Raw genomic sequence first — 56,782 nt, forward strand, 5'->3', positions numbered from 1 at the left:
CACGTCATTCATGCCGCGGATGGCGGCGACTTTCTGGAAAGCTTGAGTCATCTTGATCATGCCGCATCACGCGCTGGCAAGCGCGCTGGCGGCGACACCCTTTCTTTAATGAGAGGCGAGCGCGCCGTAGCGACGCGCGACGTAGTCTTCAACGATGGCCTGGAATTCTTCGGCGATATGGTCGCCCTTCAGGGTGACCGTGCGCTCGCCGTCGACGAATACCGGCGCGGCCGGCACCTCGCCGGTGCCCGGCAGGCTGATGCCGATGTCCGCGTGGCGGCTTTCGCCAGGCCCGTTGACCACACAGCCCATGACCGCGACGTTCATGCTTTCGACGCCGGGGTATTGTGCCCGCCATACCGGCATCTGCCGGCGCAGGTAGGACTGGATGCTGTCGGCCAGTTCCTGGAAGAACGTACTGCTGGTGCGGCCGCAACCGGGGCAGGCCACCACCATGGGCGTGAACGCGCGCAGGCCCATGGTCTGCAGGATTTCCTGGGCTACCACGGCTTCGCGGCTGCGGTCGCCGCCGGGTTCGGGCGTGAGCGAGATGCGGATGGTATCGCCGATGCCCTGCTGCAACAGCACAGCCAGCGCGGCGGTGGACGCCACGATGCCCTTGCTGCCCATGCCGGCTTCGGTCAGGCCCAGGTGCAGCGGGTAGTCGCAGCGGGCCGACAGGTCGCGATAGACCGCGATCAGGTCCTGCACGTGGCTGACCTTGCAGGACAGGATGATGGCGTCGCGGCGCAGGCCGAGTTCTTCGGCGCGCTGGGCGTTGCTGATGGCAGACACGACCAGCGCGTCGCGCATGACAGCCTGCGCTTCCCAGGGTTGGGCGCGCTGGTTGTTCTCGTCCATCTTGCGGGCCATCAGCTCGTGATCGAGGCTGCCCCAGTTGACGCCGATGCGCACCGGTTTGTCGTAGCGGCAAGCCACTTCGATCATCTGGGCGAAATTGTCGTCGCGACGCTTGCCCCCGCCCATGTTGCCCGGGTTGATGCGGTACTTGGACAGCGCCTGCGCGCATTCCGGAAACTGCGTCAGGAGCTTATGGCCGTTGTAATGGAAATCGCCGACGAGGGGCACGTTGACGCCCATGCGGTCGAGTTGTTCGCGGATGGCCACGACTTCCTTGGCCGCCTCGGGGGTATTGACCGTGATGCGCACCAGCTCGGAGCCGGCCAGCGCCAGTTCCTTGACCTGGATCGCCGTGGCGATCGCGTCGGCGGTATCGGTGTTGGTCATGGACTGGACCACGACGGGCGCATCGCCGCCCACCATGACCGTACGGTCGCCCCACTTGACCGCCACCGCACGCGTGTGTCGGCGGGAAGCCGCGCCCACGGAGGGCGGCGGCGCATCCTGGCAAGGCAGAGAGGAATCTTGCATCGGCGGAACCGGTAATTACTTGGACAGCTTGGGAAGCCAGTCGAACGCGAGCCAGTGCTGCGGCAGCCAGCCCTGCCAGAAGGCATAGGCGACGCCGGCGGCAAGCACCAGCACGATGGCGATCAGCCAGCCCCAGGAGGTCGACGACGAACGGTCGTCGTCGGCGCTGGACTGGGGAATGGAATGCGCGGAATGCAGCGCGCCCGGGCTGAGCTTGACGGGGCCAGTGGCGCGCGCCTTGGGGTCCAGCGAATCCACGATGGCCTGGGCATCGGCGCCCAGCAGGCGGGCGTAGTTGCGGATCAGGCCGCGCAGCGAAACGCCGGTGGGCAGATCGGCCCACTGCTCGTTTTCAAGGGCCTCGATCTGCTTGGTGGAAAACTTGATGCGGCTGGACACTTCGTCGAGCGACCAACCCTTGGACTGGCGCAGCGTACGCAGCGCCGAACCCACATTGCCCGAGCCGCTTGCGGCGCCCGTGGACGTCTCTGAAACTGCAGAAGCGAAATCCTGCGTCATGCATGCACCTGTTTAATTGGTATGGTCTGGCGCTGCGCGGCGTTCCGTTCAGTGATTCGGGTACGGTCGCGCACTTCTCCCGCCAGTTGACCACAAGCGGCATCGATATCGTCACCCCGGGTCTTGCGTACGGTCGTGATGATGCCGGCGTCCATCAGACGCTGGGCAAACACCTTGACGCGTGCGGAAGACGAGCGCTTGAGGCCGGACGCGGGGAAGGGATTGAACGGGATCAGATTGAGCTTGCAGCGAATCTGGCGTGCAATGTGTATCAGTTCTTTGGCGTGCTGGTCGGTATCGTTGATGCCGTCCAGCATGCAGTATTCGAAAGTGATGAAGTCGCGCGGGGCGTACGCCAGATAGCGTTCGCACGCGGCCAGCAGCTCCTTCAGGGGGTATTTCTTGTTCAACGGCACGAGCTCGTCGCGCAGCGCGTCGTTGGGCGCGTGCAGCGATACGGCCAGTGCCACCGGACAGTCTTGCGAGAGGCGGTCCATCATGGGGACCACGCCCGAGGTGGACACCGTGACGCGACGGCGCGACAGGCCATAGGCGTTGTCGTCGAGCATCAGGCGCAGGGCCGGCAAGACCTGGTCGTAGTTGAGCAAGGGTTCGCCCATGCCCATCATGACCACGTTGCTGATGACGCGGGTGTCTTCGGTGGCGCGGGCGCCTTCCAGGCGTGCCGTGCCGATGTCGGCTTCGAGCACGCGCTTGGCCCACCACAGCTGGCCGATGATTTCGCTGGTCTTCAGGTTGCGGTTGAAGCCCTGGTGCCCGGTCGAGCAGAAGCGGCAATTGACCACGCAGCCGGCCTGGCTGGAAATGCACAGGGTACCGCGGTCGTCTTCAGGGATGAAGACGGTTTCGATGGCATTGCCCTGCCCCACGTCGAAGAGCCACTTGCGCGTGCCGTCGGTCGAGCGCTGCTCGATGTTGACGGGCAAGGCCTCGATGCGGCAATTCGATGCGAGCTGGCCGCGGAAGTCGCGAGCCAGGTCGGTCATGGCGTCGAACGAATCGGCGCCGCGCTGGTGCATCCAGCGCTGCAGCTGACGGGCGCGAAACGGCTTGCCGCCCCACTGCCCGACGAGTTCGGACAGGGCGGAGCCGTCCAGCCCCAGCAGATTGATTCGTTCGACGGATTCCATGACCTGGGTAAAGCTAGATATCTAAAACGGTTTCCGGGAAATCAACGGCTGTGGATGTTGATTTCGGGGAAGAAGAAAGCCACTTCGACGGCGGCCGTTTCCGGAGCGTCGGAGCCGTGCACGGCGTTGGCGTCGATGCTGTCGGCGAAGTCAGCGCGGATGGTGCCCGGGGCGGCCTTCTTGGGGTCCGTGGCGCCCATCAGGTCGCGGTTCTTCAGGATGGCGTCTTCGCCTTCCAGCACTTGCACGAACACGGGACCGGAGATCATGAAGTCGACCAGGTCCTTGAAGAAGGGGCGCTCTTTGTGCACGGCGTAGAAACGCTCGGCGTCGGCGCGCGACAGCTGGGCCAGGCGGGCGGCGATGACCTTCAGGCCGGCTTGCTCGAAGCGGCCGACGATCTGGCCGATGACGTTCTTGGCGACGGCGTCGGGCTTGATGATCGAGAGGGTACGTTGGATGGACATGAGAACTCCGAAAACTGATTGCTGACTGGTTTCTATGATTGCCTGGCGCGGCCTGCGCTTGTTGGTGTCACCCTTCAAGGCGCATCGCGCTGTGGGCGCGAGAAGCGGTTCGGAACAAATGCTTGCCCCGGACCGGCCCGGCCGCCTGTGACGATGACCCAGGCGGGGATTCGACACTGCCTACCCTTTGAGTCTCTGACTTCGAGCCCCCCAAATTTTTGGCGAAACTTCAATGAATTCAGGGACTTCTAAAAGGTTTACAGTAACCCGGTATTCTAACACGCCGATACGACCGCATTACATCTTAAAATGAGCGGTTTGCTTGCCCGTATCCATCGACCGGGCGCCCTGTCTGCCGGAACCCTGTAATGACCCAAGCCGCTCCCCCGAACGCCGCGAACACCGCGAACGACTCCCAGGAACTCTCCAAGAGCTTTGAACCCGCCGAACTCGAATCCCGCTGGTATGACGAGTGGGACAAGCGCGGGTATTTCGCTGCCGGTTCGCACGTAAAAACAGGGACGGAATCAAAGCCCTACGCCATCCAGTTCCCGCCGCCCAACGTGACGGGCACCCTGCACATGGGCCACGCGTTCAACCAGACCATCATGGATGGCCTGATCCGCTACCACCGCATGCTGGGCGACGACACCGTATTCATTCCGGGGACGGACCACGCCGGCATCGCCACGCAGATCGTGGTTGAAAGACAGCTGGACGCCCAGAAGGTTTCGCGCCACGACCTGGGCCGCGAGAAATTCGTGGAAAAAGTCTGGGAATGGAAGGAAAAATCGGGCAGCACGATCACCGACCAGGTGCGCCGCCTGGGCGCATCGGCCGATTGGCCGCGCGAATACTTCACCATGGACGACCGCATGTCGCGCGGCGTGGTGGAAACGTTCGTCCGCCTGCATAAACAGGGACTGATCTACCGCGGCAAGCGCCTGGTCAACTGGGACCCCAAGCTGCTGACCGCCGTGTCCGACCTGGAAGTGCTGTCGGAAGAAACCGACGGCCACATGTGGCACATCCTCTACCCCTTCGTCGACGGTCCGCAGACCATCGTCGACAAGGACGGCCAGACGGTGACGCTGCGCGGCATGACCATCGCCACCACCCGCCCCGAGACCATGCTGGCCGACGGCGCGCTGTGCGTGCACCCCGAAGACCCGCGTTACAAGCACCTGGTAGGCAAGCAGGTCGAACTGCCGCTGTGCGACCGCAACATCCCCATCATTGCGGACGATTTCGTCGACCCTGAATTCGGCACGGGCTGCGTGAAGATCACCGGCGCGCACGACTTCAACGACTACGCCTGCGCGATGCGCCACGACCTGCCGTTGATCGTCATCTTCACGCTGGATGCGCACATCAACGAAAACGGCCCCAAGCAGTTCCAGGGCATGGAACGCTACGAGGCCCGCAAGGCCGTCGTGGCCCAGCTGGAAGCCGACGGCTACCTGGTCAAGGTCGAGCCGCACAAGATGATGCAGCCCAAGGGCGACCGCACCGGCGTCGTGCTCGAACCCATGCTGACCGACCAGTGGTTCGTGGCCATGAGCAAGCCTGCCCCCGAAGGTACGCTGAACCCGGGCAAGAGCATCACCGAAGTGGCGCTGGAAGTCGTGGCCGACGGCCGCATCCAGTTCTATCCGGACAACTGGACCACCATCTACAACCAGTGGCTGAACAACATCCAGGACTGGTGCATCTCGCGCCAGTTGTGGTGGGGCCACCAGATTCCCGCCTGGTACTCGGAAGACGGCCAGGTGTTCGTGGCGCACGACCAGGCCGAAGCCGAAGCGCAGGCGCGCGCCGCCGGCGTGACGGGCGCGCTCACGCGCGACCCGGACGTGCTGGACACCTGGTTCTCGTCGGGCCTGGTGCCCTTCACCACCCTGGGCTGGCCCGACAAGACGGCCGACCTGGGACGCTACCTGCCGTCCAGCGTGCTGGTCACGGGCTTTGACATCATCTTCTTCTGGGTGGCGCGCATGGTCATGCTGACCACGCACCTGACCGGCCAGATTCCGTTCAAGCACGTCTACATGCACGGCCTGATCCGCGACGCAGACGGCCAGAAGATGAGCAAGTCCAAGGGCAACACGCTCGACCCGATCGACCTGATCGACGGCATCGACCTGGACGGCCTGGTGGCCAAGCGTACCTACGGCCTGATGAACCCCAAGCAGGCGGGCAGCATCGAAAAGGCCACGCGCCGCCAATACCCGGACGGCATCCCCGCCTTTGGCACCGATGCGCTGCGCTTCACCATGGCCGCCTACGCGACCCTGGGCCGCAACATCAACTTCGACCTGAAGCGCTGCGAGGGCTACCGGAACTTCTGCAACAAGCTCTGGAACGCCACCCGCTTCGTGCTGATGAACACCGAAGGCCACGACCTGACCGGCCCGGAAACCGGTGAACTGTCGTTCGTGGACCGCTGGATCGTCAGCCAGCTGCAGGCCCTGGAAGCCGACGTAGCGCGCGGCTTTGCCGACTACCGCTTCGACAACATCGCCAACGCGCTGTACCGCTACATCTGGGACGAATACTGCGACTGGTACCTGGAACTGGCCAAGGTCCAGATCCAGACCGGCACGCCGGCCCAGCAACTGGGCACGCGCCGCACGCTGATCCGCGTGCTGGAAGGCGTGCTGCGCCTGGCCCACCCCATCATTCCGTTCATCACGGAAGAACTGTGGCAGAAGGTCTCGGTCGTGGCCGGCAAGCGCAAGGAAGGCGTCGCCGACAGCGTCAGCGTCCAGCCCTACCCGCAAGCCAACCCGGCCGCCGTGGACACCGCCGCCGAAGCCGATGTGGCCGAACTGAAGGCCCAGGTCGAAGCCGTGCGCGCGCTGCGCGGCGAAATGAACCTGTCGCCCGCCCAGAAGGTGCCGCTGTGCGCCCAGGGCGATGCGCCCACGCTGACGCGCAACGCGCCCTACCTGGCCGCGCTGGCCAAGCTGAGCCAGGTCGACGTGCTGGATGCCCTGCCCGATGCCGGCGCGCCGGTGCAGGTGGTGGGCGCCAGCCGCCTGATGCTGCACGTCGAGATCGACGTGGCGGCCGAACGCATCCGCCTGGACAAGGAAATCGCGCGCCTGGAAGGCGAGATCGCCAAGGCCAACGCCAAGCTGTCCAACGCCAGCTTCGTCGAACGCGCCCCGGCAGCCGTGGTCGAGCAGGAAAAGGCCCGCGTCGCGCAGTTCGGCGAAACGCTGCAAAAGGTGCGCGAACAGCGCGGCAAACTGGGCAACTGAGGCCTGGCGGGCGCCACGCCTGATGCACACCGAAGCCCCGGACCCGTTCCGGGGCTTTTTTTCGCCCGCCAATCCGGCCGCTGAATCCGCCTTCCGATCGCCGCCCTAGACGCCACCGTCGGTCATTCGATACCAGGTCACCACGGCATTCACGTACAGCCGGCGCAGGCCGTAAAGCGGAAACGGCGTCACCGGCGACAGCGGCACCGGCAGCGCCTTCGCATCGCCGCTGACCAGGTATTGCGCCATGGCGCGGCCCATGCTGGTCTGCAGACCCACACCGCGCCCCTGGCAGCCGATGTCCACCAACAAGCCGGGTTCGGGCTCGTGCAGGTGCGGCAGGTAGTCCCGGGTGATGGCGACGCGGCCGCACCAGCGGTATTCGAACGGCGTGCCCGCCACCTGCGGGAACATCTTCACCATCACCCGTTCCAGGTGCGCCCAGTCCTCGGGCCCCTTGGGTTCGCGGAAAGGCCCGCGCCCGCCCATCAGCAGCCGCCCTTGGTGATCCAGCCGGAAGTACAGCAGCAGATTGCGGGTATCCGACGTGACATGGCCTTCGGGGAAGATGCCCGCGCGCAGGCGTTCGGGCAGCGGCGTGGTGGCCACCTGGAAGGTATTGGCATCAATGATCGAGGGCTTCAGGCCCGGCAGCAGGTCGGCGCCATAGGCGTTGGTGCACATCACCACGCGGTCGGCGATGACGGTCGCGCCACCCGCCGTGGTGGCGGTCCATTTGCCGCCCTCGCGGCGCAGGCCGGCGACAGGTGTATCGGTGTGGATCACAACGCCGGCATTCAAGGCTGCCCGGGCCAGGCCGCGCGCGTAGCTCAGCGGCTGGATGGCGCCTGCGCGCCGGTCGACCCAGCCGCCCAGGTACCGGTCGGTGCCGATCAGGCGCGAGACTTCGGCCTTGTCCAGCGGCTGCGCATCGGCGCCGTGGCGGGCCCACTGCGCCGCGCGGGCATGTGCCAGTTCCAGCGCCGCGGGGTTGTGCGCGCCCTGGATCCAACCCTGGCGCACATGCGGCACGTCCATTGCATGGCGCTCGATCAGGTTGAAGACCGAATCCGCGGTGGCGCCGGCAAAGCGCACCAGGCGTTCGCCGGCCTCGGCGCCAAACATGGCGACCAGCGCATCCGGATCGTACTTAAGCCCCGGGATGACCTGGCCGCCGTTGCGACCCGAACCGCCGAAACCGATTTCGCGCGCTTCCAGCAAGACCGTACGAACGCCCTGCTCGGCCAGGTGCAGCGCGGTGCTCAAGCCGGCATACCCGCCCCCGACGACCAGCACGTCGGCCTGGGTGGATTGCGTCAGCGGCTGGGTGTCGGGCGGCGGCGCGGCCGTGGCGGCCCACAGCGACGGGGACAGGGGAAACGGCGTCTGCGACATGGCGGTTCCTTACATGGGATGCAGCACGCGTCGCAGGAAGTCCTGCGTGCGAGGGTGCTGCGGATGATTCAGCACTTCACGGGCGGCGCCCTGCTCCACGATCACGCCGCCATCAAAGAACATGACGCGGTCTGCAACTTCGCGGGCGAAACTCATCTCGTGCGTCACGACCACCATCGTCATGCCCGCCTCGGCCAGCTTGCGCATCACGCCCAGCACATCGCCCACCAGTTCCGGGTCCAGCGCCGAGGTCGGTTCGTCGAACAGGATGGCCTTGGGCCGCATGGCCAGCGCCCGCGCGATCGCCACGCGCTGCTGCTGGCCGCCGGAGAGCTGCGGCGGATGGGCATCGGCCTTGTCGGCCAGCCCGACGCTGGCCAGCAGCTCGCGCCCCCATTCCAGCGCCTGCGCGCGCGGTTCGTTCTTCACGTAGATCGGCCCTTCCACCACGTTTTCCAGCGCGGTGCGATGGGGAAACAAATTGAAGCGCTGGAACACCATCGCCACCTGCGTGCGAATCGACACGATGGACGCGGCGTCGCAGTCCACCCGCTCGCCATCCACCGTGATGCTGCCCGCGTTGTAGCGCTCCAGGCCGTTGATGCAGCGCAGGATGGTGGACTTGCCCGAGCCAGATGGCCCGATGACGCACACGACCTCGCCCTTGGTGACTTCGGCGTCGATACCCTTGAGCACTTCCAGCGAACCGAAGCTCTTGCGCACTCCCTTGAGTTCGATCATTTGGCGGCGCTCCTTTTTTCCAGGTGCCGCACCAGCAGGATCAACGGCACGCACATCACCAGGTACATCAACGCCACCAGCGAAAACACGGTGGCGTTCTTGAAGGTGGATACGGCGATCAGCTTGCCCTGCAGGGCAAGTTCGGCGACCGTGATGGTGGACGCCTGCGACGAGTCCTTGAGCATCATGATCATGATGTTGCCGTAAGGCGGCAGCACGATCTTGACGGCCTGCGGCAGCACCACGCGGCGCATGGTCAGGCTCCAGCTCATGCCCATGGCCATGGCGGCTTCGATCTGCCCGCGGTCGATGGCTTCGATGCCGGCGCGAAAGTTCTCGGCCTGGTAGGCCGAATACGCCACGCCCAAACCGATGATGGCAGCCTGCACGGCCGTCAGCGACACCCCCATGTCCGGCATGACAAAGTAGATGTAGAACAGCAGCACGATGATCGGGATGCCGCGCAGCAGGTTGATCACGCCCGCGCTGAACTTGGCCAGGTACTTGTTGCCCGAGACGCGCATCAGCGCCCACACCAGCCCCAACACCGTGGACAAGGCCAGCGAGCCCAGGGTCACCAAAATGGTGAGCTTGGCGCCTTGCAGCAATATCGGCAGGTATTCCGCCGCGTCCTTGAAGAATTCGGTCATGCCTCATCACCCCAACAAGACTGCGCTTGCAGGCGCCAGCCGTGGCCGGCCCGCCCGCGCGCACGCTGCACGCAGGTCGGGCGCATGCCCAGGCGGCCCCGCCCTCAACCCGGCGTCAGGCGCCCAGGCCCCACTTTTTCAGGATGCGGTCGATGGAGCCGTCCGCCTTCAGCTTGGTCAGCGCCTTGTTGATGCGGTCCAGCAAGGCCGTGTCGTCCTTGCGCGTGGCCAGCCCCAGGCTGCCCATGACGGTGGGCTGGTAGGACTGCGCCATTTTCAGGTTGGGATAGTTGCCCTGGGTCAGGATGTAGGCGGCGATGGGGAAGTCCATGAAGCCGCCCTGGATGCGGCCGGCATTGGCATCTCGCATCATGTCCGGCGGATTGTCGTAAAGCTTCACTTCCTTGAAGACGCCGCTTTTCTGGATGGGTTCGACAAAGGCGGTGCCCACCTGCACGCCCACCGTCATGCCCTGCATGTCGGCGAAGGACTTGTATTCCTTGTTGTCGGTCTTGAGCACCATCAACCCTTCGCCGTAGCGATACACGGGTTCGGAAAAGCTCACCACCTGTTGGCGCTGCGGCGTGATGAACATGGCCGCCGAGACGATGTCGATGCGCTTGGACGTAAGCGAGCCGATCAGCGCGGAAAACGCCATGGGTTCGATCTGCACCTCGAACCCGGCCTCTTTGCCGACTGCCTTCACGATGTCGACCATCACGCCTTCGATGCTGTTGGTTTTGGTATCGAGAAACGTGAACGGGCTGCCGGTGGGCGTGGACCCCACCTTCACCACCGTTTGGGCCTGCGCGCCCGCGGCCATGGACAATGCTGCAAATACAGAGACAACCAGAGTCTTGAATTTCATGACATTTCCTCATCGTGGCAAAGAGTTCCAGGCGCTGCCCGGAAGGCGGATGATCCCCAGTGTCATCGCGCCGCTTTACTGCCCGCGCGCTCAGGGCGCCCGTTGCGTCTCGTCCCTCGCGGCTTGAGTGATATTGGAAATGGCCCAGATGACCTCGGTCGCCTGCGACCCGGGATTGCGCCAGCGGCGCGGCGTGCTGCTGGCGTAGCAAAAGCTGTCGCCCTCGTTGAGCAGGACGACGCGGTCGCCCACCCAGAGTTCGAGTGAACCCTTTAGCACCACGCCGATCTGCTCGCCCTGCCCCGTGACGAACAGCTCGTTGCCGGTCGAACCGCCCGGCTCGATGGTGCAGCGGCACAGGTCCATGCTGCGGCAGGCCGGCGGCGTATACATCTCTTTGACGATGCCCTTCTCGCGCAGGTCGATGTAGCGGTGCGTGCCGGCCCGGGCGACCCGGCCGCCGTCTTCGCCTTCGGTGTGCTCGGCATTGCGCAGCAAGGCATTGACCGATACCCCGAACTCGCGCGCCAGTTGATGCAGCGTCTTGACCGAGGCGGAACTCAAACCCCGCTCGATCTGGCTGAGCAGGCCCAGCGACATCCCGCAAGCCTGGGCTACATCAGCCAGCGAACGACCCTGCCCCTTGCGCAATTGACGCAGTTGCTGGCCCAACCAGAGATCCACCGCGGACTCGGGACGCCCCGCCAACGCGGCCGGCTTGGGCAGCGGCGAATCGATGCGCAACGAGGAAGAGGATCGGCTCATGTGAAAATTTCATTTTTATATAATTTTCAATACTAAGGAGCGCGGGAAAGCGCCACAACCTAGGAACATCCCTAGCGGTGGGGCAATGCGGATTAGAAGGTCAGACACCAGGGCGCCCTGCCGCGCGGCCCTCTCGAGCCATGGCAGGACTGCGCGTGCGCCAGCGGCGCACCGCAACGAATCACGCCGTCCTGGGCTTGGAGAAACGGCGCTTTTTCTTCGGCTCGGGCAAGGGTTCGCCGGCCAGCTCGGCCAGATAACGCTCGTCGGCCAGGGTCAGCCAGCCTTGCGCGCGGGCCGACTCGATGAGTTCAGGCCGGCGGGTGACTGTCAGCGCCAGGGAACGCTCGCGGCGCCAGCGCGCGATATTCGCGTGGTGGCCGCTGAGCAGCGGCGCGGGCACGGACGCGCCCTCGTACACCTCGGGCCGCGTGTAATGCGGGCTGTCCAGCAAGCCGGACAAGGTGTCGTTGAAGGAATCCTGCAGGGCAGAATCGCCGTCGTTCAGGACGCCGGGCAACAAGCGCACGGCGGCGTCGATGACGGCAAGCGCCGCGATTTCGCCGCCGGACAAGACGAAGTCGCCCAACGAGATTTCATGCGTGACGCAGCGCTCGATGAAGCGCTGGTCGACGCCTTCGTAGCGGCCACAGATGAGGATCAGGCCATCGCTGGCGGCCAGGGCCTCGGCGCCTGCCTGATCGTAGCGCTTGCCCACCGGCGCCAGCAGCGCAACGGGGGCCGGCGCCAGGCCTTGTGCCGCGCGTGCGGCTTGGGCAGCGCCGACGGCGGCCTCGAGCGGGGCCGCCATCATCACCATGCCGGGGCCGCCGCCATAAGGGCGGTCGTCCACGGTACGGTGTATATCGTGCGTGAAATCGCGCGGATTCCAGGCATGCAGGGACCACCGGCCCTGGGCATGCGCCCGGCCGGTGACACCCAGGTCGCGCACCACCCCGAACATTTCGGGAAAGAGCGTAACGACGTCAATGCGCATCAGAGATCCGCGGGCCAGTCGCTATCGATGCGGCGAGCAGCCAGGTCGACGGCGTGTATGTGCGCGCGTACGAACGGAACGAGCATTTCGGCGGGCTTTCCCTTGGCATTCAGAAGGGTTTCGGGGCCATCAGCCCCCACCTTCTGGCACAAGACCTTCAAGACGGCATGAGCGCCGTTATCAAGGACTTCGTCCACCACGCCGATGAGCGCGGATTCGCCGCTTGCCGTGGTATACAGCGAGCAGCCAATGAGATCGACCCAGTAGTATTCGTCTTCTTTGGGCGCGGGGAAGGAACCGCGCGGCGCCTGCACGGAAAAACCGCGCAGGGCTTCTGCCTGGTCGCGATCGGCGATGCCGCTCAACTGCGCCACCACGGTGGCGCCCTGCGAACGGACTTGCACGATCTTGTATGCGACAGGCGCAGACGCGACAGCGCCCCGCGCCAATTCAGGCACAGGGCGAGTCAACCACCATTGAGAAGCTGAGAGCAGCACTTCGGCGTTGGCCGAATGCGGCTGCACCTTGACCCAGCCTTTCACACCGTAGGCCGCAGTGATGCGACCCAGCTCGATCAAGTCCGCAGGCGCCGCGTTGGAAGTTGCGGCATCAGACATGTATCGGGCAGTCGGTTTTATCTAGCGTAGTAAAAACTAGCAGGGTTCAGGCTAAACGACGCGGGCAATTAAGCCGCGGCGGAAACCTTGGCCGAGTAGTCTTTGACCAGACGCTCGACAGCCGGCGACAGCTGGGCGCCGTTGCTGGTCCAGTGCTGCACGCGATCCAGCGCAATGCGCAGGTTTTCCGTACCTTCGTTGGCAACGGGGTTGTAAAAACCCACGCGCTCGATGAAACGGCCGTCGCGACGGTTACGCGAATCGGTGGCCACCAGGTTGTAGAACGGACGCTTCTTGGACCCACCGCGGGCCAGGCGAATCACCACCATAGGTAATCCCTTGAATTAGTTGTGAAAAACGGGAAATTCTAGCACTTAAACAAGCCGACTGGCAAATGCAGGTGCTGAAAAATCGGGAGTCGCGCGGGATTTGTGTTCTAAAACACCACATGCGGGTATTCTAGAAATCCCTAAATACGGGCCGGAGCCCGCCGCAGACAGAGTGTAGCCCGTTGGGCGCCCCTGTGCTGCCTGTCAGCGCGTTTGAAGAATATACCTGATTGTAGAAATCGGCGTTTCCCTCAAACTTCCTCTTCCGGAGGGTGCAACATGAAGAACCGTAAAGCTGTCTTCACCCCTGTCGCACGACTGGCTTTGACAGGTTTGCTGGCGGGCATGCTGGCGATGCCGCTGACGGCGTCGGCCCGGGTGCTCGGCGCGGCGCTGACCACCACCACGGGCAAGGTGACGGCGGTAGACCCCGCTACCCGGACCATCACACTGCAAGGCAACAACGGCAACGTCGTTGACGTACAGGCCGGCCCGGACGTGCGCAACTTCAAGCAGATCAAGCCTGGCGACACGTTGACACTGGACTACTACGAATCGGTGGCCGTGGACGTGCGGCCGGCCGGCACGGGCGCCCCCGAAGTCGTCACCGAAACCGCCGCCACCCGTAGCGCCAAGGGTGCCAAGCCCGGTGGCGCCGCCGGCCGCCAGACCCGTATCACGGCCGAGATCTGGCACATCAACAAAAGCGCCAACCTGGTCACCCTGAAGGGGCCGCAAGGTGCCCTGCGCACGATCCAGGTGCAGGACCCCGCCATGCAGGCCCGGCTGGCACAGCTGAAAGAAGGCGATCTGGTGGACTTCACCATCACCCAGGCAGTCGCCGCAGCCATTCACAAATAGGCGCGTCGCCGGAAAACAAAAAGGCCAGCCCGACAAAGGCTGGCCTTTTTCATGGGAACGGATAGCGGCTAGCGTCGGCGCAGGTAGTGCACACCCCGGCCGTCGGCTTCATGCTGGGCAACCAGCGCATTGCCGGTCTGGCGGCAAAAGGCCTGGAAGTCGCGGATGGCATTGCGGTCGGTGGTGATGACGCGCAACACCTGCCCGCTTTCCATCTGCGCCAAGGCTTTTTTGGCGCGCAGGATGGGCAGCGGGCAGGTCAGCCCGCTGGCATCCACGTCCTGGTCGAAGGACGGCGCTTGCGCGCCGGACTCGGCAACCATGTCAGAGGCGCTCATCGACCCACTTCTGCACGCTGGCGATCGCGGCCGGCAAGGCTGCGATGTCGGTGCCGCCGCCCATGGCCATGTCGGGGCGGCCGCCGCCCTTGCCGCCCACCTGGCTGGCGACAAAGCCGACCAGGTCGCCGGCCTTGATGCGGTCGGTCAGGTCGGCGGTCACGCCGCCCACCACGCTGATCTTGCCATCGGCCGAGCCGGTGGCCAGCAGCACGACTGCGGGCTTGAGGCGGTCTTTCAGGTTGTCGACCATGCCGCGCAGGGCCTTGGGATCGACATCGCCGATGCCTGCGGCCAGGACCTTGATGCCCTTGACCTCGACCGCGGCGCTGCTGGCCAGGTCGTTGCCGGCGCTGGCAGCCAGCTTGTTGCGCGATTGTTCGAGGTCTTTTTCGAGCTGCTTGACCTGGTCCTGCACCTGGGCGATGCGGGCCGGCAGGTCGGCGGGCGTGCTGCGCAGCATGCCGGCCAGCTGGGTCAGCAAGGCGTTCTGGTTCTGCACCCAGGCCAGGGCGTTGTCGCCCGTGATGGCCTCGATACGGCGCACGCCGGCGGCCACGCCGCCTTCGGACACGATCTTGAACAGGCCGATGTCGCCGGTGCGGCTGACATGAGTGCCGCCGCACAGTTCGCGCGAGAAGCCGATATCAAGCACGCGCACCGTGTCGCCGTATTTTTCGCCGAACAGCGCCATGGCGCCGCCCTTGACCGCGTCGTCGTAGGCCATGACCTGGGCCACGGTGGGCTGGTTGGCGAGGACTTCGGCGTTGACGATGGCTTCGACGCGCGCGATCTGCTCGGCGGTCAGGGGCGCATCTTGTGCGAAGTCGAAACGGGTCTTGTCGGGATCGACCAGCGAGCCGCGCTGCTGCACGTGGGCGCCCAGCACCTGGCGCAAGGCCTTGTGCATCAAATGGGTGGCCGAGTGGTTGCGCACGGTGCGGGCGCGGCGCACCGCGTCCACACGCGCCAGCAGCGTATCGCCCACCGACAGCGTGCCCGCTTCGAGGGTGCCGTGATGGCCGAATACGCCGGATTGAATCTTCAGGGTGTCAGCCACCGCGAAGCGCACGCCTGCAGCTTCGAGCAGGCCGGTATCGCCCACCTGGCCGCCGGACTCGGCGTAGAACGGGGTAGCGTCCAGCACTACCACGGCGCTTTGGCCGGCCTGGACTTGCTTGACCTGGGTGCCGTCGACATACAAGGCGGTGACCTTGACGTTGTCGAGTTCGAGCTTTTCGTAGCCTTCGAAGCGCGTTTCGGCGCCTTCGTAGCTGAGACCTTCGGCCATCTTGAACTTGCCGGCGGCGCGGGCTTGGTCGCGCTGGCGTTCCATGGCGACTTCGAAGCCGGCCATGTCGACGTCGACTTCGCGTTCGCGGCAGATGTCGGCGGTGAGGTCCACCGGGAAACCGTAGGTGTCGTACAGCGTGAACAGCGTGGTGCCGTCCAGCTGGCCGCCCTTGGGCACGCTGGCCAGGGCGCTATCCAGGATGCGCATGCCGTGTTCGAGGGTTTCGCCGAAGCGCTCTTCTTCCTGCTTGAGCACCTGCGCCACGCGCTCGGCCGTGTTGGCCAGCTCGGGGTAGGCTTCGCCCATTTCGGCGACCAGGTCGGGCACCAGGCGGTAGAAGAACGGCTTGGTCTGGCCCAGCTTGTAGCCGTGGCGCAGTGCGCGACGCACGATGCGACGCAGCACGTAGCCGCGGCCTTCGTTGCTGGGAATCACGCCGTCGACGATCAGGAACGAGCAGGCGCGGATGTGGTCGGCAATGACCTTGAGCGAGTTGTTTTCCAGGTCCTTGACGCCCGTTTCGCGGGCAGCGGCGGCGATCAGGTGCTGGAACAGGTCGATTTCGTAGTTGGAATGCACGCCTTGCAGCACGGCGGCAATGCGTTCCAGGCCCATGCCGGTATCGACACAGGGGCGCGGCAGGCGCGGCATGTTGCCGGCGGCATCGCGCTCGAACTGCATGAACACCAGGTTCCAGATTTCGATGTAGCGGTCGCCGTCTTCTTCGGGCGATCCCGGGGGGCCGCCCCAGATGTCGGGACCGTGGTCGAAGAAGATTTCCGAGCAGGGGCCGCAGGGGCCGGTGTCGGCCATCTGCCAGAAATTGTCCGAGGCGTAGCGCGCGCCCTTGTTGTCGCCGATGCGGATGATGCGCTCGGCCGGCACGCCGACTTCCTTGGCCCAGATGTCGTAGGCTTCGTCGTCTTCCTGGTAGACGGTGACCCAAAGCTTTTCAGCGGGCAGCTTGTAGACCTGGGTGAGCAGCTCCCAGGCGTACTGGATGGCGTCGCGCTTGAAGTAGTCGCCAAAGCTGAAATTGCCCAGCATTTCGAAGAACGTATGGTGACGGGCGGTGTAGCCCACGTTCTCCAGGTCGTTGTGCTTGCCGCCAGCGCGCACGCTGCGCTGCGACGACGTGGCGCGCGTGTACGACCGCGATTCCTTGCCCGTGAACACGTCCTTGAACTGGACCATGCCCGAATTGGTGAAGAGCAGGGTCGGATCGTTGCCCGGCACGAGCGACGACGAAGGAACGATGGTGTGTCCCTTGGACTTGAAGAATTGCAGGAACTGCTGGCGAATCTCGGAGGATTTCATCTTGGATGAAGCAGGATTTAGGCGAATCTTTGATTATAGAGGGTAGTCGGTGGCTTGCGCTGCCGGGGCCTGCCCGCCCCTCAGCGCATGCAGATATACCCCGTCGTCCAGCCCACTTCGGCATCCCAGACTCCGCCTGCCGACACCATCACCGCCGAGTAGCCGGCCGGGCAGTTGCAGGTGCCGGTGCGCGGATTGGCCGTGGATTCGCCCGACGCCTGGAAGCAGCCACGCGGGTGATTGATGCTGAATGCGCCGCCGAACCCGCCGCCGCTGGCCTCTTGCCATAGGCCGGATTGGCAACTGAGCAATTCGCCCGACGCCGCGCGAGCGATACCCGCGGGCGCCATGCGGCAGTCCTGGCCCGCGCCGGCCAGCCCTTGCAGTTCCAGGTATTCCCCGCCCTTGAGCCGGCCGGCGACGGTCAGGCCGCCTTGCAGGTCGGGATCACGGGCGTCGCGCAGCTTGACGAACTTGTCCGCCTCGGAGCGCTCCAGGCCGGCCCAGGACACGACCGTGCCCGCCGGATAGGCTGCCCCGCCCGGTGCAACGGGATTGCCGAAGCTGAAGGCGGCGCCCCGCAACGCGGTGGGCGCCGTCGGCCACACCGCGCCGCCGTACCCGCCTGCAGCCTCGATCACGACCGCGATGGCCGCCACATCGGAATATTGCGTCCCTGATTTCAAGAGCGGCTGGTCGCTGTAGATCAGCGCGTCCAGGCGGCAGGGCTGCGCCGGGCACGAAGCCGTGCGCACGATCTGGATACGCGCGCCGAAGCCCAGGGCAGACTGCAACGGAAAGCCGGCGGGCAACGCGCCGGCCCGGCGCAATTCATCCAGCGAAGGCGCCAGGGAATCGGCAAATAGCGGCGAACCGTCCGCGGCAGCCGGTCCCCGGCCGTCGGCCCAGGAGTCGAAATGCCGCAGCAGCACCTGCTCCATGGCGCCCCGGACCTGCGCGAGCCAGATGCCGGTCGCGCGCGCCGCGGAATCTTCGATGCGATGCGCCACCTGGCTGGAGGCCCAGATCGCTATCATGGCCGTCAGCGCCAGCGCCAGGGCCAGTTCGAGCAGGGAAAAACCGCCCTGCCCGACTCTGGTCCGCCGCAAGGCGGCAGCTGGGCGCCCGCCAGTTCCCCTGGGGTGACCCACGAACCTCGTACCGGCGCTCATACGGGCACTCATTTGGCGGTGAACACGAACGTATTGGTGTCGCCCTGGCTGCAACGGGTCTGGGCCAATGCCGCCCGATACGGCACGGCAGGCACGGCCAGGGCATTCTTGACCACCCCGGAACCGTTGTCGCCTTCGATCGAGATGACCTCGGACACGCGTTGCAGCACGGACGCCAGCGCCGGGCAGGCGGCATTGCTGACGTTGTTCAAGGTGACGGTGAACGCCGCCCCCACGCCCGCACCGGCCAGAGACGTGGCGGCCACCTGCACCACGCCGCTGCTGCCCGTGCCGCTGCCGCCCAAGCCATGTGCGATGCGCGCCGACGGGCCGCTGCCCTGCACCGACAGCACGCTGGAGTCGCGCAGCATGTTGGCCATGGCCCCGGTATCCAGGCCGGCATAGGGCGTGACGCCGCCGCCCTGCGCGTTGACCCGCATGCTGACAATGAAGCGCTGCAGCTCCTCGGCCACCTTGGGCACCTTGTTTTCAATGACATAACTGCCGATGGCGGGAATGCCGACGATGGCGATCAATAAGACGATCGCCGTCACGATGGACACCTCCACCAACGAAAAACCCCGCTCGCGCCTGCCGCCCGCGATGCCTGCCCTGAACCGTTCCATTCGCCTCTCCATGGTGAAAAACCAACCGCTACCGCAATGAGTCCTGCCGCGATCAGCGGCTGGCATAGAAATTCGTGAGCGCCAGGCGCAATTCGTCGATGACGGCGTAGTGCCACAACGTGATGGCCAACGCGGTGGCGACCGAACCGATCAGCAACGCCCAACGCAACACGGCAGCCTGCAGGCGTACCCGCGCCAGCAGCCGGGATTCGACCCGGTGCCGCACGCGCTCGAGCCCCGCCTCCATGCCTAGCGCCCCCATCATGTCCGCCATGAACCACCAGGTTTCCGGGTCCAGCAGGCCGGTATCGAAGATCTGCGCGTCCGTCGCGCCGGCGTCGATGCGCATCAGCATGCGTTCCAGATGCATGGCCAGCCAGGCCTGCGCGCCCCGCCCCTGCACGGTGAGCGCGCGCCGCAGCCGCGTATCGGCGGCGCCGTGCTGGCGCACCAGCACGGCCAGCAGGGACAGAAAGCGGATGGCCTGAAAATCCCGGTGCAGGCGCCAGATCAGCCGCTTGTCCAGCCAGGCCCGGGCCTCCCCCGTGTAATGCGGCAATGACCACAGGGTCAGCCCGCCCAGGCCCGCCACCAGGACCAGCCACGGCGCCAGCCACTGACGGGCCGCCGCGGCCAGCGCAAACAGCGCACGGGTCTGCCGGCCGTAGTCTTCTGCCGGCAACGCCTGAAATACCTGCTGCAGGCGCGGCGCGGTGAACAACGGAATGGCGCAAAGCATGGCCAGCGCCACCACCGCGGCCACCACGCCCGCGGCCGCGGTGGACACCAAGGCAAAGCGCGCTTCGGCAGCCAGCCTGGCCGCCCGCGCCAGATCACGCAGCGCGGCGGAAAGATCGCCGCCCTCGTCCTGCACACAGGCCAGCAGCAGGCATTCCGCCGCAGGCAAGGTGCCCTGCCAGGCCGCGCCCAGATCGCCGCCGGCATCCTGGTAGGCCCCGGCCCAATACTGCGACAGGCGACCACGGGCGGTACCGGGACCGTAGCGGCGCGCATCGTCCTCGAACAGGTCTCGCAGGGTCCGGCGGCCCTGCAGTCCGTCGATCAGGTCGGCCAGGTATTCGTAGTAATCGGCGCGGTGCGGCAGAAAGCGCCATGCATCCCAGCGCAGGCCCAGGTTGATGTTGAAATGCCGGCGCCAGGCCAGGGCCCGCAGTAGAGAGTCAGCCATGCGGGGCCTCCGGCCGGCCGGCCACGCCACCGGGCAGCGCCAGATCGAAACGCCGGGGCAGTGCACGCGGATCCACTTCGCCCTGGGCAACTTTGAACAGCGCGCTGTTGAGCGCCTTGGCGCCGCGTGTGGCTTCGTCACGCCAGGAGGCGTCGGGCACCGCCCTGGCCGCGGGCCGCAATGGCCCATAGTCGCGTCTGCGCACGCAGTCCAGGAAGCCCGCTGCGCGTTCCGGCTCGATCATTTCCGCCGCCACGCTGCGCCCGATCGTGCCGTTCAGGTCGGGCATGTGCGGCCGGCGGCAATCGGCGCAGCCGTCCGGGTTTCGCACCTTGAGCGCGGCCGCATCGAGCAGGAAGGTACGCGTGAGGACAGCCATCCAGTTTCGCCAGTGCTCGGCTTGGCCGGGGGCATGGCGCCGCTGCGCCGGGCCCCAGAGCTGGGCGGCGGGCAAGGCGCAGGCCGGGCACAGCCTGGGCAGCAGCGTCTGGTAGACCAGCAGTTTGAGAATGCCGGGCGCTGCCAGCAGCTCGCGCGAGACGCCGACGGCCTCGGACGCCAACCGCTCGGGGATCATTGCCGCAGACCCCGCATGCGTGGTGGCGTACAGGCTGATGCCGGAACTGGCCAGGTCCATGAAGGCGCGGCCGGTGTCGATATCGCGGATTTCGCCGATCAGCAGATCGTTCAAGGCCGAGCGCTTGATGGTCTTGAGCTTGGCGTCGAACGCGGGCCAGCCGGACACGGCCAGTGCGCCGCCCAGGCTGTTCTGCAACGCGTTGCCGATGACATATTCGACCGGATCTTCCAGCGTGATGACCTTGCGGGTGGGTTCGATGCCGCGCATCAGTGCGGCCAACGTGGTGGACTTGCCTGCCCCCACGACGCCGGCCAGCACGATGGCGCCGCCCTCGCGCTCACGCGCGCCCAGCAGGGTCGCCACCTGGCCGGGAAGATAGCCAAGCGCGTGCAGGTCTTGCCCGCCCGCAGCGTCCAGCCGCAGGATGCGCAGGCATACCGAAGGCCCGGCATCGGTGGCCAGTGATGCCCACCGCAACACCACCGGCGTACCGGCCAACTCCAGCGCGATGCGTCCCTGTTGTTCCAGCGCGGGATCGAACACCGCGCCGTTGCCGCCCCGCACATCCATCCAGGCCACGGCCAACACTTCCAGCAAGGTGGCGTTGGACAAGCCGGAGAATCGTTCCGCAACGACGTATTCACCATGAATGGTGTAGCGGATCTCGCAGCCATCGCGCCGCTGATTCACGTTGATGTGCACATCGCTGGCACCCTGGGTAACCCCCCACGCGACGATGTCCAGGAACAACGCCGCCAGCGCCGAAGTGCGTGCAGCCTGTCGGCTGCCGTCGCGCCGCGCCAGGCCCTGGACGGCCAGCTGGCCGCGCGCGACCATCAGCAGCAATGCGGCCGGCAGTAGATAGCGTGACGGTTTGGCAAGACGGTATCCCTGCGCCCGCACCATGCGTTCGACCTCGTCGATGGCGTCCCCCACGCAGAATTCCTTGACGGCGAAGATCGCGACATCGCCGTTTTCCAGCAATACCGGACATAGCCGGCCCGCCATCGCGGCAAGGTCGAACTCGCGGCCCAGGGCCCGCGAGAACGCGGGGTCAAGCCGCGCGATGTCTTCGGGCGCATCGAGCGGGCAAATGGCGGCGCCCAGCGCGCCAGGGAAAGCGGAAGGCGTATTCATGGCGCGGGGCTCCCGGCGTCCAGGCACGCGCGGACATCTCGGTCGTCGCGGCGCAGCCGCACACAACCGCCGTCGACCGCCACCAATTGATACGCTTGCGCCACCCGGGCGCCGGCCACCGGCGCAGCCCGGCCTGTCTGGTAGCGCAACAAGGCGCCATTGACGAGCAGGTCGACCTGCAGATGCCGCGCCACGCCGAAGATGGCCGCCACGCGCACGTCGTCGGGAACCGGCGCGGGCATGGGCGCGCGCGAAGCCGCTGCGCCGTTGGCCGGGCAGATGCCCGGCACCCGGCATTCGGTGAGCGCGGCGGCGGCGTCGGCGCGCAACAGGGTGCGCACCGTCTCGGCTTCAGGCCACGCCTGCGGGTCGGCCGCGTCAACGGCGGGCTGCGCCTGCGTCCCGGCGGCCCACGCCGCGGCGCCCGCGACAGCCCATACCCCGCGCCATGGCATGGCACGGCAAGACCGCCGCCAAAGGTTATTCCTGTTCATAGAGGACTCCCTGCAGTTCTGCGACCAGCGTGCTTGCAGCGAGGCTGGAGCGAAGTTGAGGCTGGATGTTCAAGGCCAGCCGGGACCAGTGCGCCACGCCAAGGCGGCCCGGCAACAAGGCAAACGACCGCAGGGGTCCGGCGAGCGTGATCGCCCGGGAACGTATCGCGGACGTCGGCGCGGCGGCGGCGGACGCCGCGGCCACGCCTGCGGCTGCCGGCAGCGCAAGCACCGCGGGCGCCATGAAGATCGAACTGAACGCCGGCCGCAATTGCTGCAGCGTCACGGCCACGCCGGTATCGACCTGCAAGGGTGTGGGCAGCGGCAGATCGGCCAGGGTCCTGGCATCGGATGCCACCTGCCAGGAGAGCGAGGCGTCTTCGAGCGGATTGAACGACACGCGCCAGCCACGAGGCAGCCGGGCGAAGAGGCCCTGGTTGGTCGCCTGCGGATGCACCCTGGCGTAATCGGCGCGGCAGGTCCAGTGCCGGGCCTGCGCATCGCACTGCGCGCGCCGCAGGGCCCACCCCTGGACTTCGATCGGCACCTTCACCAACCCCACCAGCACGCGGGCGATTTCATCGGGGCCATGGGCCGGAATCGCGCTCAACAGGGCAAGCCGTGCGCGGGCGGCAACCTCGGCCGCTTCCTGCGGCGCGACAGACGGCGCCGTGATGCGCGGATGCGGCGCAAGGCATTGCCGCCACAAGGCAGGCGCAACCACGGACAGCGCGAGGCACGCCAGGAACAGGCGCAAGGCCCGCGGCAGCGCGCTCCAGCGCGACGGCAGCACGACCAGTTGTGCGGCGGCATCTCCCATCGGCAGCAACGCGGCATAGACTTCGTCGCCGTCGCGGCCCGGCAACTCGGGCCGCGCGAGCAACAGGCGGGCATGCTCGCGCAGCGCCTCGTCGTGCGACCCGAACAGACGATCTGCCTGCGACAGCACCATGCCGGCATAAGCCGCCACCAGCCAATACTGCCCATCCGGCAGGCAAACCAGGCTGTGGCCGCCATCGGGGTAGCGCAGCGCGAATAATTGAGCGGCCGCCAACCAGCGTGGCGCGGGTTTGCCAGCGCCCGCGCGGCGCCAACGCCATGCCCGGCGCACCGTGCCGCGGCCGTACCCGGCGACCGTGGCGGGCGAGCCTGCCACGACGTAATGCGTCGCTCGCAGACGGCGGCCGCGCGAACGGGCCAACGCGGCCACGTCGGTGCCGATCAGCGCGTGCCAGCGCAAACCGAACGCCAGCGCACGATCCGTGCCAGGGCAGTCGACAAGAAGGATTTGCGGTGCGCGCGTCATACCAACGTCCTGGAGAGTGAGGGCATCAGAAACCTTCTTCGACCTGGGCCGTGACCAGGATCAGGGTGGTCACGCGCTCGGAGGTGGCGCTGTCCTGGCCACCCGCCACCAACGGTGCCCCCGGTGTCAGGCGCTGGCGGTCATGCTGATCCTGGCTGCGGTCAAAGCCGGAGACGATGACGGGCTGACCGGGCCGCAGTTCGATCTGTTGCACGGTGCCATTGCCGTCCACCGTGATCTGCTGCACCTGGACCTGGTTACCCCGTTCGCCGAAGGTGACCGTTTTCAAGGGCTGGGCCACCGCGTTGTCGTAGGCGATGGACAGCAGGATCTGGCCGTCTTCCTGGATATCCGGCACCAGCGTCAGGAACGAACCGACGGTTTCTTCTTTCTGGCTGATGGACACCGCGGGCAACGAGCTGTTGGCGCCGTCGGCCGTCATGCCCGGCACGGCCGTGCTCTGGACGCGGTCGATATACGAGAACGTGGTGCGCACGGCGTGCGTGACGGGCCGGCGGTTCAGGGTCAGCACAGGCACCCTGCTGTGCCGCACGACTGCCCCCGAGGCGCTGAGCGCGGAAAGAATGGCCCGGGACGCATCGAAAGGACCGCGGCCGGCAGCCACTTCCAGTGCCCCGGCGCCGGCTACCGGCATGGCCGGCATGGCCAGGCGTGCCGCGCCCCCTGCCGCCGCATAGACCGCGTTCCAGTCGATGCCGCCAGAAGCCGAATCGCGGGAAATCACGGTGATTTCTTCGAACACGAGCCTGACCCGGCGCGTCAACGCCTTGTTCTCGCGCTCGAAATAGCGCCCTACCCGTTCGAGGGCCTCGGGCGTGTCGGTGATGACCAGCGCCGTTTCGCCTTCGACCGGATCGGCGATGACGCCCGAACGGGTCAGGAATGCCTGCGCGTGCGCACGCAGGATGGCCAATGCCTTGTGTTCGCCGCCCGACAGCGATGTGCTGGAGGTGTTCTCGAAGCCTTCGGCCTCGGCCCGGCCCGCGCGGCCCAGGCGGACATCCACCTTGCTGGCCAGCGACAAGGCGCGCAGATCGAAGACCCGGGTATCGGTGCGGTAGAACTCGAGCGCGTTGTGTTCATAGCGCCAATGCACGGAATAGCGCGCCGCCACGACATCGAGCAGGTCGGCCAGCGGTTGCGCGCCGGCGCGGACTTCAAAGCGTTGTGCAACAGAAGCATCCAGGGCGCCATTGACCGCCAGGCGCGGCAGGAACAGATCCAGCGGCAGCAGCGCATCGGGGCGGACACGCACCGGCATGCCTGTGGCCGCGGCCAGCCGCTGGGCCACCGTGGACAAGTCGGCATCGTCGGCCAGCATGAGGGTGGTCTGCACGTTTTCGCGCAAGGCCGGCGGCAGGGAGACCTCTCGCGCCAACGGTTGCGGCTTGCCAGCAAGCCAGGGCGTGGCCACCTCTTGGGCGGACTGCCGGGTATTGCGGTCAGTAAGACTGTCGGCAAACGCCTGGTGGCGCGCGCCAGCGTCGGCCTGTTTGCGCTCGGCAGCGCGGCGCAGGTCAGTGACCTGCTGGGTCAGTGCGCACCCGGCGAGTTGGGCGAAGAGCGCCAGGATGATGAGCGGGCGGCGGTTCATGCGGCCCCCGGGGTAGCGATAGACCGGGTGCACGACTGCGCCAGCGGCACGACGCGCAATACCCGATTGCCATAGAAGCAAGGCTGCAGCGGTTTGTCCGCCAACTCGGTCGAGGCAAGCAAGCCGCGCACTGCGGCCTTGAAATCGCCCGGGAAATCAGCCGTGGCGGCCAGCGGGATATCGACATCGACCGCCCAGTGCTGCGGCTGGAAGGTCCAGCCCGCTGCATCCGCCCAGCGTGCCAGCACGGCACGCAAGGTGGCATCGGGCGGCGCGGCGCGAAACGGCGACACGGCGGCCTGTGGCGGCGACGCCGCCGAGGCAACCGCCAGGGGTAGCGCAGCCTCTGCCTCCGGCGGGTGCAGGGAAGCCAGCGGCCCGCCTTGCGCCTGCCCGGCAGGAATGGCGAGCGCCGCCGGCGACGCCGATGCGGCCGGCGCGCTGCCAAGCACCGCGACATCCTGCCCGCGTTGCGCGCGCGCCGACAAGCGACCGCCACGAAACGCCAGCGCGCGCCAGCCGCCGGCCAGGACCACGTAGGGCTCGCGACGCACATAAGGCAAGGCGCGCTCGCCATCGGGCCCCACGCCGAAAATGGCGGGCAGCGCCTGGCCCGGCGCGAACTGCAGCCAGGTTTCGCGGCCATCGTCGAACACCTGCATGGGTGCGACGGCGGGATCGCCGGACAAGCGCCAGTCAAAGCGAAAGCCTTGCGCGGCCGGCCCGGCAGCCTGCCAGGACGTGCTGGCCGAGCGCGAGGCCAGCGGCAACGCGCAGCCCGACAGACCGGACAGACCCACCGCCAATAGGAGTATTCGAACCATGCTTCACCGCTAGCAAAAGGCGAACCGGAAACGGATCGCGGTGTAGCCATGGTGGAGCAAGGCCAGTCGCCGCAACAGACTGGCATGTACGCAGGGCGAAAAAAAGCCCGGTTCGAAAACCGGGCTTTCTGGCCTTGCAGGCGGCGCGATGCTTAACGCTGAGTCGCGATGCTGCGGGCCTGGTTGGCCGCGTTGTTCAGGGCCGAGACCGGGGGGGTCTTGCCTTCCAGCGCGTCGTTCAACTGCTGGTTGAACACGGGCTCGATGCGGTCGTAGTTGGCCATGCGGAAACCGCGGCTGTTGGCGACCGGACGCGTGCTCATGGAAGCCACCACGGCTTGGGCGCCGGGAATGCTCTTGTAGAACGACACATCGGATGCACGGAACGCAGCTTCAGTCAGCGGCAGGTAGCCGGTGCGCTGGTGCCATTCCGCTGCGATGACGGGCTTGGACAGCCAAGCCAGGAACTGCGCCGTGGCCTTTTCTTCGGCTTGCGGACGACCTTCAAGCGCCCACAGCGCCGAACCGCTCACGAACGGCTGGCCGCCGGTCTGGGTGGCCTGGTCGTAGTAAGGCAGCGGCGCCACGCCGAACGACAGGCCCTTGGTGTTCAGGAACTGGCCGAACGAGCCCGAATTGCCAGTCAGGACCGCGCATTCACCCTTGGCAAAAAGCTTGTCCGAGGTGTTGTCGGCCGAGTGTGCCATGAACAGCAGCGAACGCTTCCAGCTGACCATCAGCGAGATGTGGCGCATGTAGAGCGTGTCGAACTGCATGGCAGGCGCCGCGCTCTTCTTGGTGACCGCATCCAGGCCGTTGTTGTTGCTGGTGAACTGCTGGTTGTTCACGGGCGCCAGGTTTTCCAGGTGGATCGACACCTGGTCGCTGGAGGCGTAGGGGCAGTCAAGATCGGCCACGTCGCGCAGCTTGAGGAGTTCGCCTTGCAGGGCGGTCCAGGTGCGCGCGGGCTTGTTGGGGTCAAGACCCGCCTTCTTGTAGGCAGCGGTGTTGTAGAACATCACCGGCACTTCGGCCATCCAGGGGAAGGCCAGCAGGCGGCCCTTGCCGTCGCGGATGAAGCTGCTGGTGGCCGGCACGAACCAGTTCAGGTCCTTGACGGGGTACTTGGCCAGCAATTCGTACATCGGCAGGATGGCCTTGTGCTCGGCCACGACTTCCGGCGAATGGTTGTCGTTCAGTTGCACCAGGTTCGGGGCCTTCTTGGCCTTGACCGCGGCGGTCGCTTCCTGCTGCAGGGCGGCTTGCGAATCGAAGCCGCGCAGGGTCACTTTGACCTGGTCCTGCTCTTTGTTGTACTGCTTGGCCAGCTTTTCGAATTCGGCCTTGTTGGCCTCCGGCAGCGTGTGCCAGACCTGGATCTCGACAGGCGCGGCATTAGCCGCGCCCGCTACCGCCATGGCGGCGCCAAACACCCATGCCCGCCGGCTGGCGAACATCGCGCGGGCAACGCCCGCCAATTGCAATTTCTTCATAGGTTCATAGACCAAGAAAAGGGAATTCCGGTTCTGGGCGACGCCCGCTGAGCAGGTCTGCCAGAGCCCGGCCCGAGCCAACGCCCATCGTCCAACCGAGAGTACCGTGTCCGGTATTGATATACAAATTGGGGATACGGCTGCGGCCGACGATAGGCACGTTCGAGGGGGTGGACGGGCGCAAGCCCGACCAATAACTGACGCGCTCGAAGTCGAGCGCGTCGGGAAAGAGTTCGCGGGCCAGCCGCGTCATGGCTTCGCAGCGGCCGGTATTCAGGCCGCGGGAATAGCCGGACAGTTCGGCGGTGCCCGCCATGCGCAGGCGATCGCCCAGGCGCGAAAAAACGACCTTGTGGCTGCTGTCGGTAAGACTGACCGTCGGCGCGCCATCGGCCTTCAAGACCGGGAAAGTGGCCGAGTACCCCTTGGCGGGATACACGTTGCAGGGGATGCCCAGCGGGCGCAGCAACGACGGGCTGAAACTGCCCATGGCCACCACGTAGGCGTCGGCGGCCAGGGTGCCGTAGCGGCCGTCGGGTTCGATGAGTTCGACGCCCTGCACCGCGCCGCCCTGGGTGATCAGGCGCGTGACGCGGGTGCTGTAGCGGAATTCGACGCCGGCCCGCGCGCAGCGCTCGGCCAGGGCGACGGTGAACAGATGCACGTCACCGCTTTCGTCTTCGGGAGTGAAATCGCCGCCGACGATGGTATTGCGGTGCGGCGCCAGGGCCGGCTCGATGGCAATGACCTCATCGGTGGACACCACGCGGCGTTCGACGCCGAAGTCGCGCATCAGGCCGGCGGCCCGTTGTGAGTTTTCGAATTCGTGCGGATCGCGGTAGAAATTGAGGATGCCGCGCTCGAGGTGGTCGTATTCGATGCCCAGCTCAGTGCGCATGCTGCGCAGGGTGGCGCGGCTGTATTCGGCCATGCGGACCATGGCGCGGATGTTCGGCGCCAGGCGACCCGGCAGGCATTCGCGCAGAAAGGCCAGGCCCCACATCCATTGCCGCCAATCCAGCTGCGGCCGGAACAATAGCGGGGCGTCGTCCTGGAACATCCATTTGAGCAGTTTCAGGGGCGCTTGCGGGTTGGCCCAGGGTTCCGCATAGGACACGGATATCTGGGCGCCGTTGGCAAGGCTGGTTTCCTGGGCGGGTCCGGTGCAGCGGTCGATGACCACGACGTCGTGGCCTGCCTGGCTAAGCCACCAGGCGCTGGAGATTCCGATGATGCCGCTACCCAATACCGCTACTTTCATGCCCGCATTGCTCCTTGCGTACCCACTGGGTCCGCGGACACGATGTCCGCGCCCCGCGGCAAGCCGCTGCCAAGGTGACATCGCAGTTTACCCCGACGTCCCGCCCTCGCCTACGGCTGAAAACATCAAAAAAAGGGGCGGAATCGGTCAGCCTGGATCACGCTGCCGATTCGCCCCTTTTTGCTTGCTCACGCCCCGGGATGGATCAGGGCGCGGCTTTGGCCAGGTCGGCCTCGGACGTGAAGGCGTCCGCGTAGAACTCTTCGGGCGGCAGGCCGCGCTGGGCGCTGAATTCGCGCCGGGCGGCATCGACCATGGGAGGCGCGCCGCAGGCATAGACCTGGTACCCCGACATATCGGCGATGTCGTGCAGCACGGCCTCGTGGACGAAGCCGTCGCGGCCGGTCCAGTTGTCTTCCTGCAGCGCGTTGGACACCACGGGCACGTAGCGGAAATCCGGCAGCGCCTCAGTCCACGACTGCGCCAGCGCATCCATGTACAGGTCGCGCGGGCGTCGTCCGCCCCAGTACAGCGAGACCGGGCGGCGGATGTTCTTGTGGATCATGTGTTCCACGATGGCCTTGACGGGTGCGAAGCCCGTGCCGCTGGCCAGCAGGATGATGGGCTTGTCGCTGTCTTCGCGCAGGAAGAACGAGCCGAACGGGCCCTCGAGGCGCAGGATTTCGCGCTCTTTCATCTGCGTATCGCCGGCGCCGAACACGTGGTCGGTGAACAAGCCACCCGGCATGTGGCGGATGTGCAGTTCCAGCGGGCTGCCGGTATGCGGCGCGCCGGCCATCGAATAGCTGCGGCGGCGGCCGTCCTTCAGGATCACTTCGATGTATTGGCCGGCGTAGTAGCGGAACTGCTCGGAAGCCGGCAATTGCAGCTTGAGCACGGTGACGTCGGGCGCGGCGCGCTCCAGGGTCTGCACGCGCGAGGGCAGCTTGCGGATCTGGATGTCGCTGGCCAGGCGGACCTCGGTGGATTCGACCACCAGGTCGGAAGCGGGCCGCGCCTGACAGAACAGGGTGTAGCCGTCGGCCAGTTCCTCGGGCGACAGGATCTGCGCCGGGTATTGGCCCGCGTCGAACTCCCCGGACACCACTTTGCCCTTGCAGGTGGAGCAGGCGCCGTTGCGGCAGCTGTAGGGCAGGACGATGCCCGCGGCCAGGGCGCCGTCGAGCACGGTCTGGCCGGGCTCGACCGGGAATTGATGCTTGCTGGGTTGAATGATGACCTGGAAGCTCATGATGAAACGTATCAGGGTTGACGGAGCGCCCCCTGGCGCTCCGCCCGGCCCGGCCTCAGGCCGGGAACTTGCGGATTTCCTTGACGCGGTTGGCGTCGTCCACCAGCACGACCTGCGGCTTGTGGGTGGCGGATTGCTCTTCCGACATCGGCCCGTAGGTGCAGATGATCATCAGATCGCCGACCTGGGCGCGACGCGCGGCGGCGCCGTTCAACGAGATGACGCCGCTGCCGCGGGCCGCCTTGATGATGTAGGTGTCGAAGCGTTCGCCGTTGTTGATGTTGTAGAGCTCGATGCGTTCGAACTCGCGCATGCCGGCAGCGTCCAGCAGGTCTTCGTCGATGCCGCACGAGCCTTCATAGTGAAGATCGGCTTCGGTGACCGTGACGCGGTGGAGCTTTGCCCGCAGCATGATGCGTTGCATGATAGAAATATCCTGGTTTCGCGTACCGGCGCGCGAAGTGATGCAATGAATGCGAATACGCCTGCGGGCGGGTAGTCCCGCGGGCCAAGAACCGCGCGGCACCCGGTTTCTGCCGTCGGAAGCCGGTATTCTATATTTTTTGCCGCAATGGAACGCCCTGCCGGCCGGTCCAAAAGCCACTTGGCGGCGTTTGCCATCCAAAATGGCAGCATTGGCCATCGTCATGGCCCGAAAACGTCCACCGCTCGGCGGGCACTCGCCCTGGCGAAAGGGATTGAACCGGCCGGGCCAGGCCCGGCCCGATGTCAGAAGTCCAGTTCGATCTCGACCCTGTCGCCCACCTTCAGGCGGGCGCCGGCAGGCGCATCGACGATGGCATTCTGGCCGAACACCACCCCGATATCCAGGTTGCGATAGCCCGCCAGCGTACGGCCGGGTTCATCGTGCTGCACGGCGGTGCGCTGGTCGATATCGGGAATCGAGCAGCGGGTGCACGGCTTGACGAACGCCATGCCGACCGGGCCGGCGGTGATCATGGCGGTGTGGTCTTCCTCGAAGGCTTCCCATTCCCCCTGCACGACGATATTCGGCCGGAAACGGTCCATCGGCACCGGCGCCACGCCCTTGGCCTGCAACCGGGCGTTCAGGTCGTCCAGCGACGCCTGGTTGGCCACCAGCAGCGGGAACCCGTCGGCGAAGCCGAAGAAATGGTCGCCGCTGAAGGTATCCGCCAGGTCCGGGTGACCGTCGGTCCACTTGTCCACCCATTCGGGCTTGGCGGGTCGGGCCGCGGCCTCGTCCACCTTGTACAGGCGGCATGGCGTCTTGAGGAAAGCCGTGCACCACTCGGCCGCCGCCTCGCTTTCGCGGCGCGCGTCGATGAAGTCCTTCCAGACGCCCACCGATTCCACGCCAGCTTGCAGGCCGGAACCATCCAGCGGCACATCCAGATCCGTCATGCCGGGCGCCGACAGCCGCAGCGAATCGGCGGTCAGCGCGGTGCGTATCAGCGCCATGGCGGGCCATTGGCGCTGCGTCATGAACTGGCCGTCGGCCCCGATCACCATCCAGCGGCGGTCATGCGCCAGGCCGGCGCGATCCACTGGCGACTCGGCCAGATCGATACCGGCACAGGATTTGATCGGATAGATATGCAGGCTGAGGATGCGGGCGGACATGGCAAAGGATGCAGGCGTGGAAAAGAGCGGCAAAGCATAGCGGATGGACGAAAAAAAGCCCAGGCGGACCTGGGCTGAGAGAATGAAGCCCCCCACGGGGGGGGCAGCAAGCGCAAAGCGCGGCGTGGGGGCCCTCAACCTACCAATTTCAGGGCATCCAGCGGCGTCACCGCCTTGAACGCCTTGCGCGTGGCGATGTGCTCGGGGCGCGGGGTCAGGCCGTACTTGGGCGGCTCCAGCGTGTTTTCCATGCTGTTGTAGACCATGAACACGTTCGACCGGGGCCACGGCGAGATGTTGCTGTTCGAGCCGTGCATGGTATTGCAGTCGAAAAACACCACCGAACCGGCCTTGGCGGTCATCGAGCGGATGCCGCCCTGCTCGACCAGCAATTGCAGGCTGACCGGATCCGGCACGCCATATTCCTGCTTCTTCAGCGATTGCTTGTAGTGCTCGTTGGGCGTTTCGCCGACGCAGGAAATGAACTGGCGGTGCGACCCGGGTACCAGCATCAGCGGGCCGTTGCAGTCGTTGTTCTCGGTCAGCAACACCGAGCAGCTCAGGGCGCGCATCGATGGCATGCCGTCTTCCACGTGCCAGGTCTCGAAATCCGAATGCCAGTAGAACTCCTTGCCCTTGAAGCCAGGCTTCATGTTGGCGCGGGACTGGTGGATATAGACTTCGGACCCCAGAATCTGGCGAGCCACGTTGACCAGCCGCGGATCACGCACCAGGCGCGCCAACACGGGGTTCAGCACGTGCACCATGAAGATGGAACGCACGGCGTTGCTGCCGGGCTCGGTGATCGATTCCTCGCGGCGGATGATCGACGGGTCGCGCGTCATACGCTCGACCTCGGCCGACAGCGCGCGCACTTCGGCTTCCGAGAACAGGTCTTCCAGCAGCAGAAAGCCGTCGCGCTCGTAAGAGCCGATCTGTTCGCCGCTCAGGGCGTTGGCGTAGCTGCCTTCGCCGTAGACCACGGGGTCCTGGCGGGAAATGATGGCGGAACTTCGATCCGTACGGGAGGCGTACGGATCCTGTGCAGGTGAGATCATGCGAACCTCCTTGTATCAGGCCGCTTTCGCGTGGGCTTCAGGCAAGGCGTAGACGCCCTCTTTGTCGTGCACTTCCTGGCCCGTCAGCGGCGGGTTGAAGACGCAGATGACCCGCAGCGGCTCCTTGCCGCCGCACAGCCAGTGCTCGTCGTGCTCGTTCAGGGCGTAGACCACGCCAGGCCCCAGGTCGTATTTCTTGCCGTCGGCGATGGTCTCGATCGAGCCGTCGCCTTCGATGCACCACACCGCTTCCAGGTGATTCTTGTAGTGGATATGCGTGCGGCCACCGGGGAAGATGGTGGTCTCGTGGAAGGAAAATCCCATGCCGTCCTTTTTCAGCAGCACGCGGCGGCTGACCCAGGTATCGGTGCGGACTTCATCGGCGGTGCCGATCACATCTTTGACATTGCGTACGATCATTGACGTTTTCCTCCAAATTTGAGAATGCGGGCGGACTGCCCTTCTTCGGCCAGCGCGTCGGCCACGCTGGCCTCGATCACATCCAGGCCCTTGGTGAGCAGCTCTTCCTCGATGGTCAGGGCGGGCAGCAGCTTCAGAACTTCGTCATGCGCGCCTGACGTTTCGATGACCACGCCGCGCTTGAACGCGTTGGCGGCGATGCGGTTGGCCAGCGCGGGCGTGCTGTTGCACACGAGGCCCTGGATCAGGCCGCGGCCGCGCACCGACAGGCCGGCGTTGGGGTAGCTGTGGACCAGGTTTTCCAGCCAGTCGCGCACCAGGCGTTCCTTGCGCTGGATGTCCGCGGTGAATGCGGTGTTGGCCCAGTAGGTTTCCAGTGCCTGCGTCGCGGTGACGAAGGCCAGGTTGTTGCCGCGGAACGTGCCGCTGTGCGCGCCCGGCTTCCAGATGTCGAGCTCGGGCTTCATCAGCACTAGCGACATCGGCAGGCCAAAGCCCGATAGCGACTTGGACAGCGTGATGATGTCGGGGCGGATGCCGGCGGCCTCGAAGCTGAAGAACGTGCCGGTGCGGCCGCAGCCGACCTGGATATCGTCCACGATCAGCAACATGTCGTGGCGCTTGCACAGCTTGTCCAGTTCCTTCAGCCAGCGCAGCGTGGCCACGTTGACGCCGCCCTCGCCCTGCACTGTTTCCACGATGACGGCGGCTGGCTTGTCCATGCCGCTGCTGGGATCTTCCAGCATGCGTTCCAGGTAGGCCATGGTGTCCACGTCCGGCCCGAAGTAACCGTCATAGGGCATGAAGGTGGTGTTGGCCAGCGGGTAGCCGGACGCATCGCGGAACTTCATGTTGGCCGTCACTGCCAGCGAACCGCCGCTGACGCCGTGAAAGCCGTGCGTGAAGGAAATCACATTGGGCCGCCCTTTGACCTGGCGCGCGATCTTCAGGGCCGCCTCGACCGCATTGGTGCCGGTGGGGCCGGTGAATTGCAGGGTGTATTGCCAGTTGCGCGGCTTGAGCAGCACGCGGTCGACGGTCTCGAGGAATTTCTTCTTGGCGCTGGTGGCCATGTCCAGGCCGTGGACCACGCCATCGGACTGCACGTACTCGAGCAGTTTTTCCTTCAGCACCGGATTGTTGTGGCCGTAGTTCAAGGTGCCGGCGCCGCTGAAGAAGTCGATGTATTCGCCACCGTCCTCGTCGACCAGCGTCGAGCCCCTGGCCTGGCTGAAGATCACGGGGAACGAACGGATGTAGCCCCGTACTTCCGACTCCATCCGGTCAAAGATTTTCAAGTCCATGTGATTAATCCTCCCTTTCATCTCATAAGTTGACAGACGGCCAGAGCCCCTCCGCATGCGCGCCAGGCGCATCCGGATCAGAACAGCCATCCCGGTTTTCGATAAGGACCCGCAGGGTTCCCGGCCTTACGGCGCGGGCAACGTGAACGGGCCTATCCTCAACAACATCTCGTCGTCGTGGTCCGCGCCGCCGAACAATTGCCGATCAAAGAAGGGCTGTTCGGAAACGTGGGCGCCCAGCTCGCCGGCCAGGCCGGAGAAGGTGCGGCGCGATGCCTGGTTGTCAGGCGCCACCGTGGTTTCAAGATGACGAACATGCTCGAGCCCCTTGCGTCGCAAGAGCTCCCGAAGCATGGCGCGGCCTAACCGTTGGCCGCGTGCGCGGGTGTGCACGGCAACCTGCCAGACGAACAACACGTCCGGCTTGTCGACAAGCACGTAAGCGGAGATAAATCCATCGATGCGTCCTCCGGCGCTTTCGGCCAGGACGCAGGTGCCGCGGTTGTGCTCGCACAGGAGCAGGTACGCGTATAGGGAATTCACATCGAGTGGCGGGCACTCGGAGATAAGCTGGTGGATCGCGGCGCCGTCTTTGCGGCGGGGCTCACGCAGGAGATGCGTTTCGCTGCCCGCCGCCGGCGCCACGGCACTTGAGTTGATGGGGTCGATCAGTTCGTTTGTTCTCATACAACCAGTCCCGATTCGGGAGGCGCCCCGCCGGTGGGCACCTCGAGGATGGGCGACGACACGTCGCCATGGGTATCCGTTGCGACCCCGCTCTCTTCTTCCATGAGCGCCACGATGCGCTCGAGCGACAGCGTGATGGTGGCCTGCTCCAGCTCGGGCAACGCGTTCAGCGCATCAGCCAGGTGCTTTTGCAGCGGCGACGGCGCCTGCTGGGCAAGCTCGCGGCCGGCGTCGGTGGCGGTCACGAAGACGATGCGGCGGTCTTCGCGGCCGCGTTCGCGGCGGATCAGGCCCTTGTCTTCCAGGCGGTCGAGAATGCCGACGACCGTGCTGGGGCTGACATGGATTTCGCGGCTGATCGCGGTGGCCGTCAGCGGGCCGTTGGCGATGACCGTGCGCAGGCACATGAGCTGCGGCGCCGTGATGTGGCTGACCGCAGACAACTGGCGCGAATGCAACGCGATGGATCGCGTGATTCGGCGCAGTGCCCGCAAAATGCGCAGGTCGTACTGCTGCGAGGGGTCGGTTACGGTCTGTTTATTCATGACTGAATTAGTTCAGCTAAATTGATTTCTATACGAATGATATGGGTGACCTATCCCTGTGTCAAACCCGATCACCGGCCATTTTGTAATCATTTCCGCGCTATTTGTCGGCATGTCCCCAAGGGCGTTCCCAGGGGGACAGCCACGTTACGGTTTGTCGGAGTTGTCGTACAGTTCGCAAATAAAACATCTGTTTTTTACTTGGATATAGATGTAGCATTTGTTTTATATCGTTCTGGTTCCCGACGCCATCGTGACAACCGCCCTGCAAGAACATCTGCGCGAGATCAGCGCCACCCTGCCCGCCGAAATGCAGCGCGCAGCACGTTGGGTGCTGGCCAATCCGGCCCAGGTCGGGCTGTGGTCGATGCGCCGGCAAGCGCAGGCCGTCGGCGTGTCGCCGGCCACCATGCTGCGGCTGGCCCGCGCGGCGGGGCACGACAGCTACGAGGCCTTTCGCGCCCCATTCCAGCGTGCGCTGGCCGGTGCGTCGGACGCCAGTCTGCGTGACCGCGCGGCGCGTTTGCAGGCTTCGCACGCGGGCCAGGCTGGCGGCCGCGGCCACGACACCCTGACGCAATTGCAAACCGAGGCCATGGCGTCGATCTGGCAAGCCAATGACGAAGCCGCGTTCGACGCGGCTGTCGCTGCGCTGCTGGCCGCGCGCCAGGTCGGTTTCCTGGGCACGCGATCGGCATTCGGCATCGCCTTCCAGATGCGCTACGCCTACCACCTGCTGCGCCGCAACGGCATCCTGATCGACGGTTTGGGTGGCGCGTCAGCTGAAGACGCCGACAGCCTGCAGGAAGGCGATGCGCTGGTGGTGATTTCGCAAGCGCCGTACCCGGCAGCCACCGTGCGCCTGACCCGCCAGATCGCCGCCCGCGGCGTCACGGTCCTGGCACTGACGGACAGCGTCAAGAATCCGGTGGCGCAAGCGGCAGACCACGTGCTGCGATTCACACGGCCCGACGATCCGGCGGCCGAGGACAGCAGTCCCGAGGCGCCCGCGCAGCGCGGACCGGGCTCTTTCTTTCATAGCACTGCCGGCCTGTTGGGCCTGGCCGAACACCTGATCGCGCGCTTGGCGGCCCGCGGCGGCGACGCCGTGCTGCAACGCCTGGCCGATATCGAAACCCGCCTGCAAGCCGACGGCGCCTATTGGCGCGAACCGACGCGCAGACGCCGCGTCGCCCCTTAGCCCTTCCCCCGCTTCCCACGCCACTGGAGACCCCAGCCATGACCCGCACCCGCGTTCTACACCGTTCCCTGCGCAGCACGCCGCCCGTCGCCGTGCGCGGCCAGGGCGTCTGGCTCTATGACCAGGAAGGCCGCGCCTACCTGGATGGCTCAGGCGGTGCGGCGGTGTCCTGCCTGGGGCACAACCATCCCGACGTGCAGGCGGCAATGCATGCGCAGATCGATGCGCTGGCCTATGCCCACACCAGTTTCTTCACGACCGAGGTCGCCGAGGAACTGGCCGGCATGCTGGTCGCCGATGCCCCTGCCGGCACGTCGCACGCGTATTTCGTGTCGGGTGGCTCGGAAGCCATCGAGGCCGCGCTGAAGATGGCGCGCCAGTACTTCGTCGAAATCGGCCAGCCGCAGCGCCGCCACATCGTGGCGCGGCGCCAGAGCTATCACGGCAACACGCTGGGGGCCTTGGCGGTGGGCGGCAACGCCTGGCGCCGCGCCCAGTTCGCGCCGCTGCTGATCGATGTCGAACACGTGTCTCCCTGCTACGCCTACCGCGACCAGCGCGCCGGTGAAACCGACGACCAGTACGCCGACCGCCTGGCACAAGAGCTGGACCAGGCTTTTGAACGGCTGGGCTCCGACACCGTGATGGCCTTCGTGGCCGAACCCGTCGTGGGCGCCACATCGGGCGCCGTGACGGCCGCGCCCGGTTATTTCCGCCGCATCCGCGACGTCTGCGACCGCCACGGCGTGCTGTTCATCGCCGATGAAGTCATGTGCGGCATGGGCCGCACCGGCACCTTGTACGCCGTCGAACAGGAAGGCGTGACGCCCGACCTGATCACCATCGCCAAGGGCCTGGGCGGCGGCTACCAGCCGATCGGCGCCGTCATGGCGCAGGAACGCATCGTGCAGGCCATCCAGCAAGGCAGCGGTTTCTTCCAGCACGGCCATACCTACCTGGGCCACGCGATGGCCTGCGCAGCGTCGCTGGCGGTGCAGCAAGTGATCCGGCGCGACAACCTGCTGGCGCGAGTACGCACGCAAGGCGAGGGCCTGCGCCAACGCCTGCAGCAGGCGCTGGGCGAACATCCGCACGTGGGCGATATTCGCGGGCGCGGCCTGTTCATGGGCGTGGAACTGGTGCGCGACCGCGCCAGCAAACAGACCTTCGACCCGGCCGTGACGCTGCACGCGCGCATCAAGCGCGAAGCCATGGCGCGCGGCCTGATGGTCTACCCCATGGGCGGCACCATCGACGGCCGCCAGGGTGACCACGTGCTGCTGGCCCCGCCCTTCATCATCTCGGACGACGAGCTGGACCAGTTGACCGAGCGGCTGGCCGGCGCGATCGACGCGGCCATCGCCGACGCCGGGCGCTGAGACGGCTGCCGGAAGACACCTGGCTGGCGCCGGATCGACCTCACCGCCCCTGCCGGTGCGGCGGCGCCGTCCGGCTCAGACCCGGGCCGCGCCCCAGAGGCCGGCCTAGCCGCCCCGCTCCGCGGGCAAGCGGCGCCAGGCCGGCCACGCGCCAATGGTCAGCGCGCGCAAGAACCATTCGACCGGGCCGTAGGCGTGGCGGCGCAGCCACCAAGCCGACAACGGCAACTGCGCCGCGAACAGCATCGTGGCAATCAGCAGCGTCATGCCCGGCGACACGCTGCCGGACAGCCGCAGCCCCCACGCCGTGAACAGCCCCGCACACACCACCGATTGCATCAGGTAGTTGGTCAGAGCCATGCGGCCGGCCGGCGCCAGCCAGCGCGCCAGGCAGGCGCCGGGACGCGTGCGCATCGCCAGCAGCAAGGCCGCAGCGTACGACATGCTGAGCAACGGCGCGGTAAACAGGTCTGCGGCCAGGCCCAGCGTTTCCCACACCCGTGCCGTATCCAGGCTGGTGGTCGCGTAGAACGCGGACCCCGCCAGCCCCGGCAATGCGCCCAGCGCGCAGAGCAGCCACAGCACGCGCGGCTCGCGCCACGGGTCGGCCAACGCCTGCCTGCGTCCCAGGGCGTAGCCCACCAGGAACATCGCGAACACGAACGGGCCCTGCACCAGCACGACGGTGGCCCAGGTGACCGAGGTCAACTCTTGCCAGTGCCGGGCGATGGTGGTCATGACCGTCCCGCGATAGGCCTCGATCGCCGCCAGGGCGTCGGCGGCGGACACCTTGGCCGCGGCGCGGCTGAACGTCTCGGTGCCGGCCGGATCGAGCAGGCTCAAGGCGCCCAGCGCCGCCCAGGCCAGCGATACCAGCCCGATCAGCCACAACGCCCGTTGCAACGCGCGGCCCGGCTCCATGCCGCGGCAGGCCATCAATATCAGGCCCAGCAGCGCATAGGTCAGCAGGATGTCGCCCTGATAGAACAGCACGGCATGCGCCAGGCCCAGCGCCGCCAGCCCCAGTAGCCGCCTGAAAAAACGCGGCGCGAAGGCGGCCCCGCTGCGTTCGGCCGCGGCCATCTGCAACGTGAAGCTGTACCCGAACAGGAACGAGAACAGCAGGTAGAACTTGGTCTCGAACAACCACGCGACCAGCCAACCCACCAAGTGGTCCTGCGGCCGCGAGAAGTCGGGATGGGGAATCCCGCTGGCGTAGAAGGGTGAGGCGAACACGCCGATATTGACCACCAGGATGCCGAAGAGCGCGAAGCCGCGCAGCGCATCGACGTGCGCCAGGCGTTGGGGTACGGCTTGCGCGCCGCCCTGCCGCCCCGGCCATCCCGCCTCGGGCACTGGTCGCGCCGTCTGCGGCGCTTGCACAGGCGTACTCATGCGCCCTCTCCCGTCGTGCCTTTGCCCGTTTTGCCGTTGCCCGCCGATAACGGCGGCAGGCACCCTTGCAACGCGCCATCGAGCAGCCGGCCGCCCGCAGCCGCATCGAATCGGGGGTCGACCACCGACCGGCTGTAGACACCATCGAGCAGCAACAACAGCATGTCGGCCATTTCCGCGACGGGCCGCGGCAGCGCGTCGGGCGGCAGCAGGCGCCAAACGGCCGTCAGCAACGCCGTCAGCGCCGCTTTGCGTTCGGCTTCGTTGGCCATGACCAGGGCGTGAACCCGTGGATTGCGCACCGCTTCGGCCAGCACCTCCATACCCAGGCGCACGAAGGCAGGGTCCTGGTACTGCGCCAGGTTGTCGCCGATCCAGCGGGTCAGGGCCGCGCGCGCATCGGGTTCGGCGTCTGCACCTTGCTGGCGTTCGCGCAGCGCCTCGGTGTCCGATGCGATCAGGGCCTCGATGATCTCGGCCTTGCTGGCGTAGTAATGGAACAGGTTGCCCGGGCTCATGCCGGCGCGCGCGCAGATCTGCGCGGTGGACGTGGCGTGAAAGCCGTGTTCGGCGAAGCACTCGGCCGCGGCGGCCAGTATCTGGCGGCGACGCTCGTGCTGCCTGGCGGGGTCTATTTTTCGCATGAGGGTGAGGCGGCGCGGTCCGTGAATCGTGGATTTTATTAATAGACTGATTGGTCTATCTATTAAATATCACCCACCTCCCCGAGGTCAAGCCTGCCACGCCGACGACAGGCACAGCCCCCACCGCGCCAAAAAAAAGCGGCGCCCGCAGACGCCGCCTTCATGGATGCCGCGCATCCCGCCGCGATCAGCCTAGCACGGGCGACAGCAACGGCTGCTTGGGCCGCACATCCAGCGCCCGCCCCTTGCGAGCACGCTTGCCGACATAGATGGCCAACGCGTCGCCGACCAGGATGTCTTCGGTGTGCTTGTTGCGGTAGATGCCCGCGGCGCGCAGGCCGAGCGCACCGATCGGTACGGTCTGGTCGAGCTTGTCCGCGCCATCCAGGCCCATCAGGATGGTGCCGCGGCCGCCGCCGGACAGCGCCTTGACCTCGTCCAGGCCGAACACCAGGAACTTGCCCTTCTGCGACAGCAAGGCCAGTTGCTTGGCGCCATCGAACAAGGGCACGGGGTGCAGCAGTTCATCGCCCGCTTCCAGCGTGATGAACTGCTTGCCGGCGCGTTGGCGGCTGATCATGTCCGACAGCTTGGCCGAGAAGCCATAGCCGCCTCGCGTGGCCAGCAGCCAGCGGCTGTCGGGCGCCGCCGCGATGGTGTGCACGATGCGCGAACCGCTTTCCAGGTCGATCATGGTGGTGACCGGCTGGCCGTCGCCGCGCGCCGACGGCAGGCTGGCCACTGGCACCGAATAGACCCGGCCGTTGTCGCCCATGGCGATCAGCGTGTCGGTGGTACGGCATTCGAAGGCGCCGTACATGTCGTCGCCCTGCTTGAAGGCGAATTGCGACTTGTCGTGGCCGTGACCCTGGCGGGCGCGCAGCCAGCCCTTTTGCGACACCACCACGGTAACGGGTTCGTCCAGCACCTTGGTTTCGAGCACGGCGCGTTCGGCCGTTTCGATCAGGGTGCGGCGGTCGTCGCCATACTGCTTGGCGTCGGCCTCGATTTCCTTGATGAGCAGGCGCTTGAGGGTGTTGGGGTTGTCCAGCAGCTCTTGCAGACCGATCTGGTCCTTGCGCTTTTCTTCGAGTTCTTTCTCGATCTTGAAGCCTTCCAGGCGTGCCAACTGGCGCAAGCGCATTTCCAGGATGTCTTCGGCCTGGCGCTCGGACAGCTTGAAGCGTTCCATCAGGGCCGCGCGCGGCTCGTCGGATTCGCGAATGGTCTGGATGACCTCTTCGACGTTCAGGTAGACCACCATGCGGCCTTCCAGCACGTGGATGCGGTCGATGACCTTGTCCAGGCGGAAGCGGGTGCGGCGCACGACGGTATTGGTGCGGAATGCCAGCCATTCGACCAGGACGTCGCGCAGGCCCTTCTGGCGCGGACGGCCATCGGTGCCGATGCAGACCAGGTTGACCGAGGCGCTGCTTTCCATGCTGGTCTGGGCCAGCAGGGTGTTGACGAATTCGTCGCGATCGACGCGCGAAGTCTTGGGTTCGAACACCAGGCGCACCGCGGCATCCTTGCCGGATTCGTCGCGCACGGCGTCCAGCAGATTCAGCATCACGGCCTTGGCCTGGGATTGCTCGGGGGTCAGGCTCTTCTTGCCGCTCTTGACCTTGGGGTTGGTGATTTCCTCGATTTCCTCGAGCACCTTCTGGCCCGACGTGCCCGGGGGCAGTTCGGTGACCACCAACTGCCACTGGCCGCGCGCCATTTCCTCGAACGTCCAGCGGGCCCGCACTTTCAGCGAACCGCGCCCGCCCGCGTAGATCTGCGCAATATCGGCAGCGGGGGTGATGATCTGGCCGCCCCCGGCGAAATCGGGGCCCGGGATCATGCCGTAGAGCTCGGCGTCCGGCAGTTGCGGATGCTTGATCAGCGCCACGCAGGCCTGGGCGACTTCGCGCAGGTTGTGCGGCGGAATTTCGGTGGCCATGCCGACCGCGATGCCCGATGCGCCGTTGAGCAGCATGACGGGCAGGCGTGCGGGCAACATCTGGGGCTCTTGCTGGCTGCCGTCGTAGTTGGGCACGAAATCGACCGTGCCTTCGTCCAGTTCGTCCAGCAGCAGCTTGGCGATGGGCGTCAGGCGCGCTTCGGTGTAACGCATCGCGGCGGCGTTATCGCCATCGCGCGAACCGAAATTGCCCTGGCCGTCGATCAGCGGATAGCGCAGGGAAAAATCCTGCGCCATGCGCACCATGGCGTCGTAGGCCGCCTGGTCGCCGTGGGGGTGGTACTTGCCCAGCACGTCGCCCACGACGCGCGCGGACTTCACGGGCTTGGCGCCTGCAGCCAGGCCCATGGCCTGCATCGCGTACAGAATGCGGCGCTGCACGGGCTTTTGCCCGTCGCCCACGTCCGGCAGGGCCCGGCCCCGCACCACGGATACTGCGTAGTCCAGATAGGCCTGTTCGGCATAGCGCGCCAGGGTGATGGCGGCATCGCCGCCCTCTTCGGGCGCGGCGTCGAACAAACCGTGTTGATTGCTGTCGGTCATGATGGTTTCAGGTAGACAAATTCATTGAAACGGCGTCATTGGGGACGCGCGGCGTCCAGCAGCTGGATATCGGCCACGTGCGCGCGCAACTGGGCGCGCACGGCATCCAGCGTCGCGGCGTCTTGCCCGCGCTTGGGGATGATCACGCCCTGCAGGGTGCCCAGGATGACGTAGAGATGCTGCGGCGTTTCCTCGACCCGGCGCACATCGCCCCAGGCGAGCTGCCCGGACGCGCCAGCGACGGTGTCCTCGATGCCGCCTGGCCCGAAGACCAGCTGATGGCGGCCCAGGAACAGGCCGTCGGGCCGCTTGGCCAGCATACGCCGCGTGTTCATGCGCACCAGCCCCGGCAGCACGAACTCGTAGGCCAGCGCCAGCAGCACCAGAATGCCCAGGCCCACGGCCAGGCCCTCGAAGTACACGGGCAGCATCAGGCCCCAGTTGGGCCCATTGCCGCCCCAGGTCTGCCAGGCCAGGTACGCGAACAGCACCACGATCATCAGCACGGCAAAGCGCAGGTGCGACCGATAGCGGCGGCGCCGCAGCTCCGGCCGCTTGTAGACGTACGCCGAGAAATCGGCGTAGTCGTCGGCCGTGAGATCGACCGCCATGGACGCGGGCGGCAACGGGGCCAGCGCCATCAGATGTCGAGCTCCGCCAGGTTGCCCTTCTCTTCGATCCAGGCGCGGCGCTGCGACGATTCACCCTTGCCCATCAGCATGTCGAACATGCGGGTGGTGTCTTCGGGTGTCTGGTCGCCATACCCCACCGGCAACAGCCGGCGCGTATCCGGGTTCATGGTGGTTTCCCAAAGCTGCTCGGGGTTCATTTCGCCCAGGCCCTTGAAGCGGCTGACCGCCCAGGCGCCTTCGCGCGAACCTTCCTTGCGCAGCTTGTCCTGCGCGGCTTCAAGCTCGCCTTCGTCCAGGCAGTAGATCTTGCGCGCCGGGCGCTTGCCCTGCGCCGGCACATCCAGGCGGAACAGCGGCGGCTTGGCCACGAACACGTTGCCGGCTTCGACCAGCTTGGGAAAGTGCTTGTAGAACAGCGTCAGGAGCAGCACCTGGATGTGCGAACCGTCGACGTCGGCGTCCGACAGGATGCAGATGCGGCCGTAGCGCAGGCCGGACAGGTCCGGGGAATCGTTGGGCCCGTGGGGGTCCACGCCGATGGCGACGGAAATGTCATGGATTTCGTTGTTGGCGAACAGGCGGTCGCGGTCGACTTCCCAGGAATTGAGCACCTTGCCGCGCAGCGGCAGGATGGCCTGGAATTCCTTGTCGCGGCCCATCTTGGCGGACCCGCCGGCCGAATCGCCCTCGACCAGGAAGACTTCGGTGCGGCTGGCGTCGCTGGACTCACAGTCGGTCAGCTTGCCCGGCAGCACGGCCACGCCGGAACTCTTGCGCTTTTCGACCTTTTGCGCCGAACGCTGGCGCGCCTGCGCCTGGCGAATGGCCAATTCGGCCAGCTTCTTGCCGTACTCCACATTGCTGTGCAGCCAGAGGTCGAGCGCGCTCTTGGAAAAGCCGCCCACCAGGCGAACGGCGTCGCGGCTGTTCAGGCGTTCTTTGATCTGGCCCTGGAATTGCGGGTCGAGCACCTTGGCCGACAGCACGAAGCTGGCGCGGGCAAACACGTCTTCGGGCAGCAGCTTGACGCCCTTGGGCAGCAGGCTGTGCAGCTCGGCAAAACCCTTGACCGCGCCGAACAGGCCTTCGCGCAGGCCGGATTCGTGCGTGCCGCCGGCCGGCGTGGGGATCAGGTTGACGTACGACTCGCGCACGGCGTTGCCGTCTTCGGTCCAGGCCACGACCCACTGGGCGCCCTCGCCTTCGGCGAAGTTCTCGTGATCGGCGCCGGCGTATTGCTCGCCTTCGAAGAACGGCACCATCAGTTCGGCGCCGGACAGGGCCTCGGCCAGGTAGCCGCGCAGGCCGTCCTGGTACTGCCAGGTCTTGGTGTCGCCGGTCTTTTCATTGACCAGCAGCACCTTCACGCCCGGCAGCAGCACGGCCTTGCTGCGCAGCAGATGGGTCAGTTCGCCCAACGGAATATTGGGGCTGTCGAAATACTTCGCGTCGGGCCAGACCCGCACGCGGGTGCCCGACTTCTTGCGGCCGCCCTGGTCGTAGGGGGCCAGGGGTTCGGCGACGTCGCCGCCCTTGAAGACCAGGCGGTTGACCGCCCCGTCGCGCCAGACCACGACTTCCAGGCGGGTCGCCAGGGCGTTGGTGACGGACACGCCGACGCCGTGCAGGCCGCCGGAAAAGGCGTAGGCGCCGCCGCCGGCCTTGTCGAACTTGCCGCCCGCGTGCAGGCGGGTGAACACCAGTTCCACGACGGGCGCGTGTTCTTCGGGGTGCAGGCCGACGGGAATGCCGCGGCCGTCGTCTTCGACGGAAATGCTGCCGTCGATATGCAGCGTGACCTGTATCTGTTTGCCGTAGCCAGCCAGGGCTTCGTCTGCGGCGTTATCAATGACCTCCTGCACGACGTGCAGGGGGTTTTCGGTGCGGGTGTACATGCCCGGGCGCTGGCGCACGGGCTCCAGCCCCTTCAGGACGCGGATGGACGCCTCGTTGTAACGTGGAGTGGCCAAGTTATCCCCAACATCTGTGGAAAAAAACCGACATTTTACGGATAAGCCCAGATTCTGCGCGGCTCCGGGTGGAATGCGCACGACCTGACCAGCTCCGAATTCGGTAGGATGACGATAGACACAGCCAGCGTAGCCGGGTTCAACCCCCCGATCACGACAACTGCGCCGCAACATCCTACACAAAAGCAGCAAACCCTGTTGTTATAAACAGTGGTATGACTGTCGTTATTGACAGTGGTATGCTTTAATCCATTCCACAAACAAGAACAACGGCAAGGCGCGTCCCTTTTTTCGCGCCTTTTGCTGCCGAACCGAGAATCACCATCATGAGCGACCAAATCAAGAACGTCAGTGACGCGAGCTTCGATGCCGATGTGTTGAAATCCGGCCAGCCGGTGCTGGTGGACTACTGGGCTGCCTGGTGTGGCCCCTGCAAGATGATTGCCCCGATCCTGGAAGAAGTTGCCACCGAGTACGCGGGTCGCCTGACGATCGCGAAGCTGAACGTGGACGAAAACCAGGGTACCGCCTCGAAGTACGGCATCCGCGGCATTCCCACCCTCATGCTCTTTAAAGACGGCCAGGCTGCCGCCACCAAGGTTGGCGCGCTGTCGAAGTCGCAACTCACCGCATTCCTGGACGGCGCGTTGTAAACTGCGTGCTGTGAACGAAGGCGCCGCCCTGGTGGCGGCGCTCATTCAATACCGCGCGAGCCCGTCCGTGGCGCGCCGCCAGAACCCTCCTTTACTTTTCCCCCACCACTCACCGCGATGCACCTCAACGAACTGAAGGCGCTGCATGTCTCGCAGCTGCTGGAAATGGCCGCTGGCCTGGAAATCGAGAACGCCAACCGCCTGCGCAAGCAGGAGCTGATGTTCGCCATCATGAAACGGCGCGCCAAGCAAGGCGAGCAGATCTTTGGCGACGGCGTGCTTGAAGTCCTGCCCGATGGCTTCGGTTTCCTGCGCTCGCCCGAGACCTCGTATCTGGCCAGCACGGACGACATCTATATCTCGCCGTCCCAGATTCGCCGTTTCAACCTGCACACCGGCGACTCGATCGAAGGTGAAGTGCGCACGCCCAAGGATGGCGAGCGTTATTTCGCGCTGGTCAAGGTGGACAAGGTCAACGGCGTGGCGCCCGAAGCGATCAAGCATCGCATCATGTTCGAGAACCTGACGCCGCTGCACCCGAACCGGACCATGCGTCTGGAACGCGACATCAAGAGCGAAGAAAACCTCACGGGCCGCATTCTTGACGTCTTCGCCCCCATCGGCATGGGCCAGCGCGGCCTGATCGTCGCCAGCCCCAAGTCGGGCAAGACGGTGATGATGCAGCACATTGCGCACGCCATCACCACCAACTACCCCGACGCCGTGATGATCGTCCTGCTGGTGGACGAGCGCCCGGAAGAAGTGACCGAAATGCAGCGCACCGTGCGCGGCGAAGTGGTGGCCTCGACCTTTGACGAACCCGCCACCCGCCACGTGCAGGTCGCGGAAATGGTCATCGAAAAGGCCAAGCGCCTGGTCGAAATGAAGAAAGACGTGGTGATCCTGCTGGACTCGATCACCCGCCTGGCCCGCGCCTACAACACCGTCGTGCCGGCTTCCGGCAAGGTGCTGACCGGCGGCGTGGATGCCAATGCCCTGCAGCGCCCCAAGCGCTTCTTCGGTGCGGCGCGCAACCTCGAGGAAGGCGGTTCGCTGACCATCCTGGGCACCGCGCTGATCGAAACCGGCAGCCGCATGGACGAAGTCATCTACGAAGAATTCAAGGGCACGGGCAACTCCGAAGTCCACCTTGAACGTCGCCTGGCTGAAAAGCGCGTCTACCCGTCGATCAACCTGAACAAGTCGGGCACCCGCCGCGAAGAACTGCTGATCGCCCCGGACCTGCTGCAAAAGGTCTGGGTGCTGCGCAAGTTCATCCACGACATGGACGAAGTCCAGTCCATGGAATTCATCCTGGACAAGATGCGCGCCACCAAGACCAACGCCGAATTCTTCGACATGATGAAGAAGAAGTAAGCCGGTCTTTCGCGACGGATATCGATTTGGCGAGGACAGCCCCAAGGCGGTCCTCGCCAAATGCTTTATGGGACGGCGTTTCAGTCAGTCTTTGGGCCAGCGATCGGCGGGCCTGCTTCAGTGCCCGCATTCATGCCCGCATTCAGCCCGGTGTTCACTGCAACTTGGGATCGGGAAATGGCAGCTTGTCCTGGGAGGAACTCGGCTGGGCCTTCCACTTTTTGCCCTGCTTGTAGAAGTCCATCTGGTTCTCATTGACCGCCGCCCCCATCGTCACCGCCACCGTGCAAGCGACCTGCCCCGGGTGGGTCGCTTCTTCGGCGGCCACGCAGGTGCCCAGCTTGACCTTGGACGGGCGCGACAGGCCGGTGCCCTCCAGCATGTCGACAATGGCATCCGTGGCCTCGGGAATGGTGGGCAGCACCAGGCTCTGGGCCTGGGCCCAGGCGGAAACGCTCATCAATGCGACCGCCGTTGCCGTGCGGATGCGGGACGTGGGCATCTTGTCAGCTCCATCAGTATTGGGACTGACGCAGCTTATAGGCAGAGCCGCGTTGCTGTCTGTACGGTCTGTATCGCAATGTCAGGCCCGGCGCGGGCCGCCCAGTCAATGTTCGATGAACTCTTCCAGGCTGCGCGGCTTGGGCGTCTGCTTGGGCGCCGGCTTGCCCGAGGCGTCGATGGGATCGATCTGCGGATCGTCCCAACTGCCGGTGACGGCGTATTCCAGGGTCATGGCGCGAGCCAGCGGCTGCTTGAGCAGCCATTGCGTCACGAACGCCCCCAGGCCGATCAGCGGGTTGACGGCCAGCGCCGTCACCATGGCCGCGCCGCTGGCGTCCAGGTTGGGAATGACCACCGCCTTCAGGTTCCAGCGCTCTTGCACGATGTTGACACCGCCGGCCAGCACGATGGCGGCCACCGGGCCGTTCAGCTTGTAGCCCTCGGTGGTCAGCGAGCCGTCGGCCATCTTGACCTGGCCCCGCACGGTATCGAACGGAAAACCGTCGCGCAGCAGGCTGGTGGGGTTCACGTCCAGGCGGGCCAGGCGTTGCAAGGATTGCAGCGACAGCAATTCGAGCAAGCGGGCCGTGCGCGAGTTCACGTGCATGAAGCGGCCCTTGTCCAGGCTGATCTCGGCGTCGCCGACAACATCGGCGATATTGTGGGTCCAGGGCAGATTGCGCCAGGTGGCCTTGCCCTTGACGCTACCCGTGCCGCCTGACACCACGTGTTCGAAGCCGATACGATCCATGAAGCCGCCGACGTTCTCGAACTTGACCGTGGCATCGACCGTCAGTCCGCGGTCCGGACCTTCAAGCCGCCAGGCGCCGGTGGCATTGAGCGCGGCGGCGTCGTTGGTGATCGACAGTTTGTCCAGGCGCCATTGGCGACCACGTTCCAGATTGGTGCCCAGTACCTGCAATTCGCCCAGGTTCTTGCCATACAGCCTGAATTCCTTGGCTTGCAGGTCGATGGCGGGAATGTCGGACAGGTCGCTGCCCGACGACAAGGCCTTGTCGGCCTCGTTGGCGTCGTCCGCACCGCCCAGCGCCAGGTGCTTCAGGCGGGCCGTGATCTGGCCTGCGATCGCGCCCGAGGCCTCGCGCCAGGACAGCGAACCGGCCGCTTGGCGCGATTCAAGGTCTACGCGCCACTGCGCCGGGGCCGGACGGGTGGCGTACAAGGTCAGGTCGTTCAGGGTATAGCCGCTGGTGCGCAGCACCCCCGTGGCAAGACTGACCCGCTCGGGCTGTGGCAACAGCGGACGGGATGCGGGGCGTCCCTTGACGGGTGGCGGGCTGAAGCCGTCGGACACGGTCTCCCAGGCGTCCATGTCCAGTTCAGGCAGGCTGGCGCTCAGGCTCAGGCCGCGCTCGGGCAGGCTGGCCGGACGACCGATGCCCAGCGTGCCGCGGGCGAAATACGAGGGCGACGAATCCGTCGGGTCCCGTTCGAACAGCGCATTGATATTCTCGCCCAGGCTGGCCGTGAGCCAGCGGCGGCCCTTGGCGCCGCGATCCTGCGCGGCGCCCCACTGCAGTTTGAGCGTCTGCGCCGTGGCCGCCGGCTTGCCCACCGGCGCGGGCATGTTGATCGCCATGCCGACCAGATCGGTTTCCATCGCCAGTTCGACCGATCCGCCGCGCTGATAGCCCACCGAGCCTTTGTAGGCGGCCTTGCCGGAAAAACGTGCCATCGACGGCGTATTGCTGATTTGCGTCAGGCCCGATCCCGCCAGCACGCCATCGAAGCGCAAGACATCCTTGGGCTGGGACAGGCTGCCCGATATCTTGACCGGTCCCCCCAGGAACTGCGCGCGGATTTCCTTGGTATGCACGCCTTTTTCCGAGAATTCCAGGTCGCCATGCATCTGGCTGAGCAAGGGCATTTCGGGCATGAAAGTGAACGTGTTGTCCGCGAACTGGATCTTGCCTTCGACCTGGGTATCGTCGGTGTTCATCAGCGGCACCTTCAACTTCAGCGGCATGCGCCAGTTGCCGGTGCCCCGGGCTTCGTCCAGCGCCCCGTCGAGCAGGTCGCCCAGGGGCGAGTTTTCGGCCAGCGCCAGGTAGGCGGGTACGGTACCGCTCGTGTCGCCGTTGACCGTCAACTGGGCGTTGTGCTCCATGTCGGGAATGCTGGCGGTCACCGCGCCCAGCGTCACCGTCTGGTCCGGGCCGGTGTGGGCCACCGCGCCGCCGGGGCTGTCTAGTACCAGGCCGACCTTGTCGACCCGGAAGCTGCCGGATAGGTTTTCGAGCATCGGCCAGCCCTTGCGATGGCTGCGTGCCGGCGCGTAGTCGACCTTGGCGCCCGAATAGGCGCCCGCGATGACGAATTCGCCCGTCGAACCCGGCGCCCCGAAGGGAAACTCGTCCAGGTCCCCCTTGAGGATGATGGCCGCCGATTCCATCTGGCCGGCGGGCAAGCCGGTGGCCAGCCACTCGCGTGCGTCGGCATTGACCTCGAGTGGCAGATAGCGGTGGATGGCGTTCATCTTGCCCCGCACCAGCGTGCCGCGCATGTCGACGCTGCCCGCCCCGCTCTTGCCTTCTTTGCGCCATTGGCCTTGCAGGTGGACATCCAGATCGCTGTTGGCGACGCGCAACTGGCCGACGTCCACGAACCAGTTCTTGGCATCGGCGCCTTTGGTCTGGGCATCCAATGCCAGTTCGTCGGCCACCAGCTCGGGCTGTTCGAATACGCCGGGCAGCGCCACGTGCAATTGTTCGACGCGCCCCTTGACCGACAGATTCGCGGCACCAGGGCTGCGCGCCAGCGGCACGCTGTCGCTTTCAATGAAGTCGCCCGGCGTGCCTTCGATGCGAAGCTGGCCGTAGCCGCTGCGGACGGCGGGGCCGCCGGCGGCAGCGGTCCAGCCGATGCCGCGCCCCGCCACATCTGCCGTCAACGTGGTGAACTTGCCATGATCCAGCTGCAGCCAGGCCCGGCCGCTGATGCGCCCCTTGATCGGAGGCGGCGGCGCCCAGGGCGCCCAGGCCTGCGGCTCGGCGTCGTCCAGGGCCGCATAGAGTTCACCGCTCCAGTTGGCCGGATTGGACGCATCGCCCGCGAACAGGCTGCGATTGAATTCGCCGCGCAGATCCAGCTTGCGGCCCAGCGCCGGATCGGCATCGGCGCGCAGCACGAAACGATGCGACAGACTGCCGTTGCGCACCAGGAAATCGACATTGCTCAGTACCAGGTCAGGGGCCTGGCGCATTTCGTCCTGCCAGCGGATGGTGGCGCCGCGGATGAGCAATTCGCGCTGCGCGGTCAGCCAGCGCAGCGCGGGGTGATCCAGGTCCGAGCGGTGATCGCTGGCGTTCAGGTCGATGCTTTGGCCCGCCACCCATAGATGGTTATCGGTATCGCGGCGCAGGGTCAGTTCAGGCTGCTCGAGGCGCAGGCGCACCAGCTTGGGCGACAGGGTCAGGATGCTGCGCCAGGCGAGTACTGCCGATACGGACGGCAGCGTCAGCACCGGCGCCGCAACGCCGTCGTGCACCTGGACAGACGACAGTTCCAGCCGGGGATTGAGCCCCTGCCAATCCGCCTTGATGGCGCCGATCGAGACGCGTGCGCCCAACGCCTGGCTGGCGTAGGCTTCGATCTGGGGCCGCCACTGGTCCACGCGCGGCAAGACCCAATAGCGCACGCCCAAGAGCCCGATGGCCACGACGCTATAGATAGTCAGCGCCGCCCAGAACAGGCAGCAGAGCACTTTTTTTGAAACAGACACGGATCGGTGGGCAGGAGAATATGTCTTGCGGTATCGTCCCCACTTATACCTGAAACGCGCCCATTCGTCTCTCGCCTGATACCCATGTCCACGCCCTCCCTGCTTGCCCCTGCCCTGGCCTGGTCCGGCCACCTGCGCCGCCGCCTGGACGCCCATCCGGACCTGGCCGCCTGGCTGGAAGACGCCGTGCGCCTGCCGGTCACCCCCGAGCGGCTGGCGCAGTGGCAGGCCGAGCTGGCAGGCCCCGGCGCGCCGGCCGTGCTGCCGGTGGACCTGTGTCGCCAGGTGCTGCGCAAGCTGCGTGAACGGGTGTTCAGCACGCTGATCGTGCGCGACCTGGCTGGCCAGGCGCCGCTTGAAGAAGTGGTGGGCGCGATGACGACCCTGGCCGACATGGCGGTGGCAGCCGCCTACCGCAGCGTGGCGGCCGACCTGGCTGCCGTGCATGGCGTGCCGCGCGACCCGGCCACCGGGCAGCCCCAGGAAATGCTGATCGTGGGCATGGGCAAGCTGGGCGGCTGCGAGCTCAATGTCTCGTCCGACATCGACCTGATCATGCTGTATGGCGAGGAAGGCGACACCGACGGCCCGCGCCGCATCAGCCACCACGAGTTCTACGGCCGCCTGACTCGGCGCATGATGCCCGTGCTGTCGGAGGTGGATGCGAACGGCCAGGTATTCCGCACCGACCTGCGCCTGCGTCCCGACGGCGATGCCGGCCCGCTGGCCTGGAGCCTGGATGCGCTGGAACACTACCTGATCGGCCAGGGCCGGGAATGGGAACGCTACGCCTGGCTGAAGGCGCGGCTGATGCCCGCCCAGGCGTTCGAGGGCAGCGACAGCGCGGCCCAGGCGCGCCAGCTGGAAAGCCTGCGCGTGCCTTTCGTGTACCGCAAATATTTCGACTTCGACGCGCTGGCCGCGCTGCGCGCCCTGCGCGAGCGCATTCGCCAGGACTGGCAGCGGCGCGCCATGGCCCGCAACGGCATCGACAGCGCCAACAACATCAAGCTGGGCGATGGCGGCATCCGCGAGATCGAATTCGTGGTGCAACTGGCCCAGCTGATCCGTGGCGGCCGCATGCCGGCCCTGCAAAAGCGGGGCCTGCTGGAAGCGCTGCACGCCGAATGCGTCGCCGGCCTGGTGCCCGAAGACGACGCGCGTCGCCTGGAAGAGGCCTACCGTTTCCTGCGCCGCACCGAACACGCGCTGCAATACCGCGAAGACGAACAGACCCACCTGCTGCCCGGCGACCCCACGCTGCGCGCCGGGCTGGCCGCTGCGCTGGGCTTCACCCCGGAAGATTTCGAAAGCACCCTGGCCGCGCACCGCCAATTCGTCTCGCAGACCTTCCGCAACGTGTTCCGGATGGTAGGCATGGACAGCGAGGACACGGCCAATGCGCCCGATGCCCAAAGCGACCCGGCGACCGACGAACCCGACAGCGAATGCGAACTGGCCGAGCAGATCCGCCAAGCCTTCGGCGACGAAGCGGACGACCTGCTGCGCCGCACCGAAACCCTGCTGGGCAGCCATCGCATCCGCAGCCTGCCGGAAAGCAGTCGCCGCCGCATGGAAGTCCTGCTGCCCGCCGCGCTGCGCGCCGCCCGCCAGACGCCGGCCCCGCTGGACGCGGCCGTGCGCCTGTTCGACCTGATCGAAAAGATCGCCCAGCGCAGCGCCTACCTGGCCTTGCTGGCGGAGTATCCCGACACCCTGGCGCGGGTGGCCCGCATGGTCGCCGCCAGCCCCTGGGCGGCCCAATACCTGACGCAGCATCCACTGCTGCTGGACAGCCTGATCGACTGGCGCACCCTGTTCGAACCGCTGGACTTCGCCCAGATTGCCCGGCAATTGCGCGCCGATCTGGACGCCTGCCGCCTGCCCGACGGCGATCCGGACATCGAACGCCAGATGAACCTGATGCGCGACGTGCAGCGCCAGGCCAGCTTCCAGCTGCTGGCGCAAGACCTGGAAGGAGAACTGACGGTCGAGAAACTGGCCGACCAGTTGTCGGCGCTGGCCGACCTGCTGCTCACCGAAACCATCCATCGCACCTGGCCGCTGGTCAACAAGCTGCCGGGCGCCACGCCGCATTTCGCGGTGATCGCCTACGGCAAGCTGGGCGGCAAGGAACTAGGGTATTCGTCGGACCTGGACCTGGTGTTCCTGTACGAGGACCCACGCGAGGACGCGTCCGAGGTCTATGCCAAGCTGGGCCGACGAATGACCTCGTGGCTGTCCACCATGACCTCGTCAGGCCGCCTGTACGAAATCGACCTGCGCCTGCGCCCGGACGGCGATGCGGGCCTGTTGGCCGTGTCCGTCGAGGCCTTCGAGCAGTATCAGCAAAAGCACGCCTGGGCCTGGGAGCACCAGGCGCTGACTCGGGCCCGCTACGCGTCGGGCGACGCAGCCGTCGGCGAGCGTTTCGAGCAAATCCGCGAGGCCATCCTGGTGATGCCACGCGATGCGGCCGCGCTGCGCGACGAAGTATTGGCCATGCGCGAGAAGATCAACGCCGGCCACCCCAACAGCAGCGGCAAGTTCGACCTGAAGCACGATAGCGGCGGCATGGTCGACGTGGAATTCGTGACGCAGTACCTGGTGCTGTGCCATGCGGGCACGCACGCCGTGCTGGTGCGCAATCTGGGCAACATCACGCTGTTGCGCCTGGCCGGCGAGGCGGGCCTGATCGACCCTGCCCTGGCAGCGCGCGCGGGCGACGCCTACCGTGTATTGCGACGCATCCAGCACCAGTTGCGCATGCAAGGCGTGGAAAAGGCCCGGGTCGCCCCCGACCAGCTGCAGGCCGAGCGCGCCGCCGTGCGCGAACTCTGGCAGGCGGTGTTCGGCTGAACAATCGGGGACGCTCCCGCCCGCCGGCTAGGGGCGTCCCGTGCAAAAGCGGCAACTCATCGTAAAATAAGGAGTTTTCCGCCTTACTTGCCTGCCAGACCATGTCCGAACTCGTGCGCCCCAAACTCGACCTGCCCGCCGGCCGCAGCAAAGTGCTGATGCACTCGTGCTGTGCGCCCTGCTCTGGCGAGGTCATGGAAGCCATGACCGCGTCCGGCATCGACTACGCGATCTACTTCTACAACCCGAACATCCATCCGGTCAAAGAGTACGAGATCCGCAAGCAGGAGAACATCCGCTTCGCCGAGCAGCACGGCATCGAGTTCATCGACGCCGACTACGACATGGACAACTGGTTCGATCGCGTCAAGGGCATGGAAAACGCCCCCGAACGCGGCGAGCGTTGCACGGCCTGCTTCGACATGCGCTTCGAACGCACCGCGCTGTACGCCCACGAACACGGCTTTGACACCATCACCAGCTCGCTCGGCATCTCGCGCTGGAAAGACATGAACCAGATCAACGGCTGCGGCGAGCGCGCCGCTGCCCGCTACGACGACCTGATCTACTGGACCTACAACTGGCGCAAGGGTGGCGGCTCGTCCCGCATGATCGAAATCAGCAAGCGCGAAAATTTCTACCAGCAGGAATACTGCGGCTGCGTGTATTCGCTGCGCGACACCAACCGCCATCGGCGCGCCCAGGGCCGCGAGCGCATCCACATCGGGGTGAAGTTCTACGGCAAGGAAGACCTCATCAACGAGGAAAACCTCTAAGTCCGCGCCGGTACTCCGACGGCGACACGCCGTACCGATTGCGAAACGCGTGACTGAAACGCGCGGCGTCCGAAAACCCGTAGCGGAAAGCGATGTCGCCGATCTGCCGTGTCGTGTGCGTGGCATCACCCAGCATATGGCGCGAGCGCTCAAGCCGGGCGCTCAGGATGAAATCGGCCGGTGTCGTGGCGGCCTGGGCGAACAGGTTGTACAGATAGCGGCGCGACACGCGTAAAGCCACGGCGGCGCTGGCCGGCGACAGGTCGGGATCGTGAAGGTTGTCGACCAGGTATTGCTGCACGCGACGCAGTTGCGCCTGGCGCATGTCGACCTGGTCCTGCTCGGCCAATCCGCCGGCGCGTTCGCTGATATCCAACCCCATCATCTGCATGACCGCATTGGCGGCGTCTCGCGCGGCACTATCGGACAGGTGCGCGTGTTCGCTCAGGGCCACTCGCAGCAGGTCCATGGCCATGCGGCCGCAACCGTGGCGGGCGCTGTAACTGCGCGCCACCGCATTCTGGATGAACGGCTGCCAGGCTTCGGATTGCTTGCCCGGCACCTGCATGACCAGGAAATGCGCGTCGTCGTCAACATCGACCTCGTAGGGCCGGGTGGTGTCGTAGATGCCCCAATCGCCCGGCATCAGCAAGGCGCTGCGGGCAGCCTGGCGAATTTCGCTGCGCCCGGCCAGTTGCAGTGTCACCTTGTAGCCGGATGCCTCGGCGCGGTCGGCCAGCAACTTGGTGCGGCGTACCCGTTGCGCACCCGTATGCATTTCACAGACCTGCATCCAGCCCAGTGAATCGACCGCCACGCTGCTGCGGAAACGCTGCGGATTGGCCGCGGACACTTCCAGCGGCACGAAGGTGTTGCTGATGTTGTCTTTCCAGCTGGCGCAATCCCGGAACTGCTGGGGCGCGCTGCGTACGAGGCGATGGGACATGAAGACTCCGGCGCGCGGCTAGGAACAAATGGCTGGCTTCTTTCTATCACCGAGCGCCGGCCGTGGAGTATCCGTGACAACCCCTAAAAACCGCGCAGTCTCAGGGTTTCCGGGCGCTACCGTAGGAATAATCAGACAAAGTGAACCCTTGCTTGGCCAGTTCCTGCGCCAGGCCGTGGCGTACCGGCACCACATCGGGATAGCGATTTGGGCGCGCGGCCGCCACCTCGGCTTCGGTATAGGGCTGGAAATTGGTGGGAAGCTGAGCGGGGCTGAAGGTCAGCAGCACCCAGTTCAATACCGCCGCCAGGTCCGCGTTGCTCAATGGCGAGTACGCCGCCCCCGGCACGCGAATCAGGTACTCGCGTCCCGCTGGCAGATGCACGAACGCCCCCACAGAATTACGAAAATCCGGAATGCCATGCGGCGTACTCCCCCGGCCATCGACCCGATGACAGCCGGCGCATTTCAGCACGTAGTCGGCACGCGCGGCCTGCCGCAACGCATCAAGGGAATCGGGGGAATGGGTGGCGACGGGCTTTCCGGCGACGGGCTTTCCGGCGGCGGGCGCTCCGGCGACGGGCGCTCCCGCCACGGGCTTTCCCGCCACGGAAGCTTTGGCGGAGGAAGGCGCCTCGTAGGGAACGCCGGAGGTCGACGCCTCAC

General features: G+C 66.0%; 50 protein-coding genes (2 of these 50 only partly in view). 8 read left to right on the plus strand and 42 right to left on the minus strand.

Annotated features, from left to right (window positions below; genetic code table 11):
* The 5 genes in view from hisS to ndk are tightly spaced (at most 54 nt apart) and all read right to left on the minus strand, a layout consistent with a single transcriptional unit that may run on beyond the window.
* Positions 1-51, minus strand: partial view of a histidine--tRNA ligase gene (hisS, locus tag AC3WMR_RS18970; protein ID WP_492266363.1) — the beginning only. It extends 1,236 nt beyond the left edge of the window; 51 of the gene's 1,287 nt are visible here — the first part of the coding sequence; the start codon lies at positions 49-51; the stop codon falls past the left edge of the window.
* 54 nt (positions 52-105) lie between these two features.
* Positions 106-1,392, minus strand: a complete 1,287-nt coding sequence (gene ispG, locus AC3WMR_RS18975) for a flavodoxin-dependent (E)-4-hydroxy-3-methylbut-2-enyl-diphosphate synthase (protein WP_492266362.1) — start codon at positions 1,390-1,392, stop codon at positions 106-108.
* A gap of 15 nt (positions 1,393-1,407) precedes the next feature.
* The gene (locus AC3WMR_RS18980; RefSeq protein ID WP_025135217.1) at positions 1,408-1,911 is read right to left on the minus strand and encodes a helix-turn-helix domain-containing protein; all 504 of its coding nucleotides are present in this window, start codon (positions 1,909-1,911) and stop codon (positions 1,408-1,410) included.
* Entirely contained in the window at positions 1,908-3,062 is a 1,155-nt protein-coding gene (gene rlmN, locus AC3WMR_RS18985; RefSeq protein ID WP_175192634.1) for a dual-specificity RNA methyltransferase RlmN, read from the minus strand. Before rlmN ends, AC3WMR_RS18980 begins: the two co-directional genes overlap by 4 nt.
* A gap of 41 nt (positions 3,063-3,103) precedes the next feature.
* Positions 3,104-3,529 carry a nucleoside-diphosphate kinase gene (gene ndk, locus AC3WMR_RS18990; RefSeq protein WP_006393972.1) on the minus strand — a complete coding sequence of 142 codons (426 nt, stop codon included), beginning with the start codon at positions 3,527-3,529 and terminating at the stop codon, positions 3,104-3,106.
* Between the two features lie 368 nt (positions 3,530-3,897).
* On the opposite strand from ndk, the gene AC3WMR_RS18995 reads away from it, so the two are divergent.
* On the plus strand, positions 3,898-6,792 hold the full coding sequence (locus AC3WMR_RS18995; RefSeq protein ID WP_492266361.1) for a valine--tRNA ligase: 2,895 nt from the start codon (positions 3,898-3,900) through the stop codon (positions 6,790-6,792).
* Positions 6,793-6,897: 105 nt separating this feature from the next.
* On the opposite strand, the gene AC3WMR_RS19000 is transcribed toward AC3WMR_RS18995, so the two are convergent.
* The 8 genes from AC3WMR_RS19000 to rpsP all read right to left on the minus strand — a co-directional run bounded on the left by AC3WMR_RS19000 (position 6,898) and on the right by rpsP (position 13,154).
* On the minus strand, positions 6,898-8,187 hold the full coding sequence (locus tag AC3WMR_RS19000; protein WP_492266360.1) for an NAD(P)/FAD-dependent oxidoreductase: 1,290 nt from the start codon (positions 8,185-8,187) through the stop codon (positions 6,898-6,900).
* A gap of 9 nt (positions 8,188-8,196) precedes the next feature.
* The gene (locus AC3WMR_RS19005) at positions 8,197-8,928 is read right to left on the minus strand and encodes an amino acid ABC transporter ATP-binding protein (protein WP_175192637.1); all 732 of its coding nucleotides are present in this window, start codon (positions 8,926-8,928) and stop codon (positions 8,197-8,199) included.
* Positions 8,925-9,578 (minus strand): amino acid ABC transporter permease, encoded by a 654-nt coding sequence (locus AC3WMR_RS19010; RefSeq protein ID WP_025135212.1) that lies wholly within the window; start codon positions 9,576-9,578, stop codon positions 8,925-8,927. The genes AC3WMR_RS19005 and AC3WMR_RS19010 overlap by 4 nt, the downstream gene beginning before the upstream one ends.
* A 115-nt stretch (positions 9,579-9,693) precedes the next feature.
* A complete protein-coding gene (locus AC3WMR_RS19015; RefSeq protein ID WP_492266359.1) occupies positions 9,694-10,446 on the minus strand; it encodes an ABC transporter substrate-binding protein in 753 nt (250 codons plus the stop codon).
* Positions 10,447-10,536: 90 nt separating this feature from the next.
* The gene (locus AC3WMR_RS19020; RefSeq protein WP_492266358.1) at positions 10,537-11,211 is read right to left on the minus strand and encodes a helix-turn-helix domain-containing protein; all 675 of its coding nucleotides are present in this window, start codon (positions 11,209-11,211) and stop codon (positions 10,537-10,539) included.
* Positions 11,212-11,392: 181 nt separating this feature from the next.
* A complete protein-coding gene (trmD, locus tag AC3WMR_RS19025; RefSeq protein ID WP_492266357.1) occupies positions 11,393-12,208 on the minus strand; it encodes a tRNA (guanosine(37)-N1)-methyltransferase TrmD in 816 nt (271 codons plus the stop codon).
* Entirely contained in the window at positions 12,208-12,825 is a 618-nt protein-coding gene (rimM, locus tag AC3WMR_RS19030; protein WP_025135208.1) for a ribosome maturation factor RimM, read from the minus strand. The genes trmD and rimM overlap by 1 nt, the downstream gene beginning before the upstream one ends.
* A gap of 68 nt (positions 12,826-12,893) precedes the next feature.
* Positions 12,894-13,154 (minus strand): 30S ribosomal protein S16, encoded by a 261-nt coding sequence (rpsP, locus tag AC3WMR_RS19035; protein WP_025135207.1) that lies wholly within the window; start codon positions 13,152-13,154, stop codon positions 12,894-12,896.
* Positions 13,155-13,433: 279 nt separating this feature from the next.
* Between rpsP and AC3WMR_RS19040 the strand changes: the two genes are divergently transcribed.
* On the plus strand, positions 13,434-14,015 hold the full coding sequence (locus tag AC3WMR_RS19040; protein ID WP_175192641.1) for a hypothetical protein: 582 nt from the start codon (positions 13,434-13,436) through the stop codon (positions 14,013-14,015).
* Between the two features lie 68 nt (positions 14,016-14,083).
* Here AC3WMR_RS19040 and AC3WMR_RS19045 read toward each other — a convergent pair whose 3' ends face one another.
* The 20 genes from AC3WMR_RS19045 to AC3WMR_RS19140 all read right to left on the minus strand — a co-directional run bounded on the left by AC3WMR_RS19045 (position 14,084) and on the right by AC3WMR_RS19140 (position 35,529).
* On the minus strand, positions 14,084-14,353 hold the full coding sequence (locus AC3WMR_RS19045; protein WP_175192642.1) for a sulfurtransferase TusA family protein: 270 nt from the start codon (positions 14,351-14,353) through the stop codon (positions 14,084-14,086).
* Complete coding sequence (gene alaS, locus AC3WMR_RS19050) at positions 14,340-16,964, minus strand: alanine--tRNA ligase (RefSeq protein ID WP_492266356.1); 2,625 nt, start codon at positions 16,962-16,964, stop codon at positions 14,340-14,342. Before alaS ends, AC3WMR_RS19045 begins: the two co-directional genes overlap by 14 nt.
* Before the next feature lie 80 nt (positions 16,965-17,044).
* Positions 17,045-18,073 carry a prepilin gene (locus AC3WMR_RS19055; RefSeq protein WP_492266355.1) on the minus strand — a complete coding sequence of 343 codons (1,029 nt, stop codon included), beginning with the start codon at positions 18,071-18,073 and terminating at the stop codon, positions 17,045-17,047.
* Positions 18,074-18,144: 71 nt separating this feature from the next.
* Positions 18,145-18,762: a type 4 pilus major pilin gene (locus tag AC3WMR_RS19060; protein WP_492266354.1), complete on the minus strand. Its 618-nt coding sequence runs from the start codon at positions 18,760-18,762 to the stop codon at positions 18,145-18,147.
* Between the two features lie 52 nt (positions 18,763-18,814).
* Positions 18,815-19,951, minus strand: a complete 1,137-nt coding sequence (locus tag AC3WMR_RS19065; protein ID WP_492266353.1) for a hypothetical protein — start codon at positions 19,949-19,951, stop codon at positions 18,815-18,817.
* A complete protein-coding gene (locus AC3WMR_RS19070; protein WP_492266352.1) occupies positions 19,944-21,668 on the minus strand; it encodes an ATPase, T2SS/T4P/T4SS family in 1,725 nt (574 codons plus the stop codon). The genes AC3WMR_RS19065 and AC3WMR_RS19070 overlap by 8 nt, the downstream gene beginning before the upstream one ends.
* Positions 21,665-22,123, minus strand: coding sequence for a hypothetical protein (locus tag AC3WMR_RS19075; RefSeq protein WP_492266351.1), 459 nt, complete (start codon positions 22,121-22,123; stop codon positions 21,665-21,667). The genes AC3WMR_RS19070 and AC3WMR_RS19075 overlap by 4 nt, the downstream gene beginning before the upstream one ends.
* 25 nt (positions 22,124-22,148) lie before the next feature.
* Complete coding sequence (locus tag AC3WMR_RS19080) at positions 22,149-23,468, minus strand: type IV pilus inner membrane component PilO (protein WP_492266350.1); 1,320 nt, start codon at positions 23,466-23,468, stop codon at positions 22,149-22,151.
* 25 nt (positions 23,469-23,493) lie between these two features.
* On the minus strand, positions 23,494-25,083 hold the full coding sequence (locus AC3WMR_RS19085) for a hypothetical protein (RefSeq protein ID WP_492266349.1): 1,590 nt from the start codon (positions 25,081-25,083) through the stop codon (positions 23,494-23,496).
* On the minus strand, positions 25,080-25,907 hold the full coding sequence (locus AC3WMR_RS19090; RefSeq protein WP_492266348.1) for a TrbG/VirB9 family P-type conjugative transfer protein: 828 nt from the start codon (positions 25,905-25,907) through the stop codon (positions 25,080-25,082). Before AC3WMR_RS19090 ends, AC3WMR_RS19085 begins: the two co-directional genes overlap by 4 nt.
* Positions 25,908-26,059: 152 nt before the next feature.
* Positions 26,060-27,400: an extracellular solute-binding protein gene (locus tag AC3WMR_RS19095; protein ID WP_492266347.1), complete on the minus strand. Its 1,341-nt coding sequence runs from the start codon at positions 27,398-27,400 to the stop codon at positions 26,060-26,062.
* A 4-nt stretch (positions 27,401-27,404) separates the two neighbouring features.
* The gene (locus AC3WMR_RS19100; RefSeq protein WP_492266346.1) at positions 27,405-28,661 is read right to left on the minus strand and encodes a D-amino acid dehydrogenase; all 1,257 of its coding nucleotides are present in this window, start codon (positions 28,659-28,661) and stop codon (positions 27,405-27,407) included.
* A gap of 205 nt (positions 28,662-28,866) precedes the next feature.
* A complete protein-coding gene (locus tag AC3WMR_RS19105) occupies positions 28,867-29,913 on the minus strand; it encodes a CDP-6-deoxy-delta-3,4-glucoseen reductase (protein ID WP_492266345.1) in 1,047 nt (348 codons plus the stop codon).
* A gap of 55 nt (positions 29,914-29,968) precedes the next feature.
* Positions 29,969-30,337: an aspartate 1-decarboxylase gene (panD, locus tag AC3WMR_RS19110; protein WP_025135192.1), complete on the minus strand. Its 369-nt coding sequence runs from the start codon at positions 30,335-30,337 to the stop codon at positions 29,969-29,971.
* A gap of 305 nt (positions 30,338-30,642) precedes the next feature.
* Positions 30,643-31,515, minus strand: coding sequence for an MOSC domain-containing protein (locus AC3WMR_RS19115; RefSeq protein WP_492266344.1), 873 nt, complete (start codon positions 31,513-31,515; stop codon positions 30,643-30,645).
* 134 nt (positions 31,516-31,649) lie between these two features.
* Positions 31,650-32,573, minus strand: coding sequence for an ectoine hydroxylase (gene thpD, locus AC3WMR_RS19120; RefSeq protein ID WP_175192652.1), 924 nt, complete (start codon positions 32,571-32,573; stop codon positions 31,650-31,652).
* 15 nt (positions 32,574-32,588) lie between these two features.
* Positions 32,589-32,993, minus strand: coding sequence for an ectoine synthase (locus AC3WMR_RS19125; protein WP_025135189.1), 405 nt, complete (start codon positions 32,991-32,993; stop codon positions 32,589-32,591).
* The gene (gene ectB, locus AC3WMR_RS19130; protein WP_263913712.1) at positions 32,990-34,297 is read right to left on the minus strand and encodes a diaminobutyrate--2-oxoglutarate transaminase; all 1,308 of its coding nucleotides are present in this window, start codon (positions 34,295-34,297) and stop codon (positions 32,990-32,992) included. The genes AC3WMR_RS19125 and ectB overlap by 4 nt, the downstream gene beginning before the upstream one ends.
* 126 nt (positions 34,298-34,423) lie before the next feature.
* Positions 34,424-34,984 carry a diaminobutyrate acetyltransferase gene (gene ectA / locus AC3WMR_RS19135; protein ID WP_175192653.1) on the minus strand — a complete coding sequence of 187 codons (561 nt, stop codon included), beginning with the start codon at positions 34,982-34,984 and terminating at the stop codon, positions 34,424-34,426.
* Positions 34,981-35,529 (minus strand): MarR family winged helix-turn-helix transcriptional regulator, encoded by a 549-nt coding sequence (locus AC3WMR_RS19140; RefSeq protein WP_175218601.1) that lies wholly within the window; start codon positions 35,527-35,529, stop codon positions 34,981-34,983. The genes ectA and AC3WMR_RS19140 overlap by 4 nt, the downstream gene beginning before the upstream one ends.
* Positions 35,530-35,839: 310 nt before the next feature.
* Between AC3WMR_RS19140 and AC3WMR_RS19145 the strand changes: the two genes are divergently transcribed.
* Positions 35,840-36,730 carry a MurR/RpiR family transcriptional regulator gene (locus tag AC3WMR_RS19145; RefSeq protein WP_492281584.1) on the plus strand — a complete coding sequence of 297 codons (891 nt, stop codon included), beginning with the start codon at positions 35,840-35,842 and terminating at the stop codon, positions 36,728-36,730.
* A gap of 38 nt (positions 36,731-36,768) precedes the next feature.
* Positions 36,769-38,109 (plus strand): aspartate aminotransferase family protein, encoded by a 1,341-nt coding sequence (locus tag AC3WMR_RS19150; protein WP_492266342.1) that lies wholly within the window; start codon positions 36,769-36,771, stop codon positions 38,107-38,109.
* A gap of 105 nt (positions 38,110-38,214) precedes the next feature.
* Here the strand turns inward: AC3WMR_RS19150 and AC3WMR_RS19155 are convergent, their stop codons facing one another.
* The 5 genes from AC3WMR_RS19155 to parE all read right to left on the minus strand — a co-directional run bounded on the left by AC3WMR_RS19155 (position 38,215) and on the right by parE (position 45,259).
* Entirely contained in the window at positions 38,215-39,504 is a 1,290-nt protein-coding gene (locus tag AC3WMR_RS19155) for a DUF418 domain-containing protein (RefSeq protein ID WP_492266341.1), read from the minus strand.
* Positions 39,501-40,148, minus strand: coding sequence for a TetR/AcrR family transcriptional regulator (locus AC3WMR_RS19160; protein WP_492266340.1), 648 nt, complete (start codon positions 40,146-40,148; stop codon positions 39,501-39,503). Before AC3WMR_RS19160 ends, AC3WMR_RS19155 begins: the two co-directional genes overlap by 4 nt.
* A 187-nt stretch (positions 40,149-40,335) precedes the next feature.
* Positions 40,336-42,657 (minus strand): DNA topoisomerase IV subunit A, encoded by a 2,322-nt coding sequence (gene parC / locus AC3WMR_RS19165; protein ID WP_492266339.1) that lies wholly within the window; start codon positions 42,655-42,657, stop codon positions 40,336-40,338.
* Positions 42,658-42,692: 35 nt separating this feature from the next.
* Entirely contained in the window at positions 42,693-43,298 is a 606-nt protein-coding gene (locus tag AC3WMR_RS19170) for a YcxB family protein (protein ID WP_492266338.1), read from the minus strand.
* Entirely contained in the window at positions 43,298-45,259 is a 1,962-nt protein-coding gene (gene parE, locus AC3WMR_RS19175) for a DNA topoisomerase IV subunit B (protein ID WP_492266337.1), read from the minus strand. The genes AC3WMR_RS19170 and parE overlap by 1 nt, the downstream gene beginning before the upstream one ends.
* A 326-nt stretch (positions 45,260-45,585) precedes the next feature.
* Here parE and trxA point away from each other — a divergent pair, with 326 nt between their 5' ends.
* Complete coding sequence (gene trxA, locus AC3WMR_RS19180) at positions 45,586-45,912, plus strand: thioredoxin TrxA (RefSeq protein ID WP_025135179.1); 327 nt, start codon at positions 45,586-45,588, stop codon at positions 45,910-45,912.
* 117 nt (positions 45,913-46,029) lie between these two features.
* Entirely contained in the window at positions 46,030-47,289 is a 1,260-nt protein-coding gene (gene rho, locus AC3WMR_RS19185) for a transcription termination factor Rho (RefSeq protein WP_006218533.1), read from the plus strand.
* 154 nt (positions 47,290-47,443) lie between these two features.
* Here rho and AC3WMR_RS19190 read toward each other — a convergent pair whose 3' ends face one another.
* Together AC3WMR_RS19190 and AC3WMR_RS19195 are read right to left on the minus strand one after the other, a co-directional pair.
* Complete coding sequence (locus AC3WMR_RS19190; protein WP_492266336.1) at positions 47,444-47,791, minus strand: hypothetical protein; 348 nt, start codon at positions 47,789-47,791, stop codon at positions 47,444-47,446.
* 105 nt (positions 47,792-47,896) lie between these two features.
* On the minus strand, positions 47,897-51,535 hold the full coding sequence (locus AC3WMR_RS19195; protein WP_492266335.1) for a YhdP family protein: 3,639 nt from the start codon (positions 51,533-51,535) through the stop codon (positions 47,897-47,899).
* An 84-nt stretch (positions 51,536-51,619) separates the two neighbouring features.
* Here AC3WMR_RS19195 and glnE point away from each other — a divergent pair, with 84 nt between their 5' ends.
* Both glnE and AC3WMR_RS19205 read left to right on the plus strand, forming a co-directional pair.
* Positions 51,620-54,394, plus strand: a complete 2,775-nt coding sequence (gene glnE / locus AC3WMR_RS19200) for a bifunctional [glutamate--ammonia ligase]-adenylyl-L-tyrosine phosphorylase/[glutamate--ammonia-ligase] adenylyltransferase (RefSeq protein WP_492266334.1) — start codon at positions 51,620-51,622, stop codon at positions 54,392-54,394.
* A 101-nt stretch (positions 54,395-54,495) separates the two neighbouring features.
* Positions 54,496-55,170: an epoxyqueuosine reductase QueH gene (locus AC3WMR_RS19205; RefSeq protein ID WP_175192661.1), complete on the plus strand. Its 675-nt coding sequence runs from the start codon at positions 54,496-54,498 to the stop codon at positions 55,168-55,170.
* Here AC3WMR_RS19205 and AC3WMR_RS19210 read toward each other — a convergent pair.
* Together AC3WMR_RS19210 and AC3WMR_RS19215 are read right to left on the minus strand one after the other, a co-directional pair.
* Positions 55,151-56,116, minus strand: a complete 966-nt coding sequence (locus tag AC3WMR_RS19210; RefSeq protein ID WP_492266333.1) for an AraC-like ligand-binding domain-containing protein — start codon at positions 56,114-56,116, stop codon at positions 55,151-55,153. The genes AC3WMR_RS19205 and AC3WMR_RS19210 overlap by 20 nt on opposite strands.
* A gap of 100 nt (positions 56,117-56,216) precedes the next feature.
* Positions 56,217-56,782 carry the 3' portion of a c-type cytochrome gene (locus tag AC3WMR_RS19215; RefSeq protein WP_492266332.1) on the minus strand. It continues 109 nt past the right edge of the window, so only the last 566 of its 675 coding nucleotides appear in the window; its start codon lies beyond the right edge, outside the window; it ends in the stop codon at positions 56,217-56,219.

The organism is Achromobacter sp. FW305-C-28 (genome assembly GCF_058783235.1).

Excerpts from the sequence above, each read along its gene's own strand:
- ispG (WP_492266362.1), bottom strand. The coding sequence starts at position 1,392 with ATGCAAGATTCCTCTCTGCCTTGCCAGGATGCGCCGCCGCCCTCCGTG.
- AC3WMR_RS18980 (WP_025135217.1), bottom strand. The coding sequence starts at position 1,911 with ATGACGCAGGATTTCGCTTCTGCAGTTTCAGAGACGTCCACGGGCGCC.
- rlmN (WP_175192634.1), bottom strand. The coding sequence starts at position 3,062 with ATGGAATCCGTCGAACGAATCAATCTGCTGGGGCTGGACGGCTCCGCC.
- ndk (WP_006393972.1), bottom strand. The coding sequence starts at position 3,529 with ATGTCCATCCAACGTACCCTCTCGATCATCAAGCCCGACGCCGTCGCC.
- AC3WMR_RS18995 (WP_492266361.1), top strand. The coding sequence starts at position 3,898 with ATGACCCAAGCCGCTCCCCCGAACGCCGCGAACACCGCGAACGACTCC.
- AC3WMR_RS19000 (WP_492266360.1), bottom strand. The coding sequence starts at position 8,187 with ATGTCGCAGACGCCGTTTCCCCTGTCCCCGTCGCTGTGGGCCGCCACG.
- AC3WMR_RS19005 (WP_175192637.1), bottom strand. The coding sequence starts at position 8,928 with ATGATCGAACTCAAGGGAGTGCGCAAGAGCTTCGGTTCGCTGGAAGTG.
- AC3WMR_RS19010 (WP_025135212.1), bottom strand. The coding sequence starts at position 9,578 with ATGACCGAATTCTTCAAGGACGCGGCGGAATACCTGCCGATATTGCTG.
- AC3WMR_RS19015 (WP_492266359.1), bottom strand. The coding sequence starts at position 10,446 with ATGAAATTCAAGACTCTGGTTGTCTCTGTATTTGCAGCATTGTCCATG.
- AC3WMR_RS19020 (WP_492266358.1), bottom strand. The coding sequence starts at position 11,211 with ATGAGCCGATCCTCTTCCTCGTTGCGCATCGATTCGCCGCTGCCCAAG.
- trmD (WP_492266357.1), bottom strand. The coding sequence starts at position 12,208 with ATGCGCATTGACGTCGTTACGCTCTTTCCCGAAATGTTCGGGGTGGTG.
- rimM (WP_025135208.1), bottom strand. The coding sequence starts at position 12,825 with ATGTCTGATGCCGCAACTTCCAACGCGGCGCCTGCGGACTTGATCGAG.
- rpsP (WP_025135207.1), bottom strand. The coding sequence starts at position 13,154 with ATGGTGGTGATTCGCCTGGCCCGCGGTGGGTCCAAGAAGCGTCCGTTC.
- AC3WMR_RS19040 (WP_175192641.1), top strand. The coding sequence starts at position 13,434 with ATGAAGAACCGTAAAGCTGTCTTCACCCCTGTCGCACGACTGGCTTTG.
- AC3WMR_RS19045 (WP_175192642.1), bottom strand. The coding sequence starts at position 14,353 with ATGAGCGCCTCTGACATGGTTGCCGAGTCCGGCGCGCAAGCGCCGTCC.
- alaS (WP_492266356.1), bottom strand. The coding sequence starts at position 16,964 with ATGAAATCCTCCGAGATTCGCCAGCAGTTCCTGCAATTCTTCAAGTCC.
- AC3WMR_RS19060 (WP_492266354.1), bottom strand. The coding sequence starts at position 18,762 with ATGGAACGGTTCAGGGCAGGCATCGCGGGCGGCAGGCGCGAGCGGGGT.
- AC3WMR_RS19065 (WP_492266353.1), bottom strand. The coding sequence starts at position 19,951 with ATGGCTGACTCTCTACTGCGGGCCCTGGCCTGGCGCCGGCATTTCAAC.
- AC3WMR_RS19070 (WP_492266352.1), bottom strand. The coding sequence starts at position 21,668 with ATGAATACGCCTTCCGCTTTCCCTGGCGCGCTGGGCGCCGCCATTTGC.
- AC3WMR_RS19075 (WP_492266351.1), bottom strand. The coding sequence starts at position 22,123 with ATGCCATGGCGCGGGGTATGGGCTGTCGCGGGCGCCGCGGCGTGGGCC.
- AC3WMR_RS19080 (WP_492266350.1), bottom strand. The coding sequence starts at position 23,468 with ATGACGCGCGCACCGCAAATCCTTCTTGTCGACTGCCCTGGCACGGAT.
- AC3WMR_RS19085 (WP_492266349.1), bottom strand. The coding sequence starts at position 25,083 with ATGAACCGCCGCCCGCTCATCATCCTGGCGCTCTTCGCCCAACTCGCC.
- AC3WMR_RS19090 (WP_492266348.1), bottom strand. The coding sequence starts at position 25,907 with ATGGTTCGAATACTCCTATTGGCGGTGGGTCTGTCCGGTCTGTCGGGC.
- AC3WMR_RS19095 (WP_492266347.1), bottom strand. The coding sequence starts at position 27,400 with ATGAAGAAATTGCAATTGGCGGGCGTTGCCCGCGCGATGTTCGCCAGC.
- AC3WMR_RS19100 (WP_492266346.1), bottom strand. The coding sequence starts at position 28,661 with ATGAAAGTAGCGGTATTGGGTAGCGGCATCATCGGAATCTCCAGCGCC.
- AC3WMR_RS19105 (WP_492266345.1), bottom strand. The coding sequence starts at position 29,913 with ATGAGCTTCCAGGTCATCATTCAACCCAGCAAGCATCAATTCCCGGTC.
- panD (WP_025135192.1), bottom strand. The coding sequence starts at position 30,337 with ATGCAACGCATCATGCTGCGGGCAAAGCTCCACCGCGTCACGGTCACC.
- AC3WMR_RS19115 (WP_492266344.1), bottom strand. The coding sequence starts at position 31,515 with ATGTCCGCCCGCATCCTCAGCCTGCATATCTATCCGATCAAATCCTGT.
- thpD (WP_175192652.1), bottom strand. The coding sequence starts at position 32,573 with ATGATCTCACCTGCACAGGATCCGTACGCCTCCCGTACGGATCGAAGT.
- AC3WMR_RS19125 (WP_025135189.1), bottom strand. The coding sequence starts at position 32,993 with ATGATCGTACGCAATGTCAAAGATGTGATCGGCACCGCCGATGAAGTC.
- ectB (WP_263913712.1), bottom strand. The coding sequence starts at position 34,297 with ATGGACTTGAAAATCTTTGACCGGATGGAGTCGGAAGTACGGGGCTAC.
- ectA (WP_175192653.1), bottom strand. The coding sequence starts at position 34,984 with ATGAGAACAAACGAACTGATCGACCCCATCAACTCAAGTGCCGTGGCG.
- AC3WMR_RS19140 (WP_175218601.1), bottom strand. The coding sequence starts at position 35,529 with ATGAATAAACAGACCGTAACCGACCCCTCGCAGCAGTACGACCTGCGC.
- AC3WMR_RS19145 (WP_492281584.1), top strand. The coding sequence starts at position 35,840 with ATGCAGCGCGCAGCACGTTGGGTGCTGGCCAATCCGGCCCAGGTCGGG.
- AC3WMR_RS19150 (WP_492266342.1), top strand. The coding sequence starts at position 36,769 with ATGACCCGCACCCGCGTTCTACACCGTTCCCTGCGCAGCACGCCGCCC.
- AC3WMR_RS19155 (WP_492266341.1), bottom strand. The coding sequence starts at position 39,504 with ATGAGTACGCCTGTGCAAGCGCCGCAGACGGCGCGACCAGTGCCCGAG.
- AC3WMR_RS19160 (WP_492266340.1), bottom strand. The coding sequence starts at position 40,148 with ATGCGAAAAATAGACCCCGCCAGGCAGCACGAGCGTCGCCGCCAGATA.
- parC (WP_492266339.1), bottom strand. The coding sequence starts at position 42,657 with ATGACCGACAGCAATCAACACGGTTTGTTCGACGCCGCGCCCGAAGAG.
- AC3WMR_RS19170 (WP_492266338.1), bottom strand. The coding sequence starts at position 43,298 with ATGGCGCTGGCCCCGTTGCCGCCCGCGTCCATGGCGGTCGATCTCACG.
- trxA (WP_025135179.1), top strand. The coding sequence starts at position 45,586 with ATGAGCGACCAAATCAAGAACGTCAGTGACGCGAGCTTCGATGCCGAT.
- rho (WP_006218533.1), top strand. The coding sequence starts at position 46,030 with ATGCACCTCAACGAACTGAAGGCGCTGCATGTCTCGCAGCTGCTGGAA.
- AC3WMR_RS19190 (WP_492266336.1), bottom strand. The coding sequence starts at position 47,791 with ATGCCCACGTCCCGCATCCGCACGGCAACGGCGGTCGCATTGATGAGC.
- glnE (WP_492266334.1), top strand. The coding sequence starts at position 51,620 with ATGTCCACGCCCTCCCTGCTTGCCCCTGCCCTGGCCTGGTCCGGCCAC.
- AC3WMR_RS19205 (WP_175192661.1), top strand. The coding sequence starts at position 54,496 with ATGTCCGAACTCGTGCGCCCCAAACTCGACCTGCCCGCCGGCCGCAGC.
- AC3WMR_RS19210 (WP_492266333.1), bottom strand. The coding sequence starts at position 56,116 with ATGTCCCATCGCCTCGTACGCAGCGCGCCCCAGCAGTTCCGGGATTGC.